This window comes from Bacillus sp. FSL W8-0848 (genome assembly GCF_038007805.1).
GTDB lineage: Bacteria > Bacillota > Bacilli > Bacillales > Bacillaceae > Bacillus > Bacillus glycinifermentans.
This window is the reverse complement of record NZ_JBBOYB010000001.1, coordinates 3,326,211-3,383,557: the sequence shown is the minus strand read 5'-3', so window position 1 is coordinate 3,383,557 and position 57,347 is coordinate 3,326,211. Positions and strand designations below refer to the sequence as shown.

Annotated in this window: 58 protein-coding genes and 1 pseudogene (2 of these 59 cut by a window edge); 48 read left to right on the top strand and 11 right to left on the bottom strand. The window is 47.8% G+C overall.

Features of this window, described 5'->3' with window-relative positions; translation table 11 throughout:
• From cccB to NSQ39_RS17920, 7 genes are all read left to right on the top strand, one after another.
• Positions 1-91 carry the final stretch of a cytochrome c551 gene (gene cccB, locus NSQ39_RS17950; protein WP_046129464.1) on the top strand. It extends 233 nt beyond the left edge of the window, so only the last 91 of its 324 coding nucleotides appear in the window; its start codon lies off the left edge, out of view; it ends in the stop codon at positions 89-91.
• A gap of 335 nt (positions 92-426) precedes the next feature.
• Positions 427-1,113 (top strand): cell division ATP-binding protein FtsE, encoded by a 687-nt coding sequence (ftsE, locus tag NSQ39_RS17945; RefSeq protein ID WP_046129465.1) that lies wholly within the window; start codon positions 427-429, stop codon positions 1,111-1,113.
• Positions 1,106-1,996 carry a permease-like cell division protein FtsX gene (gene ftsX, locus NSQ39_RS17940; protein WP_046129466.1) on the top strand — a complete coding sequence of 297 codons (891 nt, stop codon included), beginning with the start codon at positions 1,106-1,108 and terminating at the stop codon, positions 1,994-1,996. Before ftsE ends, ftsX begins: the two co-directional genes overlap by 8 nt.
• An 87-nt stretch (positions 1,997-2,083) precedes the next feature.
• A complete protein-coding gene (locus NSQ39_RS17935) occupies positions 2,084-3,352 on the top strand; it encodes a murein hydrolase activator EnvC family protein (RefSeq protein WP_216899244.1) in 1,269 nt (422 codons plus the stop codon).
• Between the two features lie 158 nt (positions 3,353-3,510).
• Positions 3,511-4,569: a tartrate dehydrogenase gene (locus NSQ39_RS17930; protein WP_175075788.1), complete on the top strand. Its 1,059-nt coding sequence runs from the start codon at positions 3,511-3,513 to the stop codon at positions 4,567-4,569.
• A 128-nt stretch (positions 4,570-4,697) separates the two neighbouring features.
• Positions 4,698-6,119, top strand: a complete 1,422-nt coding sequence (gene ctpB, locus NSQ39_RS17925) for a carboxy-terminal processing protease CtpB (RefSeq protein ID WP_216899247.1) — start codon at positions 4,698-4,700, stop codon at positions 6,117-6,119.
• A gap of 353 nt (positions 6,120-6,472) precedes the next feature.
• Positions 6,473-6,826 (top strand): swarming motility protein SwrAA, encoded by a 354-nt coding sequence (locus tag NSQ39_RS17920; protein WP_046129470.1) that lies wholly within the window; start codon positions 6,473-6,475, stop codon positions 6,824-6,826.
• 66 nt (positions 6,827-6,892) lie between these two features.
• Here the strand turns inward: NSQ39_RS17920 and NSQ39_RS17915 are convergent, their stop codons facing one another.
• Positions 6,893-7,045: a hypothetical protein gene (locus NSQ39_RS17915; RefSeq protein ID WP_216899249.1), complete on the bottom strand. Its 153-nt coding sequence runs from the start codon at positions 7,043-7,045 to the stop codon at positions 6,893-6,895.
• 117 nt (positions 7,046-7,162) lie between these two features.
• Between NSQ39_RS17915 and NSQ39_RS17910 the strand changes: the two genes are divergently transcribed.
• The 5 genes from NSQ39_RS17910 (at position 7,163) to uvrA (ending at position 14,122) form a co-directional block, all read left to right on the top strand.
• Positions 7,163-8,332 carry a PDZ domain-containing protein gene (locus tag NSQ39_RS17910; RefSeq protein ID WP_046129499.1) on the top strand — a complete coding sequence of 390 codons (1,170 nt, stop codon included), beginning with the start codon at positions 7,163-7,165 and terminating at the stop codon, positions 8,330-8,332.
• 88 nt (positions 8,333-8,420) lie between these two features.
• Positions 8,421-8,714, top strand: a complete 294-nt coding sequence (locus NSQ39_RS17905; protein WP_046129471.1) for a DUF5316 domain-containing protein — start codon at positions 8,421-8,423, stop codon at positions 8,712-8,714.
• 124 nt (positions 8,715-8,838) lie between these two features.
• Positions 8,839-9,072: a CsbA family protein gene (locus tag NSQ39_RS17900; RefSeq protein ID WP_046129472.1), complete on the top strand. Its 234-nt coding sequence runs from the start codon at positions 8,839-8,841 to the stop codon at positions 9,070-9,072.
• A gap of 183 nt (positions 9,073-9,255) precedes the next feature.
• Complete coding sequence (gene uvrB / locus NSQ39_RS17895; RefSeq protein ID WP_046129473.1) at positions 9,256-11,241, top strand: excinuclease ABC subunit UvrB; 1,986 nt, start codon at positions 9,256-9,258, stop codon at positions 11,239-11,241.
• 7 nt (positions 11,242-11,248) lie between these two features.
• On the top strand, positions 11,249-14,122 hold the full coding sequence (gene uvrA, locus NSQ39_RS17890) for an excinuclease ABC subunit UvrA (protein WP_046129474.1): 2,874 nt from the start codon (positions 11,249-11,251) through the stop codon (positions 14,120-14,122).
• A 91-nt stretch (positions 14,123-14,213) separates the two neighbouring features.
• Here uvrA and NSQ39_RS17885 read toward each other — a convergent pair whose 3' ends face one another.
• The gene (locus NSQ39_RS17885; RefSeq protein ID WP_046129475.1) at positions 14,214-14,444 is read right to left on the bottom strand and encodes a hypothetical protein; all 231 of its coding nucleotides are present in this window, start codon (positions 14,442-14,444) and stop codon (positions 14,214-14,216) included.
• Positions 14,445-14,664: 220 nt separating this feature from the next.
• Here NSQ39_RS17885 and NSQ39_RS17880 point away from each other — a divergent pair, with 220 nt between their 5' ends.
• The 5 genes from NSQ39_RS17880 (at position 14,665) to NSQ39_RS17860 (ending at position 20,801) form a co-directional block, all read left to right on the top strand.
• Positions 14,665-14,991, top strand: coding sequence for a membrane protein (locus tag NSQ39_RS17880; protein WP_046129476.1), 327 nt, complete (start codon positions 14,665-14,667; stop codon positions 14,989-14,991).
• A 24-nt stretch (positions 14,992-15,015) separates the two neighbouring features.
• The gene (locus NSQ39_RS17875) at positions 15,016-16,110 is read left to right on the top strand and encodes a DUF4097 family beta strand repeat-containing protein (protein ID WP_046129477.1); all 1,095 of its coding nucleotides are present in this window, start codon (positions 15,016-15,018) and stop codon (positions 16,108-16,110) included.
• Between the two features lie 4 nt (positions 16,111-16,114).
• Positions 16,115-16,312 carry a PspC domain-containing protein gene (locus NSQ39_RS17870; RefSeq protein WP_046129478.1) on the top strand — a complete coding sequence of 66 codons (198 nt, stop codon included), beginning with the start codon at positions 16,115-16,117 and terminating at the stop codon, positions 16,310-16,312.
• Complete coding sequence (locus NSQ39_RS17865; protein WP_046129479.1) at positions 16,313-16,675, top strand: phage holin family protein; 363 nt, start codon at positions 16,313-16,315, stop codon at positions 16,673-16,675.
• Positions 16,676-16,760: 85 nt separating this feature from the next.
• On the top strand, positions 16,761-20,801 hold the full coding sequence (locus NSQ39_RS17860) for a metallophosphoesterase (RefSeq protein ID WP_175075785.1): 4,041 nt from the start codon (positions 16,761-16,763) through the stop codon (positions 20,799-20,801).
• A 17-nt stretch (positions 20,802-20,818) separates the two neighbouring features.
• Here NSQ39_RS17860 and NSQ39_RS17855 read toward each other — a convergent pair whose 3' ends face one another.
• Complete coding sequence (locus NSQ39_RS17855; protein ID WP_216899260.1) at positions 20,819-22,390, bottom strand: MFS transporter; 1,572 nt, start codon at positions 22,388-22,390, stop codon at positions 20,819-20,821.
• Between the two features lie 140 nt (positions 22,391-22,530).
• Positions 22,531-23,013 carry a MarR family transcriptional regulator gene (locus tag NSQ39_RS17850; RefSeq protein ID WP_175075784.1) on the bottom strand — a complete coding sequence of 161 codons (483 nt, stop codon included), beginning with the start codon at positions 23,011-23,013 and terminating at the stop codon, positions 22,531-22,533.
• Between the two features lie 196 nt (positions 23,014-23,209).
• On the opposite strand from NSQ39_RS17850, the gene hprK reads away from it, so the two are divergent.
• From hprK to NSQ39_RS17825, 5 genes are read left to right on the top strand one after another with little or no spacing between them, the layout of a single operon-like run.
• Positions 23,210-24,142, top strand: coding sequence for an HPr(Ser) kinase/phosphatase (gene hprK, locus NSQ39_RS17845; protein WP_046129483.1), 933 nt, complete (start codon positions 23,210-23,212; stop codon positions 24,140-24,142).
• A gap of 11 nt (positions 24,143-24,153) precedes the next feature.
• A complete protein-coding gene (gene lgt / locus NSQ39_RS17840) occupies positions 24,154-24,966 on the top strand; it encodes a prolipoprotein diacylglyceryl transferase (RefSeq protein WP_046129484.1) in 813 nt (270 codons plus the stop codon).
• A 24-nt stretch (positions 24,967-24,990) separates the two neighbouring features.
• A complete protein-coding gene (locus NSQ39_RS17835; RefSeq protein WP_216899254.1) occupies positions 24,991-25,932 on the top strand; it encodes a nucleoside recognition domain-containing protein in 942 nt (313 codons plus the stop codon).
• Positions 25,929-26,576, top strand: a complete 648-nt coding sequence (gene ppaX, locus NSQ39_RS17830) for a pyrophosphatase PpaX (RefSeq protein ID WP_216899256.1) — start codon at positions 25,929-25,931, stop codon at positions 26,574-26,576. Before NSQ39_RS17835 ends, ppaX begins: the two co-directional genes overlap by 4 nt.
• Complete coding sequence (locus NSQ39_RS17825; protein ID WP_046129487.1) at positions 26,573-27,091, top strand: acyltransferase; 519 nt, start codon at positions 26,573-26,575, stop codon at positions 27,089-27,091. The genes ppaX and NSQ39_RS17825 overlap by 4 nt, the downstream gene beginning before the upstream one ends.
• Positions 27,092-27,111: 20 nt before the next feature.
• Here the strand turns inward: NSQ39_RS17825 and NSQ39_RS17820 are convergent, their stop codons facing one another.
• Entirely contained in the window at positions 27,112-27,777 is a 666-nt protein-coding gene (locus NSQ39_RS17820; RefSeq protein ID WP_046129488.1) for a pectate lyase, read from the bottom strand.
• Between the two features lie 318 nt (positions 27,778-28,095).
• On the opposite strand from NSQ39_RS17820, the gene NSQ39_RS17815 reads away from it, so the two are divergent.
• Positions 28,096-28,281, top strand: a complete 186-nt coding sequence (locus NSQ39_RS17815; protein ID WP_157759346.1) for a hypothetical protein — start codon at positions 28,096-28,098, stop codon at positions 28,279-28,281.
• Positions 28,282-28,502: 221 nt separating this feature from the next.
• Here the strand turns inward: NSQ39_RS17815 and NSQ39_RS17810 are convergent, their stop codons facing one another.
• Positions 28,503-29,234 carry a C39 family peptidase gene (locus tag NSQ39_RS17810; protein ID WP_046129490.1) on the bottom strand — a complete coding sequence of 244 codons (732 nt, stop codon included), beginning with the start codon at positions 29,232-29,234 and terminating at the stop codon, positions 28,503-28,505.
• A 208-nt stretch (positions 29,235-29,442) separates the two neighbouring features.
• Here NSQ39_RS17810 and NSQ39_RS17805 point away from each other — a divergent pair, with 208 nt between their 5' ends.
• The 8 genes from NSQ39_RS17805 to hisIE are packed head-to-tail and all read left to right on the top strand — an operon-like array spanning position 29,443 to position 35,867.
• Positions 29,443-30,618, top strand: a complete 1,176-nt coding sequence (locus NSQ39_RS17805; RefSeq protein WP_046129491.1) for an ATP phosphoribosyltransferase regulatory subunit — start codon at positions 29,443-29,445, stop codon at positions 30,616-30,618.
• Complete coding sequence (gene hisG, locus NSQ39_RS17800; RefSeq protein ID WP_046129492.1) at positions 30,611-31,243, top strand: ATP phosphoribosyltransferase; 633 nt, start codon at positions 30,611-30,613, stop codon at positions 31,241-31,243. The genes NSQ39_RS17805 and hisG overlap by 8 nt, the downstream gene beginning before the upstream one ends.
• A gap of 5 nt (positions 31,244-31,248) precedes the next feature.
• Positions 31,249-32,529 (top strand): histidinol dehydrogenase, encoded by a 1,281-nt coding sequence (gene hisD, locus NSQ39_RS17795; protein ID WP_046129493.1) that lies wholly within the window; start codon positions 31,249-31,251, stop codon positions 32,527-32,529.
• A complete protein-coding gene (gene hisB, locus NSQ39_RS17790; RefSeq protein ID WP_046129494.1) occupies positions 32,529-33,113 on the top strand; it encodes an imidazoleglycerol-phosphate dehydratase HisB in 585 nt (194 codons plus the stop codon). Before hisD ends, hisB begins: the two co-directional genes overlap by 1 nt.
• Positions 33,114-33,752: an imidazole glycerol phosphate synthase subunit HisH gene (gene hisH / locus NSQ39_RS17785; protein WP_046129495.1), complete on the top strand. Its 639-nt coding sequence runs from the start codon at positions 33,114-33,116 to the stop codon at positions 33,750-33,752.
• Complete coding sequence (gene hisA, locus NSQ39_RS17780; protein ID WP_046129496.1) at positions 33,749-34,486, top strand: 1-(5-phosphoribosyl)-5-[(5-phosphoribosylamino)methylideneamino]imidazole-4-carboxamide isomerase; 738 nt, start codon at positions 33,749-33,751, stop codon at positions 34,484-34,486. Before hisH ends, hisA begins: the two co-directional genes overlap by 4 nt.
• A complete protein-coding gene (gene hisF, locus NSQ39_RS17775) occupies positions 34,483-35,241 on the top strand; it encodes an imidazole glycerol phosphate synthase subunit HisF (RefSeq protein WP_046129497.1) in 759 nt (252 codons plus the stop codon). Before hisA ends, hisF begins: the two co-directional genes overlap by 4 nt.
• Complete coding sequence (gene hisIE / locus NSQ39_RS17770; RefSeq protein ID WP_046129498.1) at positions 35,238-35,867, top strand: bifunctional phosphoribosyl-AMP cyclohydrolase/phosphoribosyl-ATP diphosphatase HisIE; 630 nt, start codon at positions 35,238-35,240, stop codon at positions 35,865-35,867. The genes hisF and hisIE overlap by 4 nt, the downstream gene beginning before the upstream one ends.
• Before the next feature lie 75 nt (positions 35,868-35,942).
• Here the strand turns inward: hisIE and NSQ39_RS17765 are convergent.
• A protein-coding gene (locus tag NSQ39_RS17765) for an IS3 family transposase (protein ID WP_231947364.1) occupies positions 35,943-37,498 on the bottom strand; the annotation gives its coding sequence in 2 pieces (ribosomal slippage) (positions 35,943-36,841 and positions 36,841-37,498; 1,557 coding nt in all).
• A 243-nt stretch (positions 37,499-37,741) separates the two neighbouring features.
• Here NSQ39_RS17765 and NSQ39_RS17760 point away from each other — a divergent pair.
• The 12 genes from NSQ39_RS17760 to NSQ39_RS17705 all read left to right on the top strand — a co-directional run bounded on the left by NSQ39_RS17760 (position 37,742) and on the right by NSQ39_RS17705 (position 49,825).
• Positions 37,742-39,202 carry a tetratricopeptide repeat protein gene (locus NSQ39_RS17760; RefSeq protein ID WP_216898807.1) on the top strand — a complete coding sequence of 487 codons (1,461 nt, stop codon included), beginning with the start codon at positions 37,742-37,744 and terminating at the stop codon, positions 39,200-39,202.
• A 168-nt stretch (positions 39,203-39,370) separates the two neighbouring features.
• Positions 39,371-40,321 carry a thioredoxin-disulfide reductase gene (gene trxB / locus NSQ39_RS17755; protein WP_046131823.1) on the top strand — a complete coding sequence of 317 codons (951 nt, stop codon included), beginning with the start codon at positions 39,371-39,373 and terminating at the stop codon, positions 40,319-40,321.
• Between the two features lie 389 nt (positions 40,322-40,710).
• Positions 40,711-41,184 carry an 8-oxo-dGTP diphosphatase gene (locus tag NSQ39_RS17750; RefSeq protein ID WP_096891935.1) on the top strand — a complete coding sequence of 158 codons (474 nt, stop codon included), beginning with the start codon at positions 40,711-40,713 and terminating at the stop codon, positions 41,182-41,184.
• A 19-nt stretch (positions 41,185-41,203) separates the two neighbouring features.
• Positions 41,204-42,094: an RNase adapter RapZ gene (rapZ, locus tag NSQ39_RS17745; RefSeq protein ID WP_046131825.1), complete on the top strand. Its 891-nt coding sequence runs from the start codon at positions 41,204-41,206 to the stop codon at positions 42,092-42,094.
• A gap of 1 nt (position 42,095) precedes the next feature.
• On the top strand, positions 42,096-43,049 hold the full coding sequence (locus tag NSQ39_RS17740; RefSeq protein WP_046131826.1) for a gluconeogenesis factor YvcK family protein: 954 nt from the start codon (positions 42,096-42,098) through the stop codon (positions 43,047-43,049).
• Positions 43,050-43,076: 27 nt separating this feature from the next.
• A complete protein-coding gene (gene whiA / locus NSQ39_RS17735) occupies positions 43,077-44,027 on the top strand; it encodes a DNA-binding protein WhiA (protein WP_048354984.1) in 951 nt (316 codons plus the stop codon).
• Positions 44,028-44,049: 22 nt separating this feature from the next.
• A complete protein-coding gene (locus NSQ39_RS17730; protein WP_046131828.1) occupies positions 44,050-44,307 on the top strand; it encodes an HPr family phosphocarrier protein in 258 nt (85 codons plus the stop codon).
• 51 nt (positions 44,308-44,358) lie between these two features.
• Positions 44,359-45,117 carry an arylamine N-acetyltransferase gene (locus NSQ39_RS17725; RefSeq protein WP_175075780.1) on the top strand — a complete coding sequence of 253 codons (759 nt, stop codon included), beginning with the start codon at positions 44,359-44,361 and terminating at the stop codon, positions 45,115-45,117.
• A 163-nt stretch (positions 45,118-45,280) separates the two neighbouring features.
• Positions 45,281-45,985, top strand: a complete 705-nt coding sequence (locus NSQ39_RS17720) for a response regulator transcription factor (protein ID WP_175075779.1) — start codon at positions 45,281-45,283, stop codon at positions 45,983-45,985.
• A gap of 1 nt (position 45,986) precedes the next feature.
• Complete coding sequence (locus NSQ39_RS17715) at positions 45,987-47,057, top strand: sensor histidine kinase (RefSeq protein ID WP_046131831.1); 1,071 nt, start codon at positions 45,987-45,989, stop codon at positions 47,055-47,057.
• An 85-nt stretch (positions 47,058-47,142) separates the two neighbouring features.
• The gene (locus tag NSQ39_RS17710; RefSeq protein WP_046131832.1) at positions 47,143-47,922 is read left to right on the top strand and encodes an ABC transporter ATP-binding protein; all 780 of its coding nucleotides are present in this window, start codon (positions 47,143-47,145) and stop codon (positions 47,920-47,922) included.
• Positions 47,897-49,825: an ABC transporter permease gene (locus tag NSQ39_RS17705; protein ID WP_046131833.1), complete on the top strand. Its 1,929-nt coding sequence runs from the start codon at positions 47,897-47,899 to the stop codon at positions 49,823-49,825. Before NSQ39_RS17710 ends, NSQ39_RS17705 begins: the two co-directional genes overlap by 26 nt.
• A 26-nt stretch (positions 49,826-49,851) precedes the next feature.
• Here NSQ39_RS17705 and NSQ39_RS17700 read toward each other — a convergent pair whose 3' ends face one another.
• The gene (locus NSQ39_RS17700) at positions 49,852-50,547 is read right to left on the bottom strand and encodes an ArsR/SmtB family transcription factor (protein ID WP_175075778.1); all 696 of its coding nucleotides are present in this window, start codon (positions 50,545-50,547) and stop codon (positions 49,852-49,854) included.
• A gap of 120 nt (positions 50,548-50,667) precedes the next feature.
• On the opposite strand from NSQ39_RS17700, the gene NSQ39_RS17695 reads away from it, so the two are divergent.
• Complete coding sequence (locus tag NSQ39_RS17695; protein ID WP_175075777.1) at positions 50,668-51,219, top strand: flavin reductase family protein; 552 nt, start codon at positions 50,668-50,670, stop codon at positions 51,217-51,219.
• On the opposite strand, the gene NSQ39_RS17690 is transcribed toward NSQ39_RS17695, so the two are convergent.
• Positions 51,216-52,199: a 2-hydroxyacid dehydrogenase gene (locus NSQ39_RS17690; protein ID WP_046131836.1), complete on the bottom strand. Its 984-nt coding sequence runs from the start codon at positions 52,197-52,199 to the stop codon at positions 51,216-51,218. The two genes, NSQ39_RS17695 and NSQ39_RS17690, sit on opposite strands and share 4 nt — an antisense overlap.
• Before the next feature lie 391 nt (positions 52,200-52,590).
• Between NSQ39_RS17690 and NSQ39_RS17685 the strand changes: the two are divergent.
• Together NSQ39_RS17685 and NSQ39_RS17680 are read left to right on the top strand one after the other, a co-directional pair.
• Positions 52,591-53,177, top strand: a pseudogene (locus NSQ39_RS17685) (beta-class carbonic anhydrase).
• Positions 53,178-53,201: 24 nt separating this feature from the next.
• Complete coding sequence (locus NSQ39_RS17680; protein ID WP_175075776.1) at positions 53,202-54,821, top strand: SulP family inorganic anion transporter; 1,620 nt, start codon at positions 53,202-53,204, stop codon at positions 54,819-54,821.
• Between the two features lie 38 nt (positions 54,822-54,859).
• On the opposite strand, the gene NSQ39_RS17675 is transcribed toward NSQ39_RS17680, so the two are convergent.
• Together NSQ39_RS17675 and NSQ39_RS17670 are read right to left on the bottom strand one after the other, a co-directional pair.
• Positions 54,860-55,837: an HD domain-containing protein gene (locus tag NSQ39_RS17675; protein WP_046131837.1), complete on the bottom strand. Its 978-nt coding sequence runs from the start codon at positions 55,835-55,837 to the stop codon at positions 54,860-54,862.
• The gene (locus NSQ39_RS17670; protein ID WP_046131838.1) at positions 55,834-56,157 is read right to left on the bottom strand and encodes a MazG nucleotide pyrophosphohydrolase domain-containing protein; all 324 of its coding nucleotides are present in this window, start codon (positions 56,155-56,157) and stop codon (positions 55,834-55,836) included. Before NSQ39_RS17670 ends, NSQ39_RS17675 begins: the two co-directional genes overlap by 4 nt.
• A gap of 112 nt (positions 56,158-56,269) precedes the next feature.
• On the opposite strand from NSQ39_RS17670, the gene NSQ39_RS17665 reads away from it, so the two are divergent.
• Positions 56,270-56,845, top strand: coding sequence for an LOG family protein (locus NSQ39_RS17665; protein ID WP_046131839.1), 576 nt, complete (start codon positions 56,270-56,272; stop codon positions 56,843-56,845).
• A gap of 28 nt (positions 56,846-56,873) precedes the next feature.
• Positions 56,874-57,347: the 5' portion of a DJ-1/PfpI family protein gene (locus tag NSQ39_RS17660; RefSeq protein WP_341016318.1), read on the top strand. Its footprint extends 126 nt past the window's final position; only the first 474 of its 600 coding nucleotides appear in the window; its start codon is at positions 56,874-56,876; its stop codon lies off the right edge, out of view.

Genomic DNA, 57,347 nt, shown 5'->3' with positions numbered 1-57,347 from the left:
CGTTGTCAACGGCCGCGGCGGCATGCCTGGCGGACTCGTGAAGGAAGATCAGGCTGAAGCTGTAGCAAAATGGCTTTCAAAGAAAAAATAACAGTTTGCCGTGCACGACAAAAGAACCTTGTTCAACTTCGTTCGAACAAGGTTCTTTTTCATGTGTAAAGAGCCTTATTACCTATTAATAAAAGAAAATTGCAGATAATTTTGTCCTGAAAAAGGTCGAAAGTCCACATTTTTTGTCTGATATTGCGTTTTTCCTACAACTTATGTCTGGATTGAAACAAAACTGTAATATCATTTTGTCTAATCTTGACGTATAATGGGTGTTGTTGAAAAAGCGCAAAAATTTTCACGATGTACATAAGGACACAAAGCGACATGCTTTTTCGAAAAGTATGACCGTATAAACATAAAAGATTAGGTGATTACATGATCGAAATGAAAGATGTGTATAAGACTTATTCCAACGGGGTGTCGGCGCTGAACGGAATAAGCATCTCGATACATCCCGGGGAATTTGTTTATGTCGTCGGCCCGAGCGGCGCGGGAAAATCAACTTTTATCAAAATGATCTACCGCGAGGAAAAGCCGTCCAAAGGGAAGGTTGTCATAAGCAATAAAAACCTGGCACAGCTAAAAGAAAAAGAAATACCTTACATCAGAAGAAAAATCGGCGTCGTGTTCCAGGACTTCAAACTGCTGCCGAAGCTGACGGTGTTTGAAAACGTCGCCTTCGCTTTGGAAGTCATCGGCGAGCGTCCCGAAGTGATCAGAAAAAAAGTGCTTGAGGTGCTCGATCTCGTTCAGCTGAAGCATAAAGCGAGACAGTTTCCGGATCAGCTGTCAGGCGGGGAGCAGCAAAGGGTCTCAATCGCAAGATCGATTGTCAACGCGCCTGACGTTGTCATCGCTGACGAACCGACGGGAAACCTTGATCCAGAAACATCCTGGGAAATCATGAAGACGCTTGAAGAAATCAACAACCGCGGAACAACGGTTGTCATGGCGACTCATAACAAAGAAATCGTTAACACCATGAAGAAACGGGTCATCGCAATCGAAGACGGAGTTATTGTGCGTGATGAAGCTAGAGGGGAGTATGGTTCTTATGATTAGAACTCTCGGACGGCATTTGCGCGAGAGCTTAAAATCTCTCGGAAGAAACACGTGGATGACCTTCGCATCCATCAGTGCTGTAACAGTTACACTTATCCTGGTCGGCGTATTTTTGATGATCATGTTCAATTTGCTGCATATGACATCAAACATCGAAAAACAAGTAGAAATCAAAGTTTTAGTCGATTTAACCGCTAAACAGGATCAGAAAGATAAGCTGGAAAAAGAAATTAAACAAATTCCTGAAGTCAGCAGTATCAAATACTCTTCAAAAGATGAAGAGCTTAAAAACTTGAGAGACAGCTTTGGAGACGACGGGAAAGTCTTTTCAATGTTTGATCAGGAGAATCCGTTAAACGATGCGTTTGTCGTTAAAACATCCAACCCTCAAGATACTCCTAAAGTTGCCAAAAAAATAGCGAAACTGGACAATGCCTATAAGGTGAATTATGGACAGGAGAAAGTTGACCGCCTGTTTAAAATCAGCAATATTACGAAAGTAATAGGAGCTGCATTGGTCATCGGGCTGCTGTTTACGGCCATGTTCTTAATCTCGAATACGATTAAAATTACGATTTTTGCAAGACGCAAAGAAATTGAGATTATGAAACTGGTAGGCGCTACAAACTGGTTTATCCGCTGGCCATTCTTCATTGAGGGTCTGCTCTTGGGCATATTCGGTTCTGTGATTCCGATCGCATTACTGCTTGGAACCTATGACTATGTTGTTCAATGGATTGCTCCAAGAGTTCAAGGAACCTTTATCGAGATGCTGCCGTACAATCCGTTTGTGTTCCAGATTTCTCTTATTTTGCTGTTGATCGGCGCACTAATCGGTGTATGGGGAAGCTTGATGTCAATCCGTAAATTCCTGAAAGTATAGCCGGCACTTTTCCTGTCGGCCTGGTTTTCGCGCTGGGACCTGGAAAAAGCCGGCTCCCTTGATTCTGAAAGCAAGGAGGAGCCAAGGTTGAAAAGAAGATTGATGACGCTGAGCTTAACTGCTTTACTCGGAACATCGGCCGTTTTGATTCCTTTAAAAAGCAACGATGCGTTAGCATACGGGGACTTAGATAAAAAGAAGAGCGACGTTCGGAGCAAGCAGTCGAAAAACGAGACAAAGCGGGAAAAAAAGAAGCAGGAGCTTTCCGAGCTTGAATCAAAGGAGTCAAGCCTGAAAAGCGACATCGAGAAAATAGACCGTCAGATGACCGACACGAATAAAAAGCTGGAAAAGAAAAACGGAGAGATCGACCAGACAAAGGAAAGCATCGAAGAGTTAAAAGCGCAGATCAAAGAACTTAAAGAAAAAATTGAAAAGCGCAATGAAATTTTAAAGGACAGAGCTCGTACAATCCAGGAAAATGGCGGTTCAAACCGATACATAGACGTCCTTCTCGGGGCAAAAAGCTTCGGCGACTTCATCAGCCGGGCGGGAGCCGTTTCAACGATCGTTGAAGCGGACAAGGATTTGATAGAAGAGCAGGAAAAGGACCTTCAGCTTGTTGAGGACAAGGAAACGAAGCTGAACGAGAAGCTGCAAAGCCTCGAAAAAGCGCTGAAAGAGCTGGAAGAATTAAAAAAGGCGCTGGAAGGCCAGCAGAAGGAAAAGTCGAACGTCATGAAACAGGTGAAGCATGATAAAGATCATGTACACGCAGAACTTGGCGCACTTGAAAATGAAGCTGAGGTTTTGAAGCGCCAGGATGAGGCGATTAAAGCCGAAGAAGCTTACAGAAAAAAGCAGGAGGCAGAGGAGAAGCGCAAAGCTGAAGCTGCTAAACAGCAGGATACAGGCGACAGGACAGCCTCCTCGTCCAAACCGTCTGCACCGGGCAGTTCAGGCTTTATCCGTCCCGCTTCAGGCAAGTTTTCTTCCGGATTCGGAAATCGTTCTCTCGGAAATCATTTCGGAGTAGATATTGCCAACCGCGGTTCCGGCGTTCCGATTTATGCGGCTGCCGCCGGTACGGTTTACAATGCCCATTACTCGTCAAGTTATGGAAACGTCGTGTTTATTACCCATAATATCAATGGACAGACATACCAAACGGTTTACGCCCACATGTCTTCCATAAAGGTGCGCACAGGCCAGCGCGTCGAGCAGGGACAAGTCATCGGAACGATGGGTAATACAGGCCAGTCCTACGGCCAGCATTTGCATTTTGAAATTCATAAAGGCCTTTGGAACAACGCGAAGTCGAACGCTGTTGATCCGGCAAACTATATACCGCTTTAAAGGTTTCATGCCGGCCCGGTCACAACTGACCAGGCCGGCTTTTTGTATTGGCTGCAGGCTTTATCAAAAACACCTTGTCAGTTCAAGGCGCGGGGTATAGAATGAAATTATAGTCGACGGTCGACCGTCGACAATTGAAAAAGCGAGGGGATGATCTGATGAAGGCCTTCAGCATTGCGAGCATACCGGGAGACGGCGTTGGAAAGGAAGTGGTTCCTGCTGCACAGCGTGTTTTGAAAACGATTTCGGATATTCACGGCGGGCTGTCGTTTGAGTTTACGGAATTTCCTTATAGCTGCGAGTATTATTTGGAGCACGGGGAAATGATGCCTGACGACGGATTGGAGCGGCTGAAGGGGTTTGACGCTATTTTCTTGGGTGCAGTCGGAAATAGGAGTCTTGTTCCCGACCATATTTCGTTATGGGGGCTGTTAATTAAAATAAGACGCGAGTTTGAACAGGTGATCAACATTAGGCCCGCAAAGTTTTTGAAAGGGATCAGGTCTCCCTTGGCCAATCCAAAGGATTTTGATCTGCTTGTCGTACGGGAGAACAGTGAAGGCGAATACAGCACGATCGGCGGGAAAATCTACCGTGGCGAAGAGGAGATCGCGATTCAAAATAACGTGTTTTCCAGAAAGGGAACGGAGAGGGCGATGCGCTTCGCCTTTGAAATGGCGGCCAAGCGGAAAAAGCATGTTACAAGTGCGACAAAATCGAATGGCATCGTTCATTCTATGCCTTTCTGGGACGAAGTATTCGAGCTTACGGCAAAAGATTACCCGGAAATTACAACGGACTCGCAGCATATCGACGCGCTTGCCGCCTTTTTTGTCACACAGCCTGAGAGGTTTGACGTGATCGTTGCAAGCAATTTGTTCGGCGACATTTTGACTGATATCGGTGCTGCGATCATGGGTAGTGTGGGAATTGCCCCGGCAGCCAACATTAATGTCAACGGCAAATACCCTTCCATGTTTGAACCCGTTCACGGTTCAGCCCCGGATATTATTGGAAAAGGGATCGCCAATCCGATTGGCCAAATCTGGACAGCTAAGATGATGCTCGATCATTTTGGCGAAGAAGAGCTGGGAAATCGGCTGCTCGACGTGATCGAAGATGTCTTGAAAAGCGGCTGGCTGACGCCGGATATCGGCGGGGCGTGCACGACGAAAGAAGTGACGGATGAAATCATCAGCCGATTGAAAAACGTATAAAGAACGTAATGAAAACTGCCGGAATCATTGAGGCAGTTTTTTCGTTCATTGGAAAAACAATTTACATGAACTGAATCATTTTGACGCATACTACATCAAGCAACAAAACATAGTGCAGGAGGTATAGGATGAATCAGAAAATTGCGCGGCTCATCATTGCCGTCAGTCTCCTATGCGGCGGTTTATCAGCGGGAGCCGATCTGATGCCGAAAGCTGCAGCGGCCGGTAAAGACGGAGATACAGCTAGAAACGAGGCGATGGAGAAGATCGAAAAGGCATACGATCTGATCTCAAATGAATACGTGGAGCAGGTGAACAGGGAAAAGCTGCTGGAAGGAGCCATACAGGGCATGCTTTCCACATTAAACGACCCGTACTCGGTTTATATGGATAAACAGACTGCAAAACGTTTTTCCGATTCTCTTGATTCCTCCTTTGAAGGAATCGGAGCAGAAATCGGAATGGAAGACAGAAAGATCATCATCGTCTCTCCTTTCAAACAATCGCCGGCTGAAAAAGCCGGATTAAAGCCGAACGATGAAATTATCAGCATTGACGGCGAATCGATGGCTGGAATGGATCTGAATGATGCCGTATTAAAGATCAGGGGAAGAGAAGGGTCGACGGTTACCCTGAAGGTTCACCGCCCCGGCATGAAGGATCAGCTTACATTTACGATCAAACGCGACGAAATACCGCTCGAGACCGTTTTTGCCTCGGTGAAAAGAGTAAAGGGCAAGCCTGTCGGCTATATTGCGATTTCTTCCTTTTCCGAACATACGGCTAAAGATTTTGCTGCTGAATTGAAAAAGCTCGAGAAAAAGGGAATTGATGGTCTTGTATTAGACGTCAGGGGCAATCCTGGCGGATATTTACAAAGTGTCGAAAACATTTTAAAACATTTTGTGACAAAAGATCAGCCGTATATTCAAATTGCTGAGAGAAACGGCAATAAAAAACAATACTTCTCAAAGCTGAAAGAGAAAAAGCCTTATCCTATAAGCGTCATTACGGATAAAGGAAGTGCATCCGCGTCGGAAATCCTCGCCGGGGCCTTAAAAGAAGCGGGCGGATACCCTGTGGTCGGAGATCCTTCCTTTGGAAAAGGCACCGTTCAGCAGGCCGTTCCGATGGGCGATGGAAGCAATATCAAATTGACGCTGTATAAATGGCTGACGCCAAAAGGAAATTGGATCCATAAAAAAGGCATTCAGCCGACGGTTCCCGTCACACAGCCGGCTTATTTTTCAGCAGGTCCGATTCAGCTTAAAGAACCTCTTAAACCGGATATGAACAACCGCGATATTAAGAGGGCGCAGCTTCTGCTCAAAAGTCTCGGCTTTGATTGCGGGCGATATGACGGATATTACAGCGAAGGCACTAAAAAAGCCGTGATGGCGTTTCAGGCGCAAAACAAACTGAAACGGTCCGGAGCAATTGACCAAAAAACGGCAAATACAATAAATCTCAGGATTGAGGAAAAAAAGCTGGATGAAAAGAATGATCTGCAGCTTCAGGCCGCATTAAACGTGTTGTTCTCAAAAAAGTGAGGAGGAAAGACACCCTCACTTTTTTTTATTCTCAGAAAGTAATTTCTCAATCTTTTTACCTAAAATTTTTGTTTTTTCATAAAAAAAACATTCAGAATGAATAGAAATGACCCGATAAGAAAGTATATGGGAGACTTTATTAGGATGTAAAGATGCAGTGAAAATGTAACTTTTGCAAGTTGTATAAATAATGAAAAGTTCTTAAAATAAGAAAGGAACCTATCATAAATTATAATGCGTGCATTTTTTTTGCGGAGAATGTCAGCGCTAATTTGCGTTCTTCGTCTCTGTTTGGTGGAGTCGTCTGACGCTTGCGCTTTTCTTATATATAAATAATAAATGGGGGTACACGATTGAAAAGGGCAAGTATTGTGAGAGAGAAAAAATACTATGAATTAGTGGAGCAATTAAAAGTTCGATCACAAGACGTTACGTTTTCCGCTACAAAGGCCGTAGGACTGCTTATGCTGTTCAGCAGATACCTCGTCAATTATACATCAGTGGAAAGTGTCGATGACATCACCGAGGATTGCGCAGAACTTTATTTTAATTATTTAATGGACAACCATAAGCGTCTAGGCATTAATTTAACAGATATCAAACGTTCCATGCAGCTGATTGGGGACATCCTGGATGTCGAGGTGAATCACTATTTAAAGGACTTTTCTTTGTCGAATGTGACGCTTTGGATGAGTCAGGAAAAATAAACCCGCGTTTACCATACCCAAGCATTTTATTATTTGTTAGAATAGTAATAAAATGCACCAGCTTGCCTAAAGATGCGCGCATTCGCTGCCGTGAACGCGCGCATGACAGGCGCCGGCGGTTTGCAATATACGAAATGCGCGGCGGCTCGGCCAATAGGCGCTGCCTAAAATGCCGCCCGCCGTCTTTTTCTGCAAAAGCTGGACAAGCTGGGGTTTCAAAATTATGCCAGCGTAAAAGGCTGCCGGTTAACAGGCGGTTTTAAAATGCTTGGATAGGCGGTGAACGTTTCCTTGTCAGCTGAAGATACTTTAATTGAACTTTTAAAAGGAGCAGGTATGTTCTTTTTGCATCCGCTCTTCTATTTAATGATGATCATGAGTCTTGCCTACGGCTATGCCCGTATCAAACGTGAAAGAAAGACATTTCAGACGCGCATTGAAGATATACATGATGAATTCAAGTTTACATATTCTAAAGGGCTTTTGGCGGGAATCCTCTTGTCCATTGCCACTTTTGGCTTAGGCATCTCGCTTCCGCTCGGAATGCTCATTTTGATAGCGGCTGCGACTGCGATCTTTGCTTTGACATTCAGACAGAGCCTGCTGTCTTCGGCTTATACGCTTGGGGTGAGCATCGTCATCGGCTGCTGTGTCGTTTATTTCTATCCGGAAGCGGCGGATGCCGTTCTTCCGCAGCTGTCCCTTGCAAATTGGTCAGCGGCGGCGGTATTGCTCGGTCTTCTTTTAATAACAGAAGGCATACTGGCATACAAAACGGCTCATGTCCGGACGTCTCCGTCGATCGTAATGAGCAAGAGGGGGCTGCCGATCGGACAGCAAATCGCCGGCCGGACATGGCTTCTGCCATTGTTTATTCTGATTCCGGGCGACGCGATCCAATCCTCTGTTCCCTGGTGGCCCGTTTTGACGTTCAACGGAGACGCCTTTCAGTTATTGTGGATTCCGTATATCATCGGTTTCGGCCAGCGGGTGCAGGGATCGCTTCCAAGCGAAAGCATCAAGATTACGGCGAAGCGCGTCAGCATTCTCGGGGTCATCACATTGCTGATTGCAGCCGGGAGTATATGGTGGCCGCCGCTTGCCGTCGCAGCAGCGGGAGCCGCTATAGCAGGAAGGGCTTTTTTAACATGGAAACAGCGGGTGAACGACAATTCCGCGCCTTTCTATTTTTCAAAAAGGGATCAGGGACTGATGGTCCTCGGCATCATTCCAAACACGCCGGCGGCCGATCTGGGCCTTCAGATTGGCGAGATTATTACGAAGGTCAACGGTGTAGAAGTGAAAAATGTGGCGGAGTTTTATGAAGCTTTGCAAAAAAACCGCGCCTTTTTCAAGCTTGAGGTGGTCGGTTTGAACAATGAAGTTCGTTTTGAGCAAAGGGCTTCATACGAAGGTGAGCATCATGAACTCGGGATTATCTTCGTGAAAGAGGAGGGGCTGCCTTCCGAACATTCCGAGGCTGCAGCATCTGCTGAAACCTTTTAGCATATTCTTTTGAAGAAAGCGTCATCGTCCGGCGCTTTTTCTTTTGTTTAAAGGATTTGTATATCGTGAGAAAAGGAGAATGAGAAAGATGAAGACGGCTTTTCTAACCGGTGTTGCTGTTTGCCTTGTTTCAATCGTGATTTCGTTTGCGGCGGAGGACTGGACATTGGTTTTCAAAATTTCGGGCACGGCCGGCCTCGGCGCGGGTCTTCTTTCCGCTTTATTTTCAGGCGCATTCGTCAGCGGGGACCGCTTCAGGGGAAATCACCACTCGGAAACAGAGGAGCACAGAAGGGCAAATCGCAAGATGACGAACGCCCTTGCGTTTTTCGCGATTCCGAATCTGCTGGCGGCCGGTGTTTCGTTCTTTTTTGCGTTTTAACGGGCTTTGTTTCGAATAGCGCCGCATGAAGGTGGGTATGATAATGAAGTGAGTGTCTTGGTTTGTCCGTTTCTTTGTTCTTTAATATAATCAAATAAGATCAAGAAACGTGAGGAGGGTTTTTGTGTTTACAAAAGCCGTTTTTGCACTAATTTTTCCTTTCTTGCTTGTCTTGTTTTTTACAAGGGTGACGTATAACCATTATGTAGGCATCGCCCTTACAGCCGCTTTATTGTTCGCCTCATATCTGAAAGGCTACACGGAAACCTTTTTTATCGTTGGACTCGATATTGTCTCCCTCGTGGCCGGAGCGCTGTATGCCGCCAAAAAAGCGGCCGAAAAGAAGGAAGAATCATAGAACCCGTTTGGATGATTGCCGTTTGAACCCTGCTTTTGAAGATAAAAGGAGGGGTTTTTTGATAGATGGGAAACGGCGGAAGACGCAGAAAAATACGAAAACCGAACTTTAGTTCGTATTTTTTTGTTGGATGTGTTAAAATAATATAACAGGAAGATTTCGTAAGGAAACGGAGGCTTTTTTGTGAAAGACCGCTTTGAATTAGTCTCAAATTATCAGCCCCAGGGAGATCAGCCGAAGGCGATCGAACAGCTTGTGGGAGGCATACGGGAAGGCAAAAAGCATCAGACGCTTCTGGGTGCGACAGGTACAGGGAAGACGTTCACCATTTCAAATGTGATTCAAGAGGTCAATAAACCGACCCTCGTCATCGCCCACAACAAAACGCTTGCCGGACAGCTGTACAGCGAGTTTAAGGAGTTTTTCCCCAACAACGCAGTCGAGTATTTTGTGAGCTATTACGATTACTATCAGCCTGAGGCGTATGTTCCGCAGACTGATACGTTTATAGAAAAAGACGCCAGCATTAATGATGAAATAGATAAATTAAGGCACTCGGCCACATCGGCGCTTTTCGAACGCAAAGATGTCATCATCGTGGCGAGTGTTTCTTGTATTTACGGTTTGGGTTCGCCTGAGGAATACAGAGAACTCGTGCTCTCGCTGAGAACGGAAATGGAAATCGAGCGAAACGAGCTTCTCAGAAAGCTCGTCGATATCCAGTATGCGCGCAATGACATCGATTTCCAGCGCGGAACGTTCAGGGTGCGCGGGGATGTCGTCGAAATCTTTCCGGCTTCAAGGGATGAGCACTGCATCCGGGTCGAATTTTTCGGCGACGAAATCGAGAGGATCAGGGAAGTTGACGCACTGACGGGCGAAATTTTGGGTGAGCGCGAACATATCGCAATTTTTCCGGCTTCCCACTTCGTCACCCGTGAAGAAAAAATGAAAAAAGCGATTTTGAACATTGAGGCGGAGCTTGAAGAGCGGCTCAAGGTTCTGCGCGGCGAAGGCAAGCTTCTCGAGGCTCAGCGCCTGGAGCAGCGCACAAAATACGATCTGGAAATGATGCGGGAAATGGGCTTCTGCTCGGGGATCGAGAACTATTCGCGGCATTTGACGCTCCGTCCGGCGGGCTCCACCCCGTATACGCTCCTCGATTATTTTCCGGATGACTTTCTGATGGTCATCGATGAGTCGCATGTCACCATTCCGCAGGTCAGGGGAATGTATAACGGCGACCAGGCGAGAAAACAGGTGCTCGTCGACCACGGGTTCCGGCTTCCGTCGGCTTTGGACAACAGGCCGCTGAAGTTTGAGGAGTTTGAAAAACACATTCATAACATCGTGTATGTATCAGCGACACCGGGCCCTTATGAGATTGAGCATACCCCTGAAATGGTCGAGCAGATCATCAGGCCGACCGGGCTGCTTGATCCGATCATCGATGTAAGGCCGATCGAAGGGCAGATCGATGATCTCATCGGCGAAATCAGACAGAGAATCGACCGGAACGAGCGCGTTCTCGTCACAACGCTGACGAAAAAAATGTCAGAGGATTTGACGGATTATCTGAAGGAGATCGGAATAAAGGTTACATACCTGCATTCCGAGATCAAAACGCTTGAACGGATCGAAATCATCCGCGATCTCCGTCTCGGCAAGCATGATGTCCTTGTCGGCATCAACCTGTTAAGGGAAGGTTTGGACATTCCGGAGGTTTCGCTCGTTGCGATACTGGATGCCGATAAAGAAGGCTTCCTCCGCTCTGAGCGCTCCCTGATCCAAACGATCGGCCGGGCGGCAAGGAACGCCGACGGGCGGGTCATTATGTACGCGGATAAAATCACGAATTCCATGGAGATCGCGATCAATGAGACGAAGCGCCGCCGCGAGCAGCAGGAAGCATTTAACCGGAAACACGGCATTACGCCGAAAACGATCAACAAAAAAATCCGCGACGTCATCCGCGCAACCTATGCGGCTGAGGAGCAGGAAGAATATAAAGTAAAAGAGGAACCGAAGCTTTCGAAATTGACGAAGAAAGAGCGGGAAAAAGTGATCGCGCAGATGGAGCACGATATGAAGGAAGCCGCAAAAGCGCTTGACTTCGAACGCGCCGCCGAGCTTCGGGACTTACTTCTAGAGCTAAAATCGGAAGGGTGAATAGAGTATGGCAATGGAACGAATAGAGGTGAAAGGAGCAAGGGCCCATAACCTGAAAAACATCGACGTCTCCATCCCCCGGGATAAGCTTGTCGTTCTGACGGGCCTGTCAGGGTCAGGGAAGTCCTCTCTTGCGTTTGACACGATTTATGCTGAGGGGCAAAGACGCTATGTCGAGTCTCTTTCCGCATATGCCCGCCAGTTTTTAGGGCAGATGGACAAACCGGATGTGGATGCGATCGAGGGCCTGTCACCGGCTATCAGCATCGACCAGAAAACGACGAGCCGCAACCCCCGCTCAACGGTCGGAACGGTAACGGAAATCTATGATTATCTGCGCCTCTTGTATGCCAGAATCGGAAAGCCGGTCTGTCCGGTCCACGGCATCGAAATTACGTCACAGACGATTGAACAGATGACAGACCGGATTTTGGAATATCCGGAGCGCACGAAGATTCAAGTGCTTGCACCGGTCGTATCAGGACGAAAGGGAGCGCACGTCAAAGTCCTCGATCAGATCAGAAAGCAGGGCTATGTGAGAGTCCGGATCGACGGGGAGATGAACGACCTTTCAGAAGATATCGAGCTTGAAAAAAACAAAAAGCATTCGATTGAAGTCGTTGTCGATCGTATCGTCGTCAAAGAAGGTGTGACAGCGCGTCTTTCTGATTCGCTTGAAACAGCGCTCCGCCTCGGCGAAGGACGGGTTATTATCGATGTCATCGGCCAGGAGGAGCTGCTTTTCAGCGAGCACCACGCCTGCCCGCACTGCGGATTTTCGATCGGTGAGCTTGAGCCGAGAATGTTTTCCTTTAACAGTCCGTTCGGCGCCTGCCCAAGCTGCGACGGTCTCGGGGCCAAGCTTGAGGTCGACGTCGATCTCGTCATTCCGAACCATGAGCTGACGCTTAAAGACCACGCGATCGCACCTTGGGAGCCGACGAGTTCGCAATACTATCCAAAGCTTTTGGAAGCGGTGTGCAGCCATTACGGAATCGATATGGACGTGCCGGTTAAAGAGCTGCCGAAGCACCATCTTGACAAAATCCTTTACGGCAGCGACGGCGAGCAGATATATTTCAGATATGAAAATGATTTCGGCCAGATTCGCGAAAATTACATTGAGTTTGAAGGCGTCATCCGCAATGTCGAAAGGCGCTATAAAGAAACGGGTTCCGACTACATCCGTGAACAGATGGAAAAATACATGGCCAATCAGCCTTGTCCTACATGCAAAGGATACCGCCTGAAAAAAGAAGCCCTGGCAGTGCTGATTGACGGCCTTCACATCGGAAAGATCACGGACATGTCCGTGGCAAACGGACTTGAGTTTTTCCGCAGTTTGCAGCTTTCCGAAAAAGATATGCAGATTGCCAATCTGATTTTGCGGGAAATTGAGGAAAGGCTCGGATTTTTAAATAATGTCGGCCTTGATTATTTGACGCTCAGCCGGGCGGCAGGCACGCTTTCCGGCGGAGAAGCGCAGCGGATCCGACTTGCCACGCAGATCGGCTCAAGGCTGACCGGTGTGCTTTATATCCTTGATGAACCGTCAATCGGCCTTCATCAACGGGACAACGACCGCCTGATTGACACGATGAAAAACATGAGGGATATCGGCAACACGCTGATTGTCGTCGAACACGATGAAGATACGATGCTTGCCGCCGACTATTTAATCGATATCGGGCCGGGAGCGGGCGTCCACGGAGGCGAAGTGATTTCAGCGGGAACCCCTGAAGAAGTCATGAATGATGACAAGTCATTGACAGGGCAGTACCTCTCAGGGAAAAAGTTCATTCCTCTGCCTGCTGAACGGAGAAAGCCGGACGGCCGTTTCATCGAAGTGAAAGGGGCAAAGGAAAACAACCTGAAAAACGTTTCCGTGAAGTTTCCGCTTGGCGTGTTCACCGCCGTCACGGGTGTTTCCGGATCGGGCAAAAGTACGCTCGTCAATGAAATTCTCCACAAAACGCTTGCCCAAAAGCTGCATCGTGCAAAGACAAAGCCTGGAGAAGTCAAGGAAATCAAAGGAGTCGAGCATCTTGATAAGGTGATTGACATCGATCAGTCGCCGATCGGCCGGACGCCCCGGTCAAACCCCGCCACATATACAGGCGTGTTTGACGATATACGAGATGTGTTTGCCCAGACGAACGAAGCCAAAGTCAGAGGGTACAAAAAAGGCCGCTTCAGCTTCAACGTGAAAGGCGGACGCTGTGAAGCATGCAAAGGCGACGGCATCATTAAAATTGAAATGCATTTTCTGCCGGATGTGTATGTGCCATGCGAAGTCTGCCACGGCAAACGGTACAACCGGGAGACGCTGCAGGTGACGTACAAAGGAAAAAATATCGCCGATGTGCTTGAAATGACGGTCGAAAATGCAGTTCAGTTTTTTGAAAACATACCGAAGATTAAGCGCAAGCTTCAAACCCTCTATGATGTCGGCCTCGGCTACATCACGCTGGGCCAGCCTGCGACGACGCTTTCCGGCGGAGAGGCGCAGCGCGTCAAGCTGGCATCTGAGCTGCACCGCCGGTCAACAGGAAGATCCCTTTACATTTTGGACGAGCCGACTACCGGTCTGCATGTCGATGATATCGCAAGGCTTTTGACCGTCCTTCAGCGCCTGGTTGATAACGGTGATACCGTGCTTGTCATCGAGCACAATCTCGATGTGATCAAGGCGGCCGATTACTTGATTGATTTAGGGCCTGAAGGAGGGGAAGGCGGCGGAAACATTGTTGCCTCCGGACCGCCTGAAGACGTGATCAAGGTCGAAGCTTCCTATACAGGACGTTATTTAAAGCCGGTGATTGAACGCGACAAAAACAGAATGAAAAAACGGCTTCAGGAAAAAGAAGCCGTCAGACCATAGCAATCGAGGCTGCCGACGCAACGTCGGCAGCTTTTTAGAATATAGAAAAAGCCGCGGCTTGGCGGGAAAACGGTCCGTCAGCCGGGATGACCTACTCTTTTTTCTGCCCGAGGATTTGTTTCACCGCTTCCATCAGACTGTTGGTGATATGTGTGCTGCTGCTGAGCAACACTTTCAGATAGCGGATATCATTCGAAAGCGGAGTCGCGAAGTTAACCGATTCCAAGTGATTAATGATACCTTGGTTGATCCTTTTTTGTTCCTGAATCAGTTCAAAAAGCTTCGGGGTGTATGGCCCATGTTCCTCCGGTCTTTGTTTCATGACGCCGCCTCCTTTTCTTTACTGGGCTTTCCCCATATTGTAAAGGGTTATAAAAAAAGAATCTATTCATAAAATCTAAAAAAATCATTTTGCGAAGATTGACGCATGCCCATCGAATGAAATTGAAACGAAACGGCCAAGATACACGTAGACTTGAGTATAATGACATTGTACATTGGACTTAAGAAGAGGATCTGTTTAGGTCAGGAGAGTGATGTGAGTGACACGAAACAACGCGCTGATTGCTGCAATTTGTTATTTTAGCGTTTTTTTTGCCCCGCTTATTTTGCCTATCGCCGCGTATTTTATAACAGATGATCAAGAAACGAAAAAGCATGCGATGCGCTCGCTTATTTCGCATATCATTCCGTTTATCAGCGTGGTGATATTGGCTGCAGGCGCAATAAGCGGAACGGTTATATTTAATGATGGCGGATTTTTAGCGTTTTTTTCTGTTTTTGGAGGCATCATTTTTTTCGTGGTCATCAGCTTGATAATTGCGATTTGGAACGTGGTCCAAGGGATTAAGATGCTGACGCGGGTTTAAAAAGAAGGAGAACGGGGGATTTTCATGAAAAATGAAAAAGAACGGATTTTACAATTGGTTGAAGAAGGGAAGCTTTCCGCAAAAGAAGCGCTGATCCTGATCGAAAAACTTGAGGAAGACTATAAGGAAAAAGAAAGCAAGATCACGGCATTATCCGAGAATGTCATCGATTCAGACCAATTTTTTAACGAAAAGAAAAAAGATCCGAAGCCTTCGATCGGTTCCAAGCTGTTTGAATGGATCGATACCGCCGTTAAGAAAGTAAAAGAAGTCGATCTTGATTTGAATTTTGGGCAATCATTCGAAGTCCAGCATATTTTTCAGTTTAAAGATACGGATTTTTCAACGCTGGACGTTCAGCTCGCCAACGGCAGCGTCAATCTCGTCCCGTGGACAGACCCTGACGTGCGCGTTGAGTGCCAGGCGAAAGTGTACCGTGCCGAAGATCAGGATGAAGCGAGACGGGCTTTTCTCGAGCATATAGAATGCGGCGTCGAAGGCGAGAGATTTTCGGTCCGTACGGAGAAAAAAACGATGAAGACCAATCTGACCGTCTATATTCCAGACAAGGAATACGGTAAAATCCGTTTCAAGCTGTTTAATGGTCCGATCAGGGGGGAACATTTAAACGTAAAAGAGCTTTCGGCGAAAACGACAAACGGTATTTTGTCGTTTTCCGGGCTGACTGCAGGCAAAGCTGCACTGGAAACAGCCAACGGGCAGATCAAACTGGCAGATCATGAATGCGGCGAGATTGAAGCGGAAACGATTAACGGGTTGATCGATGTGAAAGGATCGTGCGAGGCTCTTGATTTGCAGAGCTTTAACGGCAATATTGCCGCGACAGTCAGGAGTCCGCACTGCCGCTCGGTTTATGTGAAAACAACCACAGGCAGCATCGAATTGAATGTGCCCCGCGACTGCGCCGTGACAGCCGAGCTGAAAAGCAATCTCGGTTCCCTGTCAAACGCCCTGTCCGACGCGGAAATCCTTAAAGAAAAAAATGAAACGATACAGAAGGAAATGCATATTAAAGCCAATCAAAATCATGATCACAGCATGACGGTATTTTTAGAATCAAAAACTGGATCGATTCATCTAAATCATACACAGGAGTGATACAATGAAAAGGCTATTTCGATCCGAAAAAGACAGAAAGATTGCCGGAGTCGTCGGGGGTCTGGCTGAGTATTTTAACATGGACGCCGCACTGCTGCGAATCATCACGGTCTTATTGTTTATTTTTTCGACGGGAATTCCCGTGCTGCTGATTTATATCGTCTGGGTGTTTGTAGTTCCGAATGAAGGAGACGTTAAGTAGATGATAAGATGGATTATAAGCGTTCTTGTCAACGCTTTGCTGCTAATTGTAATTGCCGGTTATTTTGACTCGGTTCACGTTGGAAGCGTCGGCGCCGCCATTATGGCGAGTTTGGTTTTATCGATTTTGAATGTCATTGTGAAGCCGGTGCTGATTATTCTCACGCTGCCTGTCACGGTTGTTACGCTCGGTTTATTTTTATTTGTGATTAATGCCGTTACATTGTATATGACGGCAGCGATTATGGGGGACAGCTTTAACCTGGACGGCTTTGGAACAGCTATATTTGCATCGATTGTCCTGTCGGTTTTCCACCTGCTGATCCAAAAAGCGATCATCGAACCGATGATGACAAGAAAATAAAAACGAAGAGCCTGACATGTTCAGGCTTCTTTTTTTGCTTCATAAAAAAGGCGTGACAAGGCAAAATACGAAAGGGAGGTAGACGATGAAAAAGAACAGAAACCGCCAAACCCTTTTGTTGATTGTCACAGCGTGTCTTTTGGTTTTGCCGGTGTCAGCCGCTGATGCAGGTGAAGCACTGCCGGCAAATGCCTCAAACTCTCCTGTTATAAGGCATACGCCCGTAGAAAAAGGGAAGAAGGGGGAGGATCTGCTTTTTACCGCAAAGGCGGCTGCCGACACCGTTATCCTTTATTACAAGCAAAATGAAGAATTGCCGTTTCGGGCGGTGCCGATGGAGATAATCCCGGGCAAAAAGGAAAGCTACATTGCTAAAATTAACAGCACCATGTTAACGTCCGACAAGGTCGTTTATTATATTGAAGCACAAGCTGGCGATCATTATGCCAGAACGGATTTGTACACGATCGATGTGAACGGGTTTCTGGCCGACATACAAAAGCTGCCTGAGCTTTTGATTACCGAAATGGTCGTCGATTCGGCCAATGTCGGCGGCAAGGACGGATACGAATTTATCGAGGTTTATAACAATACAACAAAGCCTATTCATTTGAACGGCTACAACATCAGATACAGACATCCTGAAAAGGGAAAGGAGTCTGATGCGCTCTGGCCTTTTGAACAGGAAGATATCAGGATTCCTTCCGGTAAAACGCATGTGTTTTGGTTGAAAAACGAAGCGAACGCACATCTAACCGCGGCCGATTTTAACCGCTATTACGGTGTTCATCTTCAAGAAGGCAGAACGCTTTCCGGATTGAAAGGCGGCATGGCCAACATGGCATCAAGGGATCTGGTTATCACAACGGACAGCGGGGATGAGATTGCTGCCGCACATTACCGCCATGAACCAGGCCGGACTGACGTGGTTAAAAACAAGGCGATTCTTTATAAGTACCCGATTGACGGATCGAAGCAAATGGCGAAAATATCGAGCGGGGAGACGAAACCCTCTCCAGGTTCGCTTTTAAGGGAGCAGACGCCGTCGGAAATGGTTACCGTCCTCCCAGATAGAGAAAAGCCCCGAATCAGGGATCTGACCGTCCATCAGCCTGTAAAGCCCGGGGAGGCAATACAGCTCCTCGCCGAGATAAAGGACAATAAACGGGTCAAAAAAGCGCAGTTTTTTTACAGAATGAACGATGATGAGCCTTTTACAGAAGTAAGCGTCGAAAAAAGCCAAACAGACGGCCTTTATCGGCATAACATTTTTTTTGCAGAATTTATCGGCAAGGAAAAGCTTGAGTATTATATAAAAGCCAGTGATGGGTCTAACGCGGTTACCGGGGAAAAGAAAACGATCTCTCTCGAGCAAAGCTTTTTAAAAGGGCTCAGGTTGAATGTAGAGGAGCGCGGCACGGTTTCAGGGAACGTGCTGCTGAAAGCTACATCAGAAAGGCCGCCTGAGGAGACGGTCATCCGGATTGACGGGAAAGAGCAGAAACCGGCGGGTACAGCCCTTGAAAAGACGGCTTACTTCGCCTTTGACGCTAACAAAACCAACCTTTATTTTAAAAATGCGGTGACGATCGGAAAGCGGGTTCACAAAATATTTGACGATACACACCAACGATATACGACGATCACCGTACCGATTGCGTCTGAGGAATTTTCAAAGGGCAAACCCTTTTCGATTAAAGTCCGTTCAGGTACTAAATCGTCTCCGTTTCAACAATCCTCCGCTGAAAACCGGGACGATTTTTTGTTGAAAAACCCGCGTCTGGTCTTGGGGGACGGTACGGTCATCCGCGATGAGCGCTATCGTGATCCGAAAACTGAGCTCCGTGTCGGAGACAATCGCGATGCACGGGAATGGTACGAATTTCGTTTTTCCCTTGAGGACGGCTGTTTTAAGGCACTTGCCTTTCAGTGGAATACAAAAGCCTGGAAAGAGGGCTGGCATACGGTTGAAGCGGAGAACAGGGAGGAAAAAGTAAAACGGAAGGTCATGGTCGACAACAGCGGCCCTCTCATAAAAGCTTCCGTGAAAGACGGCAAAACGTATAAAGGTGCTTTTACGCTTGACGCGGATATTCATGATAAGCGAAGCGGCATCAAAGAAATCAAAGCGTTTCTCGACGGTAAAGCGATTTCTTTGCCTCATGGTGCAACATCCGCAGAGCTTGCCCCAGGCAAGCATGTTTTTAAAATAAAGGCAGCCGATGGAGCGGGCAATGCGTCCGTTACAAAAAAGGTGTTTCACGTTAAAAAAGAACAGCCGGAAAAACCCGAAAAAGTAAAGGCTCCGACCGGCAGTACACAGGCTGACCTGGCCGTTCGCGTCAAAGATCCGACAAAAGACAGAATGAAGGTTTCTTTTTATCGTGGTTATCAATATACAGTAAAAGACGATGAACATGTAAACGTATCTACGTACGGTAGCGAGACGGAGCCGCCAAGGGGCTTTGCCCCCGGCGGGGAAAAACCGCTGTCAAAAAAGGAGAAAAGCAGCATGGCCGCAGTTGACGGACGAGGCTTTGAAACCGTCTCAACAACCCGGTTCCCGTATCACCGCTTCGATGTGAAAATCGATGAACAAGTCGATGAGAACGATCAAGCGGAAGTGACATGGCGTGGAAGCTCCCTCCCGGGGAGAAGGGTGTCCATGTTTGCCTGGAACTATAACAAACACCGATGGGATGCGCTTGTTTATCATATCGCAAAAGACAGCAGGAACTTTACGCTCAAAGGAAGCATAAAGATGGCCGACCATGTCCGCAAATCCAGGGCAAGCATCATCATCCAGGATCAGATCCAGCTTTCCCACGACGACTATACGTTTATCTGGATGTCTGACACTCAATATTACGCGGAAAGCTATCCGCACATTTTTGAAAAGCAGGTGAACTGGATCGCCGAGCAGAAGGACAGGCTGAACATTCAATATGTCTTTCATACAGGGGATATTGTCGATGAAGCGGACCAGCCCGCTCAATGGAAGCGGGCCGACCAATTTATGAAGGTGCTCGATGACCGCCGGGTGCCGTACGGAGTTCTCGCCGGCAATCACGATGTCAGCCATAAAAGCCGCTCCTATCTGCGGTACGGCAAATACTTCGGCGAACGGCGCTTTAAAAACAAGCCGTTTTACGGGGGCTCCTATTTGAATAATAAAGGGCATTACGATTTAATTTCGTGCGGGGGCAATGACTATATCATGATCTTCATGGGCTGGGGAATCGGAGCGAAAGAACTGCGGTGGATGGATGAGGTGCTGAAAATGCATCCGGACCGAAAAGCGATCTTGTCGTTTCACGAATATTTGCTCGTCAGCGGCAATAGGAGCCCGATCGGCGACAGGATCTTTGAGCATGTCATCAAGCCGAACAAAAACGTAATCGCTGTATTAAGCGGCCATTATCACAGCTCGAATTTGAAAGTCGACAAGCTTGATGATGACGGTGACGGACACACTGACCGGAACGTATATCAAATGCTCGCGGATTATCAAGGCGGGCCGGAAGGCGGGCAAGGCTATTTAAGGATTTTTCATGTCGATCCGAAACGGGACACGATTCATGTCAAAACATATTCGCCATACCTTGATGATTATCATTTTTATAATCCGGAGCAATACGGAGCAAAAGACGAATTCAGCATTAAAACCGATCTAAAGCCGCGCCGGAAAAAAGTAAAAACCGACTACTTTGAGCTGAATGTTTTTTCTGATCAGCAAATCGGCCAGACGAAGAAGATCAGAAGCGGAAAAACGGCATCGGTAACATGGGATCAATTAAAGCCGAACACCAGCTATTTCTGGTATGCTGAGGCTTTTGACAAATACGGCGGAAAAAGCCGGTCTGACATTTGGAAATTCACGACGAAACAAGAAGATATGAAGCCGTTTTCAAGTGGTAAAGGGTCAGAGTGGCCTGCTTCCGCACACCATAGAAACATGTCGGACAGTTCTGCAACAAAACCACCACCGGGAGCCGCCCGCGCGGTATGCGAAGCGGGACTCCCTTCCTTGATCAATGTCTTAAAAAACCGGCTTCCGATTGCCGAAATTGGATTTTTGCTGGCTGTATACACGATTTTTGGCCGTAAAAAGCACTTGTTTTCCTAGCGGAAGGCAGGTGTTTTTTATTTTTTCATGCCGCGGATGGGGGCCTGTTTGTTTCTATAGACCGATAATATGGTGATCGCGCCAATTACAATAATGGAGATGATGGCAGCGGCTAAGTAAAGTTTTCCAAATCCCGTACCAATGCTCTCTTGAATCGCATCTGTAATGATTTGTTTTATATTAGGATCCGGAATTTGGCTGAGCTTTTCTTTCAGCTGCAGCGCATTTGTTTCGCCTCCTGCAAATGAATTCGCGGAAATGCCGCTGTCCTTTAGTTTTTCGGTGATACGGCCGGCGATATTTTCGTAGCCGGCCGTAATAAATCCGGCATAAATCGCGGGCGCCAGTGTCAGTCCCATTTGCCTGACGAGCGACAATGTTCCGAGCGCGGTTCCGTAATGCTGTCTTGCGGACTCTGATACGAGCATATTTAAAGGCGCGCCCAACAGAAAGCCAAAACCGATCCCGGCAATCACGCTCGCTAAAACAAATTCCCATTTTTCCGTCACCCAGACCGACAACAGCAAAAAGCCCAAAAATGAAACGGCTCCTGAGAGCAAAGTTGTTTTGACCGGCCCTTTTTTGTCAGCCATCATTCCGCCGAGTCCCGCTCCTGCGCCTGAAGCAAGCGCAAGCGGTGTCATCCAGTAGCCTGCTTTTTCCGGGGCGACATGCAAATACTGCTCCGCATATGAAGGAATAAAAATGACGGCAGCCAACAGCCCCCCGGATAAGAAACCGATAAAAAGCGTCCATTGAAACACTTTGTTTTTCAATAAGCTGCAGGCGAGGATCGGATCTCCGCCTTTTTGCTCGACCCGTTTTTCATAAAAAAACAGTCCCGCAAACAAAACGAGGCCGGCCGCGGCAAAAAAGAAAAAGCTTGGATCGGCCAGGCCGGTCAATACATCTTGGCCATTAAGATTTGTTATGCCGTACATAACAGACAAAATGGCCAAAGATAAAATGACGGTTCCCGTCAGATCGAGAGGCTTGATTTGATCCGCTTTTGTTTCGCCGATAAACGGAAAGCTCAACAGGACGAGTCCGGCGGCAATCGGCAAATTAATCAAAAACAGCCAATGCCAGCTTCCGGCGATATCAAGAATGAAGCTGCCGATATTCGGACCGAGCACAGCGGCGATCCCGTTCATCGCACCTAACAGTCCAAGCGTAGTCCCCTGTTTTTCTTTCGGGAGCGCCGTGAGAACATGGGAGCTTCCGATGATGAAAATGCCGCCCCCGCCAAGCGATTGAATGAGACGCGCCGCTAAAAACACCGGAAAGTTTTGGCTGATGGCAACCAATAAAGACCCTATGCCAAAAAGCGTGACCTCTGCAATAAACAGTTTTTTTCTTCCGTAACGGTCTGACAGCTTTCCGACAATCGGAACACTGACGGACAAGCCTAGTGTATAAAGCGTAATTCCCCATGCTCCCCACGAAGGGGACACTTGAAAAGACTCATTGATGGTCGTAAGTGCTGCTGAAATAATCCCATTGTCCAAGGCTGCCATAAACACGCCGACCGTAAACAGAACAATTGCCCATTTCTGGTTCGGTTCGTCTGCCGGAAGAGTGGCTGGCATCATGATTCCCCCCTTATATCATTAACTCCAAACTAATAATTCACTTTAAGTGAACTATTTTCATCATCCTTCAAAATCCTTGTTTTGTCAAAAGAAATTTTTCATCAAAAAAAGCCGCGCTTGTACCGGCCGCGGCTTTATTAGTCTGATTCATTTGATTTCAGCGCTTTTTCAAGGATGCTGAGCCCTTCATTCACTTTTTTCTTTTCTTCTTCATTCATCATTTCGAGGGCTTTCTTCAGCTTCCCATGCCCTTTTTTATACAAGCCTCGGAAAATACCTTTTGCTCTCTCCGTCAATTCGACGACGATCGTTCTTCGATCTGTCTCAGAATGCGTTCTTTTTATAAAATCGGCCTGTTCAAGACGGCCGAGAAGCCCGGTCATATTAGGCAGGGAGGCGCCCATTTTTTCGGCGATCTCCGAGACTTTCAGTTTTCCGTGGTTGTTCAAAAGCATTAATACTTTCATTTGCGGCATACTGATATCAAGCTTCATCCATTCAGAGACATCCCCGAGTCCAGCCGCTGTCAGCACTTTCATATAAAGAACCCATGTTTCCTTTTCCTCGGGAGAAAGGATGTCCTCGTTCAGCACGGTTGTATCGTGAATGTTGTATTCCACGCTCTGTTCACTTCCTTTAAACGTTCCTCTCTTCATACTACTGATTTTTCGGGATGAAAGAAAGTCTTTCGCCGGGTAGCTCTGGGGAATCGTCATGAAGCTTTATCAAAAATTGTTTTAGGTTTATTTTGAAAGTGATAGAATAAAGCTGAATGTCTAGTTTTTCTTCACCTGAGAAGAGGAGGGTGCATCAATCGTGCCGAAAGTTCGAACAAAAGATGTGATGGATAAATTTAAGCTGGAACTGATCAGCGGAGAAGAAGGAATCAACCGTCCGATTACGATGAGTGATTTGTCAAGGCCGGGTCTTGAAATGGCGGGATATTTTACATATTATCCGAAAGAACGGGTCCAGCTGCTTGGGAAAACGGAAATTACCTTTTTTGAGAAACTCCCTGAGGAAGAAAAAAAACAGCGGATGCTTTCTTTGTGTACTGAGATTACGCCGGCGATCATCCTTTCGCGGGATTTGCCGATTCCCCCGGAACTGATCGAAGCTTCTGAACAAAACGGCGTCCCTGTACTGCGTTCGCCGTTGAAGACGACGCGTCTGTCAAGCCGTCTGACGAATTTCCTCGAAAGCCAGCTCGCGCCGACGACGGCGATCCACGGCGTGCTCGTCGATGTGTACGGTGTAGGTGTGTTGATTATTGGAAAGAGCGGGGTCGGAAAAAGCGAAACTGCATTGGAGCTTGTCAAAAGAGGCCATCGTCTTGTAGCCGACGACTGCGTGGAAATCAGGCAGGAAGATCAGGACACGCTGATCGGGAGTGCGCCTGAATTAATTGAGCATCTCCTTGAGATCAGAGGCCTCGGCATCATCAACGTAATGACGCTTTTCGGCGCGGGAGCCGTCAGGAGTTTTAAACGGATTACCCTTGTGATGAGCCTTGAGCTTTGGGAGCAGGGAAAACAGTATGACCGTTTAGGGCTTGATGAAGAAAAAATGAGAATCATTGATACCGAAATTCCAAAGCTGACCATTCCGGTCCGTCCGGGGCGAAACCTCGCCGTTATTATCGAAGTGGCTGCCATGAACTTCAGGTTGAAGCGAATGGGCCTGAACGCTGCTGAGCAATTCACCAATAAGCTTGCGGACGTGATCGAAGACGGTGAGCTTGAAGAATAGGAGTTGACAATATGAATGAAACGATTGAACCTTTAAATCCGATTGCCTTTCACTTAGGCCCGATTGCCGTCCACTGGTACGGGATCATTATCGGCTGCGGAGCGCTGCTCGGATTGTGGCTGGCGGTCAGGGAAGGCGAACGAAGGGGGCTTCATAAAGACACTTTTGTGGACCTCGTTCTTTTTGCGATACCGATTGCGATTATTTGCGCGAGAACGTACTATGTCATTTTTCAATGGGACTATTACAGCAAACATCCCGATCAGATCGTTCAAATATGGAACGGCGGCCTGGCGATCCACGGCGGCCTTATCGGAGCCGTGCTGACGGGGATCGTCTATTCAAAGGTAAAGGGCATTTCCTTTTGGAAACTCGCCGATATTGCGGCGCCGAGCATCCTTTTAGGCCAGGCGGTCGGCCGCTGGGGAAACTTTATGAACCAGGAAGCGCACGGTGACGCCGTATCAAGGGCGTTTTTGGAAAATCTGCACTTGCCTGATTTCATCATCAACCAAATGTATATTAACGGGCAATATTATCAGCCTACTTTTTTATACGAATCATTATGGAGCTTTACGGGAGTCATCATTTTACTTCTTTTGAGAAAAGCGAATTTAAAAAGGGGCGAGCTGTTTTTACTCTATATCATCTGGTATTCGATCGGACGCTGCTATATCGAAGGCCTGCGCACGGACAGCCTGATGCTGACGCAATCGCTCAGAATCGCCCAAGTCATTTCGATTGTTCTGATCGTTTGCGCGGTCGCGCTCATTCTGTACAGACGGTTTAAAGGCGATCAAATTAAACGATATCAAGAGATGTAGACTGCATGTAAAGGGGAGACAGCAATGAAGGGAACCTTAAAGGCCGGGGCGAAAGCGGGGCTGAAAACGACGTGGACGCTCGGAAAAGTGATTTTTCCGGTTACGCTGATCGTCAGCCTGCTCCAGCATACCCCGGTGATGGGCTGGCTGATCAAGATCATCACGCCGGCGATGGGAGTTTTCGGTCTTTCGGGGGAAGCGGCGATACCGCTCGTGTTAGGCAACATGCTCAACCTGTATGCCGGGATTGCAGGAATATTAACGCTCGATTTGTCTGTTAAGGAAGTGTTTATTCTGGCGGTCATGCTGTCATTTTGCCATAACCTGATTATCGAGTCGACGGTCGCTTCAAGGGTCGGAATCAAAATATGGCTCATTTTGCTTGTCCGCATCGGCCTTGCCGCCTTTTCAGCCATCTTTATCAACCTCTTGTGGCACGGCGGAGGAGAGGCTGCAAAATACGGTTTGATTTCTGCAAAAGGCGCGGCTCCGACGGGCTGGTTTGACATTGCGCTTGAAGCCTTCACAAAAGCCGGTCTGGGAATCCTTCAGCTTGCCGCGATCGTCATCCCGCTGATGATCGTCATTCAATATATGAGAGACCTCGGCTGGCTGAACGTTTTCTCAAAGTGGTTTGCACCGGTAACGAGAATGCTCGGGATGAAAGAAAATACATCGATGACAATGGTTGCAGGACTCGCGATCGGGCTCGCATACGGAGCCGGGGTCATGATCAAAGCTGTCGAAGAAGACGGCGTCAGCAACAGGGATGTGACGCTCGCGTTCATTTTTCTCGTCGCCTGCCATGCCGTCGTTGAAGATACATTGGTATTTATCCCGCTCGGCATTCCGGTCTGGCCGCTTCTTGTGATCAGGCTTGCCACCGCGGTCCTCCTGACGATCGCGATTTCTCGCCTCTGGAGGAAGCCGGACTATTCCGTTCAAGAGAAAGGAAGCTTTATATGAAAATAAATACTGTTCTGTTTGATTTGGATGGAACGCTCATCAATACAAATGAGCTGATCATTGCATCTTTTTTGCATACGCTTGAACATTACGCCCCAGGGCGTTATCAAAGGGAGGATGTGCTTGCGTTCATCGGTCCGTCCCTTTACGAAACCTTCAGCGGCATACATAAAGATAAGGCGGAAAAAATGATCAGCATGTACCGAGAGTTCAATCATAAAATGCACGATCAGCTCGTAACGGAATATGATACAGTTTACGAAACGCTCGACCGCTTGGCCGAAGAAGGGTATAAGCTCGGAATCGTGACGACAAAACTGCGCGATACCGTCAACATGGGCCTCAAGCTGACAGGGCTTGACCGATTCTTCGAGACGGTTGTAACGCTTGACGACGTCACGCGCGCCAAACCTGATCCGGAGCCTGTTCTGCTTGCGCTTTCCAAGCTCGAAAGCCGCCCTGAAGAAGCGATCATGGTCGGCGACAATTACCACGATATTTTAGCCGGGAAACATGCGGGCACAAAAACGGCGGGCGTCGCCTGGACGATTAAAGGGGAAGCAAGCCTTGCCAAGCATCAGCCCGACTATATGCTCGGCAAAATGAGCGATCTCCTTGCGATCCTCGGAGTGGAACCGGCTTGAGAAACACGAAGCGCTATCCGGTGTCAGGAGCCAACTCCTTATGGCATGTCTATCAAACGGTTCCGTTTTTCAAAGTGGTCAAAAACTTCATCGTCATTCAGACGGCCCGCTATACACCGTTTCTCGGGATGAAAAACTGGATGTACAGAACGTTTTTGCGGATGAAGATCGGAGAGCAAAGCTCATTTGCCTTGATGGTTATGCTTGATGTGATGTTTCCCGAAAAAATTTCCGTCGGCCGCAATACCGTGATCGGCTACAATACAACGATTTTAGCCCATGAGTATTTAATTAAAGAATACCGTCTCGGCGAGGTCACAATCGGCGACGAAGTGATGATCGGGGCCAATTCGACGATCCTTCCCGGCGTGACCATCGGAGACGGCGCCGTCGTATCCGCCGGAACGCTCGTCCATAAGGACGTCCCGCCGGGCGCTTTTGTCGGCGGCAATCCGATGCGGCTCATTTATACAAAAGAAGAAATGGAGAAACGGATGGAACCCCCCGCTGAGTAAACAGAGGGGGTTTTTCATGGCTAGAATTCCTGATTGTTTTTTTCCGTAACATGTTTTACTCCGATCCATTTTTTGCCGACATTCGAGTATCTTGTGTTTGTCATCGTGACAGTGCTTGTTGAGCTGTCCGTTCTGAAAATGGCTTCCTTCATGTTGGTGATGGTGCAGTTGTCAATTATGACGGAAGTTTTAAAGGTTGAACCGCCGAGCTGACGGATGAACTTGCCGCCTTGATCAGCTGTGAAGTTTTTCACCGCAAAGGTGCCCGCTTTGTTGATTTGAAAAATCTTATCTGAGGCCAGACGCGCAGATCCTCCGTTGATGGTGACATTCCCTTCTTGTTTCACGGTCAGGGCGTCCTCACCGACATCCTCCCAAACGACATTGCTGATAGAAGCGTTTCCATAAGTGTGAACGCCATCAGCAGCCGGTGCGCCAAGCACGACATTTTTCAGCGTCGCCCCATTCTCCACCTTGAAAATCGGTTTTTGGCCTTCTTTCTGACTGCCGTCGCCAAGCTCCGGACCAGCCGTAAAACGCTGTCCTTTTCCATCATAAGTCTTCCCTTTTTCAACGACAATCGTTTGATGGACGATCTCTGCGGCAGAGGCTTTTTCAGGAAAAGCCTGTCCACTCAAACCGGCAACCAAGCCAGACAGCACGACCAAACCTGCTAATTTTTTCATAACCGAAACCCTCCTAAAGATTTAGTATTGGCTGATATAAAGCCATGTCTCCCGCCTTTGTCTCCGCCTGCCATTTTCGTTCTGGTTCTTTTGCAATGAAAGGGAGGTATTCAACTTCCGTATTATCATAAAAGGAGATTCAACGATTGTAAATAAATAAATTGGAAATTTAGAAAATACGGTAAATTAAAAACGGATTAAAAATCGGTATATTCATTTTTAATTATTTAGCCAGTGAAAATAGAGCTATTTTCGAACGTGATCAAAGAATCAATAGAAAAAGTTTTGGGGTATGACGATGAAAAAGAGTTTGTGGGTATGCATGGCAGCTGGAGCAAGCCGGGATCTGTTCCAAGCATGGGCTGGGTGAAAGGCTCCCTCAGGATTGCCGTTCAAGAAATAAGCGCTGATAAGGAAATCATGGGAATCCCTTCTTGCGGATACGATTGGGATGTAACAAATCCGGATCAAAATGCAATGAAGCAGCGGGATGAAATTCAATGAGGCAAAAGCAAGTCCGTCATACGATCAACAGACAGCTTCGATGACGTTTCCCTATACGGATCAGAATCATCAGCAGCATGTCGTCTTAGAAACATGAAGATCCCCGTCGGCGTTTCTGTATATTCTTTATTGTCATGAATCAGAGTTCATTTGGCAGGCTGTTCAAAAAGGAATCAAATAATATGAAAAAGAGGCCGGAATGATTCATTCCAGCCTCTTTGTTATGAAGCGATGACAACCGCCTGGCTGCCCATTTGTTTCCATGCCTTTTCAAAATTGCTTCTGTCGACTTTCCTGTTTTTGTAGCCGTAAGGATCGTTCAAATAAACGTATTTATCATTATAGCCGGTAATCGCGACGCTATGGACGCTGTAGGTGACATCAACCTTGCCTGACGGCGTATTCCACGTTTGCATATCATTGACCGGGGCAAATCTTACGGTGGTAATGACCCAGACCGGTCTTCCTTTGTTGAGCTGTTTATAGATGGCCGCCGGCTTTTTTCCCGTCAGGTCGATAGCTTTCGTGCCCGCATAAGAAGCGGCCAGCTTGTAAATCGGACCGTGGTAGACACTTAGGCCAGGGCCGTTTTCCATATCGCCGACAAATCCGTCGTTAGGGTTTCCTTTTAAGCCGTTTTGATAGGTGAGCGGCACTCTATTGATTTTTTGAGCCAGTTCATTTTTCGACACATCATATCCGCTGTAGTTTAAGATCATCGCCAGGCTGGCGACTTCGCATCCGTTATAAAGCTTCGGAGCATCCATTTGTTTGATTAACGGCACGTCCAGCGTATTGTCCGCTTCTTTGCTTTTGACTTCTTCTCCCCCCGTTTTCGCTTGGCTGTTTTCGTGAATTAACGGGCCGATCATATCTTTGGAAAACAGTATGAAAATGGCTAAGGCAAAAGCTGTTAAGAAAAAAATAGAAAATAGCGCTTTGATGAATTTCATATCAGTCTCCCGTCCTGTTTTAGAGAATAAAAATTTGTTCTTTATACGATTATATCATCAAGGCATTCTTAAAATAAAAGAAATCATTTTAACAAAAGTGGGACAGTCTGTTATTGATTTTGACTCTTTCATCTGTTAGCATATTATCATATTATCGAACTAAAGGATTTGGAATTTTTCTTCAAACGTATACGGGGGTGCAAGTCAGATGTTTATGTTCGAAAAGCCTCACGGCATGAGAGACACGCTGCCCGGTCTCTATGAAACGAAGAAAAGGGTGCGTTCTGCACTTCTTGATGTGATCGGCCTGTGGGGATACCGATTTGTGGAAACTCCGACGCTCGAGTTTTATGAGACGGTCGGCGTGCAGTCAGCTATTTTAGAACAGCAGCTTTTTAAGCTGCTTGATCAGGAAGGGAAGACGCTTGTGCTGCGCCCTGATATGACAGGGCCCATTGCAAGGGTGGCGGCTTCACAGCTTTTGAAACAACATCATCCGATCCGCGTCGGGTATGCGGCGAACGTTTTCAGAGCGCAGGAACGCGAAGGCGGCCGTCCCGCAGAATTTGAACAGGTCGGGGTCGAGCTAATTGGAGACGGATCATCAAGCGCCGATGCCGAGGTGATTGCCCTTGTCGTTAGTGCGCTTAAAAACGCGGGGCTTACGTCTTTTAAAATTTCGATCGGCCATATCGGAATCGCAGATGCGTTATTTATGGACGTTTTGGGAAATGAAGAAAGGGCTCAAGTGCTGCGGCGCTTTTTATATGAAAAAAATTACGTCGGCTACCGCGAACACGTGAAATCGCTGAATTTATCGTCAATCGATAAAAACAGGCTGCTTGAGCTTCTGAAGCTGAGGGGCGGTATTGAAACGTGCGGCTCGGCTAAAGCGATCATCGATTGCGAACAAGGAAAGAGTGCGATTACACAGCTTGAAGCTCTTTGGCAGACACTCGGCGATTACGGATGCGCAGAAGACGTCAGGCTCGACTTAAGCATGGTCAGTCATATGAGCTACTATACCGGTATTTTATTTGAAATATACGCTGAAAACGTCGGCTTTCCGATCGGGAACGGAGGACGCTATGACCAGCTGCTCGGCCGCTTCGACTCCCCGGCTCCGGCGACGGGCTTCGGAATCCGTATCGACAGGCTGCTTGAAGCTTTGAACGCGGAAGATGCACAAGAAAAAATGGATATCGTCATTTTCAGCACGGAGCAAAGGATAGAGGCCATTCAATTCGCAGAGGAAGAACGGCGGAGGGGCAAAAAAGTCGTTCTCCAAGATTTAGCCGGGATCGAAAACATCGATCAAATGACGAAATCTTTTCAAAACGTGACCTATTTTATCGGTTCCGGAAAGGAAGAGCAGCATGGGTAAACGATTGACGATTGCAATGCCGAAAGGACGGATTTTTGATGAAGCCGCCGGACTGCTCCGAAAAGCCGGCTATCAGCTTCCCGAAGAATTCGAAGATTCAAGAAAATTGATTATCGATGTACCGGAAGAAAGCCTTCGATTTATCCTGGCTAAACCGATGGATGTCACAACATATGTGGAGCATGGAGTGGCGGATGCCGGAATCGCTGGCAAAGACGTCATGCTTGAAGAAGAGCGTGATGTCTACGAGGTTCTCGATTTGAAGATCAGCAAATGCCGCCTGGCAGTAGCCGGTCTGCCGCAGGCTGCTGCAGGCGGTGTTGCACCGAGAGTGGCGACGAAATATCCGAATGTCGCGTCAAGCTATTTCAGGGAACAGGGAGAGCAGGTCGAAATCATTAAGCTGAACGGGTCGATCGAGCTTGCCCCGCTCATCGGTCTCGCCGACCGGATCGTAGATATTGTGTCAACCGGACAAACGCTCTTGGAAAACGGCCTTGTGGAAACCGAGAAAATTTGCGACATTACGTCACGGTTTATCGTGAATCCCGTGAGCTACCGGATGAAAGACGATGTCATCGATGAAATGGCTTCAAGGCTTGCGCTTATCGTGGAAGGGGAATAGATAATATGAAGATCAAATCCATCGGCGGGAATACCGCTGTTTCGCTGAAAAGGTCGATCAGCGCCGGAACGGAAGAACAAAGAAAAGCTGTACGCACGATCATTGACGAGGTGATCAAACGCGGGGATGCGGCTGTTGCCGATTTTACGAAGCGGTTTGACGGAGCCGTTGTATCCGATCCGCGCGTTTCCGAACAGGAAATCAAGGAAGCCTACAGCATGCTGAAACAGGAAGATGTGGATACGCTGAAAGCGGCGATTTCCAATATAAAAGAATATCATGAACGGCAGCTGGCATCTTCCTGGTTTTACCACAGAGAAGACGGAACGATGCTCGGGCAAAAAATCACGCCGCTTGATTCGGCTGGCGTTTACGTTCCCGGAGGAACCGCGGCTTACCCGTCATCGGTTCTGATGAATGTCATTCCTGCAATTGTTGCGGGCGTCGGCCGAATTGTGCTTGCATCTCCGCCGGGAAAGGACGGGAAGCTGTCTCCGGGGGTTCTCGTCGCGGCGGCTGAGCTCGGCATAAAAGAAATGTACAAAATCGGAGGGGCTCAGGCGATAGCGGCTCTGGCCCACGGAACGGAAACGATATACCCTGTCGATAAAATCACGGGGCCCGGCAATATTTATGTCGCCTTGGCGAAACGCGAGGTATTCGGCCAGGTTGACATCGACATGATTGCAGGGCCGAGCGAAATCGCCGTTCTTGCCGATCAGACGGCAAACCCGCGTGAAATCGCCGCAGACCTGCTTTCGCAGGCTGAACATGATGCGATGGCGTCAAGCGTTCTGGTCACCGATTCCCATTCACTCGCTGAAGCCGTTCAGAAAGAAGTGAACCGCCAGCTTGAAGAGCTGCCGAGAAAAGACATTGCCCGGCAGTCCATTGAAGATCACGGCTGTATTTATGTAGCAGAAACCATTGATGACGCCGTCACTGCCGTTAACGAGCTTGCTCCGGAGCACCTTGAAATCGTAACGGAAAATCCTGAGGCGCTGCTTGGAAAAATCAAGCACGCCGGCGCGATTTTCTTGGGGCGCTACAGTTCTGAGCCTGTCGGGGATTATTTTGCAGGTCCGAATCACGTGCTGCCTACCAACGGAACGGCGAGATTTTCAAGCCCGCTCAGCGTCGAAGACTTTCAAAAACGATCTAGCATCATCTCATACAGCAAGGAAGCTTTCCGCGAAAACGCTGAAAGGATAGCCGCTTTTGCCAGAATGGAAGGGCTTGAAGCACATGCTAGAGCCATCGAATCAAGAAACGGGGAGGAAGACTGATGAGAAAAGCCGAACGGGCAAGAAAAACGAATGAAACGGATATTAAGCTGTCTTTCAATATTGACGGCCAAGGAGAAGCGGATATTCAAACAGCTGTGCCGTTTATGACGCACATGCTCGACTTATTTACAAAGCACGGCCAGTTCGACCTTTCCGTCAAGGCCGAAGGCGATGTGGACATCGATGACCATCATACGACAGAAGATATCGGCATTTGTCTCGGGCAGGCGCTTTTGGAAGCGCTCGGCGATAAAAAAGGCATTAAACGCTACGGATCAAGCCTTGTGCCGATGGACGAAGCGCTCGCCCAGGTAGCGGTCGATTTGAGCAACAGGCCGCATCTTGAGTTCAGGGCGCAGCTTCCGAGCCGGAAAGTCGGAACATTTGATACTGAGCTCGTCCACGAATTTTTATGGAAGCTCGCCCTGGAAGCGCGCATGAATCTTCACGTCATCGTCCACTACGGGACGAATACGCATCACATCATTGAGGCGATTTTTAAAGCGCTTGGCCGCGCGCTTGACGAAGCCACGATGATCGACCCTCGCGTGAAAGGAATTCCATCAACGAAAGGAATGCTGTAAATGATCGGTGTCATTGACTATGGAATGGGGAACCTGTACAGCGTATCAAAAGCATTGGAGCGGATCGGAGCGGATTATATTGTATCAGAGCGGATCAGCGAGCTGCAGAAAGCGGACAGCTACATCCTGCCGGGAGTCGGCGCGTTTCGCGATGCGATGGAGATTTTAAACAAAACGGATTTAAAGACCTTTATACGGGATGCGGTCGGTGAAGGGAAGCCTCTTCTCGGGATTTGCCTCGGCATGCAGCTGTTGTTCGAGGAAAGCGAAGAACGGGGCATTACCGGCGGACTCGGTCTTTTAAAAGGGAAGGCCGTCAAGCTTGAAGCCCGAGATGAAGCGGGAAACCGCTTAAAGGTACCGCACATGGGCTGGAACCGCCTCGCGATTCACCGCGATTCACCGCTTTTGACGAAGGCTGACGAAGGCTACGCTTATTTTGTCCATTCCTATTATGTCAGCGGGATGGATGAGGAAGCTCTCTTGGCAAGCGCTGATTACGGCGTGCGCGTACCGGCCGTCGTCGGGCTTGATCATGTATACGGGGCCCAGTTCCACCCTGAAAAAAGCAGCACCGTCGGAATGTCGATTTTAAAACGATTCAAACAATTGACAGAAGAACAGAAGGTGACAGCATGAGCGGGTTTACAATATATCCGGCCATCGATATGAGAAATGGAAAATGCGTCAGGCTTGTGCAGGGAGACTATGCAAGGGAAACGGTATACGGGGATTCCCCGCTTGAGATGGCGGCATTGTTTGCAGATCAGGGGGCCGAATGGATCCACCTCGTCGATTTGGATGGCGCGAGAGAAGGCAAAACAGTCAACGATGTTCATGTGAAAGCCATCGCGGATCGATTGAATGTCAAAGTGCAGGTCGGCGGGGGCATCAGGACCGAAAAAGACGTTGATGACTATCTCTCAAATGGCGTAGAAAGAGTGATTTTAGGTAGCTCGGCCGTGTCTGATCCGGCGTTTGTCAAAAAGATGCTGAAGACGTACCAGCATCATATTGCAATTGGACTTGACGCAAGAGACGGTTTTGTCTCGACGGAAGGCTGGCTCGAAACGTCATCCGTGACGGCGGTGGAGCTTGGCAGAAAGCTGGCCGCGGAAGGCGCGGAGGTTTTTATTTTCACCGATATTGCGACAGACGGAATGCTGTCCGGACCGAACATTGACAGTACGGTAGAGCTTGCCGGAGCCACCGGAAAACAGGTTATTGCCTCAGGCGGCGTCAGCTCTCTTAGCGATTTGGAAGCTTTGGCGGCTCATGGCTCTGAAGGCGTCAGCGGCGCAATCGTCGGCAAAGCTTTATACACGAATCAATTCACCGTGCCTGAAGCGCTTGAAAGGGTGGGGACCAGGTGATTACAAAACGCATTATACCGTGTTTGGATGTAAAGGACGGCCGTGTCGTCAAAGGGATCCAGTTTCTTGAACTGAAGGACGCCGGCGATCCGGTAGAACTTGCAGAGGTGTACGACAAAGAAGGCGCAGATGAACTCGTCTTTCTCGATATTTCCGCATCGCATGAAGGAAGAAAAACGATGGTCGACGTTGTGGAAAGAGTGGCGGCAAAGCTTGCGATTCCCTTCACCGTCGGCGGCGGTATCAACCGTCTGGAAGACATGAAGACGATTTTAAGAGCGGGTGCGGACAAAGTTTCCGTCAATACGGCCGCTGTCCTTCGCCCCGAGCTGATTGCCGAAGGCGCCGGCTTTTTCGGTTCCCAATGCATCGTCGTCGCCATTGACGCCAAATACGATGAAGCTGAAGACGAATATTTCGTTTACACACACGGCGGCCGGAAAAAGACGGATCGTGACGCAGTGTCATGGGCGAAGGAAGCCGTTCAGCGGGGAGCGGGCGAGATTTTGCTGACGAGCATGGACTCCGACGGGGAGAAGAACGGATTTGACCACAAGCTGACAAAGCTCGTGTCAGAAGCGGTCCCGGTTCCGGTGATTGCCTCAGGCGGCGCCGGAAACGCCGAGCATATGAGAGCCGTGTTTGAAGAAGGCAAAGCAGATGCAGCACTCGCCGCCTCCATCTTCCACTACAAAGAAACGTCGGTTAAAGAGGTAAAAGCTTATCTAAAAGAGCGCGGGGTGAATGTAAGATGATAAAGGCAGACGAATTGAAGTTTAATGAAGCGGGTTTAATCCCGGCGATCGTCCAGGATGCAGCAAGCAAAGAAGTGCTGACACTGGCCTATATGAACAAAGAATCGTTTGAAAAAACGATCGAGACAAAGGAAACGTGGTTTTTCAGCCGTTCCCGCGGAGAACTGTGGCATAAAGGCGAGACTTCAGGCAATATTCAGCATGTGAGAGACATCCGCCTCGATTGCGACCGCGACGCTCTGGTCGTGCTTGTCGAGCCGCAGGGCCCGGCCTGTCATACGGGAAGCTACAGCTGCTTCTCATCCTTGAATGACGGCAGGGAAGCAAGCGGCGGCCGTTTCTCTATTATCAATGAGCTCGAAGCCGTCATCGCCAGCCGGCAGGCTGAAATGCCCGAAGGCGCCTATACGACGTATTTATTTCGGGAAGGCATTGATAAAATCCTGAAAAAAGTCGGCGAAGAAGCCGCCGAGGTGATCATTGCTTCGAAAAACCGCGATCATGAAGAATTGAAATGGGAGGCAGCAGATCTCCTCTATCATTTGTTCGTCCTTTTAAGAGAGCAGGCCCTTCCGCTTGATGACGTATTGAGCGTGCTGAAAAAACGCCACGAAGGATCCAAATAACGCGCGATAAAAAAATCCAGACCTTTCATGTGATCTGCACCCTGTCAAGTAGACAGTGGAAATAACTAAAACACACTAGACGGCTTTAGCCCTGTATTCCACTGGGCTGAGGCCGTTTAGTTTTTCTTGTAGACGATCGTGGTTGTAAAAGTGGATATATTCATCAATTGCGCTTTGAAGTGCCTCAAATGTCTCGTACGAATTCCGTCTGTATTTCTCGCATTTTAATTTCCCCCAAAACGACTCAATGGGGCCGTTATCAATACAGCGGCCGACGCGGGACATACTCTGTGTCATATTTGCGTTTTCAATCATCCTTCTAAACTGGTGGGACGTGTATTGAAAACCTCTGTCGCTGTGAAGGAGAGGACGTGCGTTTGGGGCTGCCTCAAGCGCTTGGTTCAAGGTTTTAAACACAAGGGCGTTATTATTGGATTTCCCCAGCACATAAGACACGACCATTCCCTCATGAAGATCTAAAATGGCACTGAGGTACGCTTTCCGATGGCCGTATTTTAGCTCTGTCACATCAGTCACCCATTTTTGATTTGGTTTGTCCGCTTTAAACTCTCGATTCAGGATATTTTCGGACACATGTTGAGGCGTCGCTTTGCCGTAACGTTTTTTCTTCCGCCGAATGACACACTCCAGCTTGGCAATTTTCATCAGCCGATAGATGCGCTTATGATTGAGGCGCTCTTTAAAGCGGCGGTTCATGTTTAAGGTCATTCTGCGGTATCCGTAGATACCGCCAATTTGTTCGTGAAGTAGCGCCATTTTGGCGATAATCTTTTCATTCTGTTTTTCTCTCGCTGAAGGTACTCGGCTCCTCCATTTGTAATACCCCTGGCGCGAAACTTCGGCAATCTCACATAACATTTGGACAGAAAAGCCTTCTTTTCGATTCAGCTCTAAAATGGCGAGATATCGATCTTCGTACCGAACCTGACTTAGAACCGCCTCCTTTTGATCTCTTCCAACTTTTTTAAGAACGCATTCTCTGCGCGCAAACGCTCATTTTCCTGTTCCAGCCGTTTGTTTTCCCGTTGAATTTTTTCTTCAGGTGTCAGTTCTTCTTCGGTTTTGCGTTTCCCTCGGTTGTCTTTTAAGGCCTCTTCTCCGCCTTCTTGATACTTTTTCACCCATTGATACACCTGTTGGTAGGAGACTTGATGAATCTCCATTGATCTGGCGTAGTCCTTTCCATGAGCTAGACAATCCTTCGCAATCTCAATCCGTTCTTCCAATGAAACGTTCTTCCGTTTGGTCATCAAACGATTCCTTCCTCTCCCGCTGTCTTTTAACGTTTTATGACCATTATAAAGCTCAACCCACTTCATGAGTACGGATTTACTGGAAATCTTATATTTTCTCGAGATTTCTCTTTGAGAGTAGCGTCCGGATAAGAAGTCTTTCACGGCATTGTATTTTAATTCTGCGGGATAGAACTTATGGCGCTTTGAACGTTCCAAACTCTCCACACCCGCCATATCATGCGATGTTCTCCATTCACGAATCGTTTCGGCATGAATGCCATATTTTTCTGCGATCTCCTTCACCGAATTATTGCCCTGATCACATTCTGATAGAATATTCAATTTTTCTTCTTTTGAAAACCATTTTCCAGCCATGAAAAAACTCCCCCAAGGCAAACAGATTTTTTTATTTCATCTGTCTACCTTTAGGGGAGCATATCAATGAGTTTGGGTTTTTTTATTAAAAAATAAGCGATCAGCCAATATAAATGTAAGGAATGGATAAGCCAAAAGTGGAAAATGAAGAGAAAATTTTCGAAACCTTGTTTTTGCTCTGTTAAGCCTACGAGAAACTATGTTATACTACTCACGGTATACAGTTTGAAATGGAGGGTATCTGTGGGAAAGTACACTTCTGAAGATCATAAAAAAGCGAGAATTGTTCAGCTTTTTCAGGATGGGCAATATCTTTATCATAAAGGGCTCAAAGCTTACAGAGAGCGAAATTTATCCCGCGCGAGCAAGCTCATACAGAGGGCGATTTTTCTTGAACCTGAAAATACGGGCATGCTGAGTCAGCTTGCCGTCATTTATACAGAGATGGGCTATTACCAGCAATCAAATGAACTATTGGACTTCATTCTAAAAAATATAAACGAAAAAATGACCGAGTGCTACTATTTTAAAGCGAACAACTATGCTCATCTCGGACTTTTCCAGGAAGCCTACAAGGCGGCGGAAACTTATTTAAAGGAAGATCCGAACGGCGAGTTCAGCGCGGAAAATGCGGAGCTCCTTGATTTATTGGATATGGGAGAAAATGATTCAGGCTACTCGGAATACGACCAGGATGATTTAATCCTCAAGCAGGACAAGGCGAAATCGCTGTTGGAAAGCGGAGAGCTTCAGGAATCGATCAAGATACTTGAAGAAATCATTGCCGATTATCCGGAATTTTGGTCGGCTTACAATAACTTGGCGCTTGCCTATTTTTACGCCGGCGATATCCAAAAAGCGAAGACGACGATTTATGACATTTTGGAAAAGAGCCACGGCAATCTGCATGCGCTTTGCAATCTTCTTATTTTCTACCATTATGAAAGAAAAGACGAAAAGGTTAGAACGCTTTCTCAGCAGCTGTCCAATATTTATCCGATGCTGCTTGAGCAGAGGTATAAGCTCGGAGCGACGCTTTCGCTTGTCGGCAGGTACGACCTCGGGTTTAAATGGCTCAAATCTCTTTATCGCATGGGATTTGAAGGAGACGAAACCTTTTACTACTGGCTTGCCTGTTCCGCATATTTTACCGGGCGCACTCAGTTTGCCCAGACCGTGTGGAAAAAAATGCAGGAAGAGCATCCTTCTGCCGGACGGATGGAGCCGTGGAAAGAACGGATCGAAAAAGTCCCTGTTCAGCGGCCGCTTGAGGAACGCCTTGCCGCATACTACCTAAGCGGGAGAAAAGGGGAAAAAGAACTGCTGAAAGCCGTGCTCGATTCCAAAATGGCCAAAACGTCGTTTGAAGATCAGTTTGTAAGGCTCGTGCTGTACGGCGAAAACGGGACGGCCGTCACCTCAAAAGACGCTCGTCTCGCATACAGAACAGCGAAAGCGATCGAAGAAGCCGACCGTTCCGCGATCGAACAGGAAGCGATGTGTTTTTGGATATTTCATGTCATTCAGCAAATCAGGGCTTACGGGCTTCAGCTGAAAAACGCCGACGGGTTGGCCGCGGCCATCTACTTCATTTGGAAAACAGAGCATCAGGAGCGTCTGACGAAAGCCGAAACGGCAAGGCTTTTCCGAATTTCGCCAGGAACGCTTTCAAAATACGAACGTACATTAAAAGAACATCTTTAACAACAGGCTGAACCTTGGTTCATCCTGTTTTGTTTTTTGAGCAAAAATATAGCGCTTATTCATGATATTTTATAGGATATGGGTAAGGAAGAATCAAGAAGGGAATCTTATAGAAATGGACTGCTTGCCGGCGTAAGCAGCAAGAAGATTCATGAAGGAGTGAACATTGTGTCAGAAGAAAAAATTTATGACTGCATCATCATCGGAGCGGGTCCTGCAGGAATGACAGCGGCCGTTTATACATCAAGAGCGAACCTGTCAACCTTGATGGTTGAAAGAGGGGTGCCCGGCGGACAGATGGCCAACACGGAGGATGTGGAAAACTATCCGGGATTTGAAAGCATTCTTGGACCCGAACTTTCCAATAAAATGTTTGAACACGCGAAGAAGTTCGGTGCGGAGTATGCGTACGGAGACATTAAAGAAATCGTAAACGGCGATGAGTATAAAATCGTTAAAGCGGGATCAAAAGAGTTCAAAGGGCGCTCCATTATCATTGCGGCCGGCGCTGAATACAAAAAACTCGGCGTTCCCGGCGAAAAAGAGCTCGGCGGCCGCGGGGTTTCATACTGCGCGGTATGCGACGGCGCATTCTTTAAAAACAAAGAGCTCGTCGTTGTCGGCGGCGGAGACTCCGCAGTGGAAGAAGGCGTCTACTTGACGCGCTTTGCTTCAAAAGTAACGATCGTACACCGCCGCGACAAACTGAGAGCGCAAAGCATTCTTCAAGCGCGGGCGTTTGACAATGAAAAAGTCGATTTCCTTTGGAACAAGACGGTCAAGGAAATTCATGAACAAGACGGAAAAGTCGGCAAAGTGACGCTCGTTGATACCGTTACCGGCGAAGAAGAAGAATTCCGTACGGACGGCGTCTTTATTTACATCGGCATGCTGCCGCTGTCAGAACCGTTCAAAAACCTCGGCATCACAAACGATGAAGGCTATATCGTAACGAATGAGCGCATGGAGACGAAAGCCGAAGGCATTTTTGCAGCAGGCGACATCCGCGAAAAATCGCTCCGCCAGATCGTTACTGCAACAGGTGACGGAAGCATCGCCGCACAGAGCGTTCAGCATTATATTGAAGAGCTGAAGGAAAAAGAAAAGGCTGTAAAATAACGGCCGTTAATCGTCATCGTGATTTAATCGGTCTGTAACACCAGTGAAACAATTTTTGGTTATGATTAAATCAGTAATTGACCCCCTTTTATAATGAATTTTTTGGCGCGGATTTTCGATCCGTGCCCTTTTTTTATGCAAGGGTAATTTTTACATATTTTCACAATTTGTTCATATTTACAACATGAATATCAGGATTTTGCTGTAAAATAGAAGAAAAGAAGTTTTTTCGCAAACGCTTCCATTCGCGTCCTGAAGGCATGAGAGGAACCAGGCAAAAGAATCGGCGGCCCGGAAAAACCGATTTTTACAGTTGGACTGCATGTTCATTGTGAGCGGGATCAGGAAACGGTATAATAAGAAAAAGAATTGTTGGAATTAAAGGATGGGTGACAGACTTGCAAAGAGTGACGAATTGTGTGCTGATTTCAGATGATCAAGTCCTTTTGCTGAAAAAACCGCGCCGGGGCTGGTGGGTCGCCCCGGGCGGGAAAATGGAAAGCGGGGAAACGGTCAGGGATGCCGTCATCAGGGAATATCGCGAAGAGACAGGCTTATACGTATTAAACCCGCAATTAAAAGGAATATTCACCTTTATCATAAAAGAAAATGATCAGGTTGTATCAGAATGGATGATGTTCACGTTCGTCGCCGATCATTATACAGGAAGTCCTGTAGAGGAGTCTGAAGAAGGGATCATTCAGTGGCATCAGGCAGGAGAGATAGAGAATTTGCCGATGGCGCCGGGTGATGGTCATATCCTTGATTTTATGCTGAAGGGCAGCGGACTGCTTCACGGCACATTTACGTATACGCCGGATTTTGAACTGCTGTCCTACCGTCTGGACCCGCAGGGCGAATAAAAAACTAGGGGGGAGAAGCATGAGTGCGAATGGAAGCCACGAAATTCAGCTGGTCATTATAACTGGAATGTCAGGCGCAGGAAAAACGGTTGCGATTCAAAGCTTTGAGGATCTCGGTTTTTTCTGTGTGGACAATCTGCCGCCGTCTCTGCTCCCGAAATTTTTGGAGCTGATGAAGGAATCAAGTTCAAAAATGAGCAAGGTGGCCCTTGTCATGGATTTGCGCGGACGCGAATTTTTCGACAGGCTGATCGAGGCTCTCGATGAAATCGGGGAAACATCGTGGATCACGCCGCGTATTTTGTTTTTAGATGCAAAGGATTCGGTTCTTGTTTCGCGCTACAAAGAGACAAGGCGGTCACACCCTCTTGCCACGACGGGACTGCCGCTTGAAGGAATCGAAACGGAACGCGAGCTTTTGGAGGAGCTGAAAGGCCGCTCGCAAATCATATACGACACATCCGATATGAAGCCGAGGGATCTTCGGGAAAAGATCGTCCAGCATTTTGCGGACGATCACGGCCGCCATACTTTTACAGTCAATGTCATGTCGTTTGGATTTAAATACGGGATTCCGATTGACGCTGATCTTGTATTCGATGTGAGGTTTCTTCCGAATCCGTATTATATCGACAGCATGAGGCCGCTGACCGGAAGGGACGAGGAAGTGTCCTCCTATGTGATGAAGTGGAGCGAAACGCAGAAGTTCCTTGAGAAGCTGACGGATCTTTTGGGCTTTATGCTTCCTTCCTACAAACGCGAAGGAAAAAGCCAGCTTGTCATTGCGATCGGATGCACAGGGGGCCAGCATCGCTCTGTGACCCTTGCTGAATACATTGCCGATTATTTTAAAAAAGACTACTATACTCATGTTACTCACCGGGACATTGAGAAGAAAAGCAGAAAATAGCATGGCAGATCAGAAAAAAATCGCGATCTTTGGCGGCGGGACAGGTCTTTCCGTTTTGCTGAGGGGATTAAAGCATCAGCCTGTAGACATCACGGCGATCGTGACGGTCGCCGATGACGGGGGAAGCTCCGGACGCTTGAGAAACGAGTTGAAAATCCCCCCGCCCGGCGATGTCCGGAACGTGCTGGCTGCATTGTCGGACGTGGAGCCGCTCGTCGAAGACCTGTTTCAGCACCGCTTTAAAAAAGGCGGCGATTTAATCGGCCATTCGCTGGGGAACTTAATTTTGGCGGCGATGACGAATATAACCGGTGATTTTTTTCACGCCGTTACCGAAATGAGCAAAGTTTTAAATGTTCGCGGAAAAGTTCTCCCGGCTGCAAATACAAGCGTGGTGCTTCATGCGGAGATGGAAGACGGACGGATTATATCCGGCGAATCGACGATTCCTTCTTACGGACAGCGGATTAAAAGGGTGTTTTTAACCCCGGAAAAAATCGAGCCCTTGCCGGAAACGATCGAAGTGATCCGGGAGGCCGATCTGATCATTCTCGGGCCTGGCAGCCTCTATACGAGCATTTTGCCCAATCTGCTCGTCCCGAAGATCGGAGAGGAAATTTTAAACGCATCAGCGAAAAAGGTCTATATTTGCAATGTGATGACACAGCCTGGAGAAACGCTGTACTACAGCGCTGCCGATCACGTAAACGCCCTGAATCAGCACATGGGCGGACCTTTTATTGATACGATCCTCGTCAATTCAGAGGAAATCCCGGAAGATATTCGGGAAAGATACGCAAAAGAATCGGCCCAGCCTGTTCAGTTCAACATAGACGTTCTGTCTAGCATGGGACTTGAAGTGATCAAAGATCAAATCGTGACGTATGAAAACGGCGTGATCCGCCATGATACGCATAAAGTCGCTTCGCTTCTTGTTGATTTGTTAAAAGAATAGCAGGCCTTGGAATGGGGGTGTCTAAACATGTCATTTGCATCGGAAACGAAAAAAGAACTTACAAACCTGGAAGTCAAGGATTGCTGCGCGAAAGCGGAACTCTCCGCCCTCATTCGGATGAACGGTTCACTTTCTTTTTCAAACAGAAAGGTTGTTCTCGATGTCCAAACCGAGAACGCGGCCATCGCAAGAAGAATTTATACATTGATCAAAAAACAATATGAGGTTTCGGTCGAACTGTTGGTTCGAAAAAAGATGAGACTGAAAAAAAATAACGTCTACATCGTGCGTTTGATCGAAAACGCAAAGTTCATCCTTGAAGATTTAAAAATACTCGGAGAGAACTTTGTCATCGTGAGAAACATTTCAGAGGAACTGGTCAAAAAAAGGTGCTGCAAGCGATCTTATATGAGAGGGGCTTTTTTGGCCGGAGGGTCTGTCAACAATCCTGAGACCTCTTCGTACCATCTCGAAATTTTTTCGCTGTACAAAGAGCATAATGACTCATTATGCAGGCTCATGAACCAGTTTCACTTAAACAGCAAAACGCTTGAGCGGAAAAAGGGATATATCACTTATCTGAAGGAAGCCGAGAAAATCACCGAATTTTTAAACGTGATCGGCGCACACAATTCTCTGCTTCGCTTTGAAGACGTCCGGATCGTGCGCGACATGAGGAACTCGGTGAACCGCCTCGTCAATTGCGAAACCGCAAATTTAAACAAAACGATCGGCGCTTCTCTCAGACAGGTGGAAAACATTAAATTCATCGATGAGAAAATCGGTCTTGAAGCTTTGCCCGAAAAGCTGCGGGAAATCGCACAGCTCCGCATCGACTATCAGGAAGTGACCTTAAAAGAGCTTGGGGAAATGGTCGCGAGCGGAAAAATCAGCAAGTCGGGCATCAATCACCGTCTTAGAAAATTGGACGAAATTGCCGAACAGCTGCGGCTGGGACAGCCGGTTTCTTTAAAATAATGCAGGGAGTGGGGGAGATCGCATGGTTCAACAAAAAGTGGAAGTCCGTTTGAAAACGGGACTGCAGGCGCGTCCTGCAGCATTGTTTGTTCAGGAAGCCAACCGCTTCCAATCAGACATTTTTCTAGAAAAGGGAGATAAGAAAGTGAATGCCAAAAGCATTATGGGACTGATGAGTCTGGCCGTCAGCACCGGATCGGAGGTCACCCTGATCGCCGACGGAACCGATGAGCAAGACGCCCTTAAGGTATTGACTGATTATGTCCAGGAAGAAAGCTAAACTCCCGTCGGGGTTTAGCTTTTTCATTCACAATGGGAAAGGAGATTCGCGATGACTGCTATGCTTGATGCATTATATAAAAGGATTGGATACCCGCCGGGTCAAGGCGTTTCTTTTGCCGATCTGCCGGAGTTTTTGTCTTTGATTGCTTTGCAGTTCCCTTTTGAAAACGGGGCGGTCTTGAATAAAGAACGGATTCCGATGACGAAAGAAAGCCTGACGGACGCCTTGCTGAACAACAAACGCGGAGGTTTGTGCTATGATTTGAACGCCTTTCTTTATTATGTGCTGAAGGAAATCGGCTTTTCCGTTCAGCTTGTTCAGGGAACCGTCTTCCATCCTCAGGAAGGAAAGTGGGCGCTGACAGGAACGCACGTCGCCGTCATCCTTCAGGAAGGAAATGAGACCTATCTTCTGGATACCGGTTTTGGGGCCAATCTTCCGCTGAAACCCGTTCCGTTCACAGGCGAGTCCGTTTCGTCGAAAACAGGCGTTTACCGCATCAGAAAAGCGAAGACGGAAAAAGGAGACTACCTTCTTGAAATGGATAAAGGAGAAGGATGGCAGACGGGCTATGCGTTCACGCTGGAGCCGATCGATGAAGCGGTGCTTGCCGATGTCCGCGATGCGATTTTTGACCATGAAGACTCGCCGTTCAACAAAAATCCGCTTGCGTCCAAGCTGACAAAAGACGGAAAATTAATTTTGTCGAAAGATCATTTAACAAAACACTCAGACGGCGGCATTTCAAAAGAAGCCATTCAACAAGAGGAATTCAGGAAGATTTTTGAAGACGCATTTTTTGACTGAAACATTCCGGAAGCAGACGGGACGCGGGCGCGGCCGTGTTCATTCGATCGGCAAAAGAAACAGCCTATCCAAAGCGCACCGTCTGTTTCTGGCGGCGGCGTGAACACGCAGGGCCCTTCTTTCCCATCTCAGTAAATCATATTTTCCATGAAAGGTGACAAACATGTACAACATATTCATCGCGGAGGATGATGAACAGATCGCTTCCATACTGTGCAATCATTTGCAAAAATACGGCTATCATGTCAGCATGGCTCAAGAATTCGACCGAATAAAACAGGAAGTTATCGAAAAACAGGCCGATTTGGTGCTCTTGGATATTAACCTCCCGTATTTTGACGGGTTTTATTGGTGCCGGCAAATCCGCGCCGTTTCCAATGTGCCGATCATTTTCATTTCAGCCCGGACTGATGAATTGAATCAGGTAATGGCGATTGAGCATGGCGGCGATGATTATATGACAAAGCCGTTTCACCTTGAGGTTGTCCTCGCTAAAATGAAAAGCGTGCTGCGCCGGACATACGGCGAATACTCATCCGCTCTCCATCAGGAGACACAGATGATGGAGCTCGGCGGTTTGTACATATATCCTGATCGGTTTGAAGCGGAATGCGGGAACAAGCGCATCTCTCTTTCCCAAAAGGAATTTCAGCTTTTATCGATCTTTGTGAAGGAGCACGGCCGCATCGTCTCGAGGGACGAGCTGCTCGAAGCGTTGTGGGACGAAATCGAGTTCGTTGATGACAATACGCTGACCGTCAATGTGAACCGGTTAAGAAAAAAACTCAGTGAACTGGGAATTGACGATGCCATCGCAACCGTCCGGGGGCAGGGGTATCGGTTTTCTATGGATCGGAAGGATGAATAGGATGTTCAAGACATATTTACGCGATCGGGCGTGGCTCATTCTGTTTTCGCTGCTGGGCATCGTTTTTGCCGTTGCCGCGGTATGGCTCGGCGCTTTTGAGAACGGCGGTATTTCCGGAGCGAACATCTGCTATGTATTCGTATTGATGACCGCTTTTCTTATCGCGGGGTTAGCCATCGATTACGGCAGGCAGCGATCTTTTCTTCTTCAATTAAAAAAACAGCATCTAGACGTCTCAGAGATGCAGACGGGGGAAGCGCTTAAAGCCTATCATCCGCAAACGGAAGAGCAGCGGATCTGGACTTCGCTGATTGCCAAAATCAATAAATCATACAGGGAAAAGCTTGCCCGCAACTCAAGGCAGCGCCAGCAGCACGTCGATTTTACCAATCAATGGATTCATCATATGAAAACACCCGTCTCCGTCATTTCGCTTCTTATACAGGAGGGGAGAAAACAGTCTGATCCAGCGTCACTCCGCACTGTACTCGGTGATATTGAAGAGGAAAATGAACGGTTTCGCCGCGGATTGGACATGATGCTTCATATGGCGAGGCTTGACCATTTTGCGATTGATGTGAAGCCTGAGAAAATAGACGTCGTCCGCTTGCTGAGGGATATCATCAATGAGGAGAAGCGGCAGTTTATCAAACGGCGCCTCTTTCCGAAATTAGAGACACCGGACGAGAGCGTGATCGTTTACAGCGACAAAAAATGGCTGACAGTCGTCTTTCAGCAGATCATATACAATGCGTTGAAATATTCGCCCCAGCAAAAGGGGGAAGAGATTATATTTGCAGTTGAACAAACGGGCGATCAGACGTCCGTTTCTGTTATAGACCGGGGGATCGGAATCCCGGCGCACGATCTTCCGCGCATTTTCGCTCCTTTTTTTACCGGGGAAAACGGGCGGACGCAAAAAGAAGCGACGGGAATGGGGCTCTATTTGTCAAAAGAGATTTGCGGCCATTTGGGACATGAGCTTAGCGCTCTTTCAAAGCCCGGAGAGGGAACGGCCGTGACGGTTTCCTTTACGAGCAGCACCCTTCACGGCAATGTGACAGAATTGTAAGGTTGGCCGCCCGGTTTGCAAGGTAATTCGATGGGAGTTGTTTTCGCTCCTTTTTATAATAAAAGAAAAAAAGGAGAAGGAAACAATGAACATATTGGAAACAAGGCATTTATCAAAAACGTATTTTTCGCAGAAAGGCGGCTTTTCGCATCAGGCGCTGGACGATTTTAATATATCGGTTGAGAAAGGTGAATTCGTAGGGGTGATGGGACCTTCCGGGAGCGGAAAAACGACGCTTCTCAACCTTCTGGCGACGATTGACGAGCCGACAAACGGCGATTTGATTATTAACGGTACAAATCCGGGCAAGCTGAAAGACCATAAGCTCGCTTTATTCCGCAGGCGCGAGCTCGGCTTCATTTTTCAAGACTTTAACCTCCTTGAAACATTGACGATCAGGGAAAATATTCTTTTGCCGCTTGCGTTGGATAAGGTGCGCTTAAAGGAAATGGAACAAAAACTGATGGATCTGGCGGGAACGCTGCAGATCGACCACATTCTCAATCACCGCACATACGAGGTATCCGGAGGACAGCAGCAAAGGGCGGCCTGCGCCAGAGCGATGATTCATGAGCCTGCTCTCATGTTGGCGGATGAACCGACGGGCAACCTTGATTCAAAGTCTGCCAAGCAAGTGATGGATTCATTGACGAAATTGAACCGCGAAAAACAAGCGACGATTTTAATGGTGACCCACGACCCGACCGCCGCAAGCTTTTGCGAACGGATCGTCTTTATTAAAGACGGCAGATTTTTCTCGGAAATCCGCAAAGGGACAAACCGGCAGGATTTTTATCAGAGCATTCTTGATACGTTAAGCGTCCTGGGAGGTGATTTTCATGAACATGAGAACCATCGCCCGTAAGAACGTTCAAGGCAATCTTCAGCGTTATTTGGCTTATTTTTTAAGCTGTGTGTTTACCGTTTCCGTGTTTTTTATTTTTTCTTCGTTTATTTATCATCCCGATGTAACGGAGGATAACATTTACGGAGGACAAACTGTAAAGGTTTGCCTTTATGCTGCTGAAGTGGTTATTATCGTATTTTCCGTCTTTTTTATCATGTATTCGAATTCCGCATTTTTGCAGGCGAGAAAAAAGGAATTTGGTTTATTAAGTTTGTTCGGTACATCAAAGCTTCAATTGCGCAAAATGATTTATTACGAACAGACGATCATTTCTTTCGTTTCGATCGCAGCCGGGATCGGCATCGGGCTTTTATTTTCAAAGCTGTTTTTCATGGCGATGACGGCCTTGATGGATGTAAAGGCTCCGATTTCGTTTATGGTCGTTCCGAAGGCTTTGATTATCACGGCAGCCGGCTTCGGCATCCTCTTTCAGACGCTGACGATTCTGTCATTAACGCGGATTCGCAAGCTTCAAATCATCGACTTGTTAAAAGCGAAACAGCAGCCGAAAGGAATGCCCGCTTATTCCAAATGGCTCACCGTCCTTTCGGTGCTTTGCCTCACCGGCTGTTATACAATCGCGGCAACGGCCGGGTTGGTTGACATGGTCTTTCGGGTGTTTCCGATTTTGATCCTTGTCCTGATCGGGACATATTTCTTTTTTACGCAAAGCAGCGTGGCGATTTTTCGCAGCTTGTATAAGCATAAAACAAGCTTTTACAGCGGAACGAACATCATTACCCGCTCCAATATCATGTTTCGCCTGAAAGATTATGCGCGGATGCTGTTTTTGACGTCGATCATTACAGCCGTGATTTTAACGGCGACAGGTGTTATCTACATGTTCTACGCCGATCTGAAAAATCAGGGGGAAACCGGCTTTTCGCAGGCCGTGGCATGGGTTGAGCAAGACGCTTCGGCATACCATGTCATCAAACCGGAAATGGTGGAAGACACTCTTAAAGATGCGGGCGCCTCTGTTCAGTATCGAATCGAGGTGACGGGGATTCCTGTCACATTCAACACGAAACAGCGGAAAAATGAAGGCGTGATGATTTCTGAAAAAGACTATGATAAGGCTGCCGAAAAAAAGCATCTCCCGCCGGCACAATTGAAAAAGGGAGAGGCGTTTATCAATCTTCCGTTCCACTATGGGAATACGGGATATTTTGAAACAGGGAAACCCGTGAAGATCAAAACGGCAGCCGGGAAGAGCCTCGTGTTAAAAATGGAAAAAGAGCGGGATAAAGGAATTCTTTTCAATATGGGAAGAGCGAGTAAATTAATTGTCGTCGACCAGGAAGCGTATGAGAAAGCAGCTGAAGCGGTGCCCCTTAACAAACAGATGAGAATCATAGGCTATGAGCTTAACGATTGGGAACATCAAGTCAAAGCATCTGAAAAGCTTGAGCAAATGGTGCCGAAGGAGCAAAAAGATTCGTTTCAGGTCAGGGCGCCGGGCTATCAAGTGATGAAGCAGGCGACGGCGCTTACGCTGTTTATCGGGCTGTTTATCAGCATCGTGTTTTTCGTGGTCCAAGGGAGCATGATGTATTTGCGGCTTTTCACCGAAATCGAAGATACGCGGATTCAAGTGTTTGCGCTGCGGAGAATCGGCGTAACGAAAAAGGAAATCCGGGCAATTCTCGGAAAGCAAATGGGATTTCTCTTTTTCATTCCGTTTGTCGCAGGCTCCATCCACGCTGCGTTTGCGTATAAGGCTCTAAGCAATATGCTCAAGTCCAATCTGTTTTTCAGCGCCGTGACGGTCATAGGCATCTATTTTCTCTTTCAGGCGGCGTATTACATCATCACTCGAAAAGTCTATGAACGGGCCGTTATGAAGAATATGAATATATAAAAAAAGTGAACTGATTCAATATTGAATCAGTTCTTTTTTATAGAAATATGGAACACGCGTTCAAACTCTTTTTCTCCTTTAGGCGTGATGGAAACGGCTCTTGAGAGCGGACGGCGCTCGATCCAGCCCATGCGGATAAAGGCGTCGAGCAGCGCGGAGCCTAAAGCGCCGGCCAAGTGGTAGCGCCTTTCGCTCCAGTCAAGGCATCTATGGCAAAAAGAGCGGCGCTTTCTTTTGACCTCCCGTACATCGATGCCAAGTTCCTTGAAGCATGATTCGCCCTTTTCAGTGACGGTAAAAGCTTCTTCATTTTCTTTTAAAAAGTCCATGCTGACGAGCTGTTCGGCAAGTTTCACGCCAAGCGTTCCGGCCAGATGGTCGTAGCATGTCCGGGCTTTTCTGATCGCCCGGTCCTCTGCTGATTGGCGGAAGGACCTGATTTCCCCCGGCGGCGCCGCCAGAAGAAGAGTTTCCAGTATCCGGGCGGTTTCCGAATGTTTAAGCCGGTAGTAGCGGTGCCGTCCCTGCTTTTGGCTGACCACCATATCCGCGTCAGCCAGCTTGGCAAGGTGGAAGCTGGCGGTTTGCTGTTTAACGCCGGCAAAGCCGGCAAGCTCGGAGGCAGTATAAAAACGGTCATCAAGCAAAGCGGTTAACATCGCAGCGCGCGACGGATCAGTGATAAGCTTGGCTGCCTCTGCAATATTCGGGGTAACGTTCATATCGATCCCTCCAATATGTAATCCATATTTCGATGATAATCGATATATTAATGGATTACAATCAAAACAGATAAGGAGGAAAAAACATGAACAATCGAACCAAGCATATTGTACTATGGGATGCCGGTAATTTTGCTCAGTACGCAAAACGAAGACGGCTCTGTGAATCTCAGCCCGCTTTCGTCTTCATGGGCGCTCGGGGACTGTGTGGTCATCGGAGTATCAACGGAAGGTAAAGCGTTTGAAAATATCGAAAGACAGAATCAGTGCGTGATCAATGTGCCTGACCCGTCATTATGGAGAAACGTAGAGGAACTGGCGGCCTTTACAGGGAAAGATCCAGTGCCCGAAGCGAAAAAACGGCTCGGCTACACATATTGCAAAGAAAAGTTCGCAGCCAGCGGTTTGACGCCGGCTCCATCTCAATTCGTCAAACCGGACAGAGTTGCCGATTGCCCGATTCAAATCGAAGCCGAGGTCAAAACGGTCCGCATTCCCGAACATACGCCGTTCTTTGCCGTGGTTGAAACTAAGGCTGTGCGCGTGCATGTTCATGAGAACATCATCAAAGGGACAAACCACATCGATCCTGAAAAGTGGAGTCCCCTGATTTATAATTTCCGGCACTATTTCGGATTGGGGATGGAGCTCGGCAAAACGTTCCGAGCCTAGCGCCCGTCCTCCTTTAATTCCTTCACGACATCGCGCGGCTGTTTGCCTTCTAGGCCGTCAATCAGGTTTTTGACGGCGCTTTTCAGCATGTTGACATGGGTAATGCGGGTTGATGATCCGATGTGGGGCACGAGCGTCGCATTTGGAAGGCTTAAGAGCGGATTGTCCGATTCAATCGGCTCTTTCTCAAATACATCTAGTCCGGCGCCTTTAATCCATCCATCTTTCAGCGCTTTGATCAGCGCCTTTTCGTCAACGGTCTGACCGCGGGAAATATTAATGAAAACAGCGGACTGTTTCATTTGCTTAAACTCGCGTTCCCCTATGAGATGGAACGTGTCTTTTGTCAGCGGTGTAATCAGGACGATGAAGTCTGACCGCTGTAACAGTTCGTTGAAATCGGTGTATACCGCTCCGGTTTTTTTCTCGGCTTCCGGTTTGCGGCTTCGGCTGTAATAGAGGACGTCCATGTCAAAGCCAAATGCGGCCCGCTTGGCAACCTTTTCGCCGATCCGCCCCATTCCGATGATTCCGAGTGTCTGGTGATGGACATCTGTGCCAAACAGACTTTCATCATCTTCGGACTTCGTCCATTTTCCCTCGCGCACATAGCGGTCAAGCTCTGCGATCCGGCGCGCTGTAGAAAGGATCAGCCCAAATGCGAGGTCTGCGACCGTATCATCAAGGACGTGCGGCGTATGCGTGCCGATCACAGATTTTTCTTTCATGGCTTCGATATCAAAATTATCGTACCCTACGGAGTTATTGCTGACGATTTTCAGTTTCGGCGCGCTGCATAATAATTCACGGTCGATTTTTGTTCCAGATGTTAAAAGGCCTTCAGCTTCCTTGATGTTCTCAAGCAGCACGCGTCTCGGAATGCGCTCCCTTGACGTCCAGATGTCATATGTGCAGTGTTCGGCAAGCATCTCTTCGACTTCTTTCGGAATCGGCTTTGTAACGTATACAAACGGCTTCATCTGCATCCTCCTTCAAAATATGCTGTACTGTCATTATAGAGGAAAAATCGATACTGCAAAAATCGAAGTTCGCTAAGAAATGCAGGACTATCAGATCATTTATGCGATTTTTCAATCTCGGAGACGATTAATGAAATTTTTTAATTTATTTTAATGCATTTTTTTGACTATAAATTCAGAAGTCCGCTCTGTCAGTCGTTTTTAATTGTGTTTTTATAGGCGGACAAAAGCGTAGATTTTATTATTTTAGAAAGATATAAAATGTGATGTATTAAATTTCAGTACATTTTTAGTGAATTTTCGCAATCGAACCAAAATTCAAAAACCATGTGCTATAAATCATACGTGCAACAAATTCAAGGTCACATGACTATGAAAAGGAGTGAGAGAAATGGCTAACTTATCTTCCATTTTGAAGCACAATCAGTCTTTTGTAGAGGAAAAGAAATACGAGTTTTACGAAACGACGAAATTTCCCGAGAAAAAACTTGTGATTTTGACATTATGGATACCCGATTATTGGAATTGCTCCATCATGCCATGGGTTTGAAAAATGGAGACGCAAAAATCATTAAGAATGCAGGGGCCGTTGTTTCTCATCCTTTTGGCAGCGTGATGCGGAGCATCCTTGTAGCCGTATATGAGCTGCAAGCAGAAGAGGTCTGTATCATCGGGCATCACGAATGCGGCATGGCGAGTCTGAATGCTTCAGCGATCTTTGAAAAAGCCAGACAGCGCGGGGTGAAGGCAGAGTGCCTGGAGCTGCTTGCAAATGCTGGCATCGATTTGGATTCGTGGATGACAGGCTTTGACAGCGTTGAAGACAGTGTCAAGTACAGCGTGAAAATGGTGCGGAATCATCCGCTTATGCCGGAAGACGTTCCGGTACATGGATTGGTTATCGATCCTAAGACAGGCTGTTTGGAAGTTGTAGAAGATGGTCAGAAAAATGTTTCGCTTTCAGGAAATACGGGTTGATCATGAAGGGGAGGATGTCATTACATGCTACGTTTTTCCGGCAGATTTGAAGGTTATAACCTAAAGCGATTTCAAAAAGATATCGTAGCGGGGATGGTCGTAGGGATCGTCGCAATTCCGCTCGGAATGGCGTTTGCCATCGCCTCCGGCGTGAAGCCGGAGCACGGTCTTTACACTGTGATCGTGGCCGGTATATTAATATCGCTGCTCGGCGGCTCCAAATACCAGATCGGCGGGCCAACGGGCGCATTCGTGCCGATTTTATTCGGGATCGTTCTGCAATACGGCTTCGAAAATTTATTAATCGCCGGTTTTATGGCAGGAGCGATATTGGTCATTTTGGGGCTGCTGAAGCTTGGCAAGATCATTAAGTTTATTCCCCGACCGGTGATCATCGGCTTTACCGCCGGAATCGCGGTCATCATTTTTACCGGGGAAATCGCCAAGTTTTTGGGCTTGAGAGATGTTGAAAAGCACGAAAGCTTCTATATGAATATGAGAGAGGTTGTCATCAACTTAGATACGTTCAGCTTTTACAGCATTTTGACGGCCGTCGTATCGCTCTTCTTCGTGCTGTTCACTCCGAAGGTTCTGCCTAAAGTTCCCGGAGCGCTAGCCGGCTTATTGGTATCAACGCTGATGGCGGCGACGCTTTTTCCCGAACAAGTAGTGACAATCGGCTCTGCTTACGGGGAAATACCGCGCAATTTGCCGAGCTTCCAATTCCCCGAGCTATCGCTGGAAAAGATCATATATTTGCTGCCGCCGGCTTTGGCGATAGCAATGCTGGGGGGAATCGAATCGCTGCTGTCAGCGATGGTCGCCGATAACATGAAAGGGACAAGGCATGACAGCAACAAAGAGCTGGTCGGACAGGGAATCGCCAACATGGCTGCGCCGCTTTTCGGCGGCATACCGGCGACCGGAGCGATCGCCCGCACGGCGACAAACATCAGGACAGGCGCTGCTTCGCCGGTATCAGGCGTGGTCCACGGCGTATTCGTTCTGCTCGTGCTGCTGTTGTTTGCTCCGTATGCATCCCTTATCCCGCTTGCAAGCATGGCGCCGATTTTGATGGTAGTCGCCTGGAATATGAGCGAACGAAAAGAGTTTGCCAACATTTTGGGGCTCAAAAATTCTGATTCTGTCGTCCTCGTTGTTACGTTTCTGTTAACGGTGTGGCAGGATCTCGTTTTCGGGGTAGCCGGCGGCATTTTATTGGCGATCGTCACCTTTATCGCAAGGATGAGCCAATCGTTCCGCATTAAAAAAGATGCAGCCGAGTCACTCGTTCCGGCTGCGGCTTCTGCAGAGGAGAAAACGTTTCATCGGTCAGTCAGCATCTACACGGTTGAAGGCCCGCTGTTTTTCGGTTCTTCCAATTCCTTGGAGGATTCGATCTTAAATAAAAAGCATATGCCAAAACTGTTGATCCTGCTGATGAATAAAGTCGACTATATGGACTCATCTGCCGAAGGAAGCCTGATGACGATCGTCAACCGTGTGCACCAGCAACACGGGAAGGTCATGATCGTCGGACTCCAGCCACAGCCGCGGGAGCTTCTTCATAAAACGGGGCTGTTTCATAAAATCGGCAAGCAGCACTTTGTCGATCGCCCTGAGCAAATCTTTGACATCACATAGTAAAAACGAAGCCGCCTGTTCTGTGAACAGGCGGTTTTTCACAGGCTCACTTTCACATAAGCCCCTTTTTCCATTGCATCGGCAGCGGTTTCCGTCATCTGGCGCACATTCTCGGAAAGGGTGGAGGCGGGTGTTTTTCTGCCGTCTTGGATCACTTTCGGATCGATCAGCCTCTTTTTCAATGTTTGATGAAAGGTGAAATCGTTTGGTCCGCCTTGTTTGACGCGCTGTTTCGCCGTGCTCAGCTTTTTCAGTTCGCCTTTGAGGCCGGGGCTTTCATTTAAGACCGCAATCAGTTCATCATCTGTTTTGAGAATATCGTCTTTCGTGATCAAGCGCATCTCGAGCGCCTGCTTCAGCACTTTGCTCACCAATTTCAGTCCGTACAAATTTAACGGGTGCATAAAAAAATCGACGACTTCCCGATAATAAAGGCGCGTAAACCATTCGGCAGCGCTGGTGGAAGTGCAGCATATTTCCCCTTCAAAAACGATCAGTCCGGTTTCGATAAACTCCGCAATTTCGTCCTTCTTCGCAAAGCCGTAGGCAAGGGAGTCGCGCAGCGTATAATCGATGCGGTCTGCACACAAGGAGGGAGCGGGCTGTTCCAGAAGCGTCCATTTGCTGTCGTCGTATAGTAACTTCTCGTGGCTGAATCCGTATGTATGTAGAATATCCGGTATGTCGGAATGTCTGACCCATCCGGAAAAGATCTGTTCGTGGTAATCTTCATTTTCCATTTGAAATACATCATCAATCACATGGGAAAATGCCGTATGTGACACATCATGGAGCAAACCGGCTATTTGTTCCTCAAGGCTTCCGCCAAGCTTTCGGATCAGCAGCATGACACCGAGGCTGTGTTCGTAGCGGGTGACATTCCACCCGGGATGTACGAGAAAGCTCGCCCCGCCTTGATGGATTCCTTTAAGCCGCTGAACGCCTCCTGAGCGGATGAGCTCGTCCAGCACGGGCTCTACATCGGCTTCTCCGTACAGGCGGTCATTGATCTTCACGATGTTTCACCTTTAAACCGCTCTGTCAGCTTTTTCCGGTGTGCTGCCATCATGTCTTCAAGGGATATGTCATACATTCCTGCAAGCATAATCAGATTCCCCATCACATCACCCATCTCCTCGACGAGTTCCCGCTTTAATTCGCCGGCGGAGCGCTTCGTCTCATCGGGACGGTCCCTGCCGATTTCATAGGCTCTGACGGCTCTTGCCAGCTCGCCCGCCTCCTCCATTAAAAAACCGATTCTAATAAAAGGGCCGTACTCGCTCCAGCCTCTTTTTTGATAAAACTCTTTCGTCCATTGTTCTGCTTCTGTTATCATGACGATACACTCCCATTATAAAAAAATTCATTTATATTATCGCACACGGAACAAACAATATATAGTACAATGTTAGTTGTTTTAATCAATATCTTGAGTTGGAGTGAGCTGAATGAAAACGGTATGCGTCTATTCGGGGTCAAATATGGGTGAAAACCCGGAATACAAGAAAAAAGCAGCAGAGCTCGGGGCTTACATAGCCGAGAAAGGACTCCGTCTCGTATACGGCGGTTCAAGGATGGGATTGATGGGTGTGATCGCCGATACCGTGCTGGAAAACGGCGGTGAAGTGACCGGCGTCATGCCGAAGGGCCTTTTTCAAGGCGAGGTCGTCCATCAGCGTTTAACAGAGCTGGTGGAAGTCGGCGGAATGCATGAACGCAAAGCGAAAATGATGGAACTCTCTGACGGGTTTATCGCCATGCCCGGCGGATTCGGCACTTTTGAAGAATTATTTGAAGTGCTTTGCTGGGCGCAAATCGGCATACACCAAAAACCGATCGGGCTTTATAACATCAGCGGGTACTTTGAGCCGCTGCTCGAAATGCTGAAGCACAGCGTTCAAGAAGGCTTTTCAAACGAGTCGCACCTGAAGCTGATCTATGCATCATCAAACCATGAGCAATTGATCGACCAGATGAACGAATATCGTTATCCGGTGTTAGAGAAAAAGTGGAAAGAATTATAGAATACATAAGGCAAAGGGGGACGGGGATATGAAAAAGAAGCGGAATGTCGGTTTGCTGCTGTTTGATGAGGTGGAAGTGCTCGATTTCGCCGGACCGTTTGAAGTTTTTTCAGTAACTGCGGGCAGCGGAGAAGAGCGCTCGTTTGAGGTCAAAACGATCTCGGAAACAGGAGAAGCGGTGACGGCAAGAAACGGATTGACGGTCGTGCCTGATTTCTCAATCGGGAATGCCCCGCATTTTGACATATTGATCGTTCCCGGCGGCCCCGGCGCGCGAAACCGTGAAGTTTACAATGAACGGCTCACCGGCTGGATCAAAAAAGAAGCCGGACATACAGAGCTTTTGCTGTCCGTATGTACGGGAGCGCTCCTTCTGGCAAAAACCGGTTTATTAAACGGAAAAAGCGCGACTACGCATTGGGCGAGCTATGACAGGCTCGAGCAGGAGTTTCCGGAAGTGAACGTGGTTCGGGGCGTGAAATTCGTTGATGAAGGAAATATC

What these genes read in the sequence shown, in the direction of transcription:
- ftsE (WP_046129465.1), top strand. Translation starts at nt 427, where the DNA reads ATGATCGAAATGAAAGATGTGTATAAGACTTATTCCAACGGGGTGTCG.
- ftsX (WP_046129466.1), top strand. Translation starts at nt 1,106, where the DNA reads ATGATTAGAACTCTCGGACGGCATTTGCGCGAGAGCTTAAAATCTCTC.
- NSQ39_RS17930 (WP_175075788.1), top strand. Translation starts at nt 3,511, where the DNA reads ATGAAGGCCTTCAGCATTGCGAGCATACCGGGAGACGGCGTTGGAAAG.
- ctpB (WP_216899247.1), top strand. Translation starts at nt 4,698, where the DNA reads ATGAATCAGAAAATTGCGCGGCTCATCATTGCCGTCAGTCTCCTATGC.
- NSQ39_RS17910 (WP_046129499.1), top strand. Translation starts at nt 7,163, where the DNA reads ATGTTCTTTTTGCATCCGCTCTTCTATTTAATGATGATCATGAGTCTT.
- NSQ39_RS17905 (WP_046129471.1), top strand. Translation starts at nt 8,421, where the DNA reads ATGAAGACGGCTTTTCTAACCGGTGTTGCTGTTTGCCTTGTTTCAATC.
- uvrA (WP_046129474.1), top strand. Translation starts at nt 11,249, where the DNA reads ATGGCAATGGAACGAATAGAGGTGAAAGGAGCAAGGGCCCATAACCTG.
- NSQ39_RS17885 (WP_046129475.1), bottom strand. Translation starts at nt 14,444, where the DNA reads ATGAAACAAAGACCGGAGGAACATGGGCCATACACCCCGAAGCTTTTT.
- NSQ39_RS17875 (WP_046129477.1), top strand. Translation starts at nt 15,016, where the DNA reads ATGAAAAATGAAAAAGAACGGATTTTACAATTGGTTGAAGAAGGGAAG.
- NSQ39_RS17870 (WP_046129478.1), top strand. Translation starts at nt 16,115, where the DNA reads ATGAAAAGGCTATTTCGATCCGAAAAAGACAGAAAGATTGCCGGAGTC.
- NSQ39_RS17865 (WP_046129479.1), top strand. Translation starts at nt 16,313, where the DNA reads ATGATAAGATGGATTATAAGCGTTCTTGTCAACGCTTTGCTGCTAATT.
- NSQ39_RS17860 (WP_175075785.1), top strand. Translation starts at nt 16,761, where the DNA reads ATGAAAAAGAACAGAAACCGCCAAACCCTTTTGTTGATTGTCACAGCG.
- NSQ39_RS17855 (WP_216899260.1), bottom strand. Translation starts at nt 22,390, where the DNA reads ATGCCAGCCACTCTTCCGGCAGACGAACCGAACCAGAAATGGGCAATT.
- lgt (WP_046129484.1), top strand. Translation starts at nt 24,154, where the DNA reads ATGAATGAAACGATTGAACCTTTAAATCCGATTGCCTTTCACTTAGGC.
- NSQ39_RS17835 (WP_216899254.1), top strand. Translation starts at nt 24,991, where the DNA reads ATGAAGGGAACCTTAAAGGCCGGGGCGAAAGCGGGGCTGAAAACGACG.
- ppaX (WP_216899256.1), top strand. Translation starts at nt 25,929, where the DNA reads ATGAAAATAAATACTGTTCTGTTTGATTTGGATGGAACGCTCATCAAT.
- NSQ39_RS17820 (WP_046129488.1), bottom strand. Translation starts at nt 27,777, where the DNA reads ATGAAAAAATTAGCAGGTTTGGTCGTGCTGTCTGGCTTGGTTGCCGGT.
- NSQ39_RS17815 (WP_157759346.1), top strand. Translation starts at nt 28,096, where the DNA reads ATGCATGGCAGCTGGAGCAAGCCGGGATCTGTTCCAAGCATGGGCTGG.
- NSQ39_RS17810 (WP_046129490.1), bottom strand. Translation starts at nt 29,234, where the DNA reads ATGAAATTCATCAAAGCGCTATTTTCTATTTTTTTCTTAACAGCTTTT.
- NSQ39_RS17805 (WP_046129491.1), top strand. Translation starts at nt 29,443, where the DNA reads ATGTTTATGTTCGAAAAGCCTCACGGCATGAGAGACACGCTGCCCGGT.
- hisG (WP_046129492.1), top strand. Translation starts at nt 30,611, where the DNA reads ATGGGTAAACGATTGACGATTGCAATGCCGAAAGGACGGATTTTTGAT.
- hisD (WP_046129493.1), top strand. Translation starts at nt 31,249, where the DNA reads ATGAAGATCAAATCCATCGGCGGGAATACCGCTGTTTCGCTGAAAAGG.
- hisB (WP_046129494.1), top strand. Translation starts at nt 32,529, where the DNA reads ATGAGAAAAGCCGAACGGGCAAGAAAAACGAATGAAACGGATATTAAG.
- hisH (WP_046129495.1), top strand. Translation starts at nt 33,114, where the DNA reads ATGATCGGTGTCATTGACTATGGAATGGGGAACCTGTACAGCGTATCA.
- hisA (WP_046129496.1), top strand. Translation starts at nt 33,749, where the DNA reads ATGAGCGGGTTTACAATATATCCGGCCATCGATATGAGAAATGGAAAA.
- hisIE (WP_046129498.1), top strand. Translation starts at nt 35,238, where the DNA reads ATGATAAAGGCAGACGAATTGAAGTTTAATGAAGCGGGTTTAATCCCG.
- rapZ (WP_046131825.1), top strand. Translation starts at nt 41,204, where the DNA reads ATGAGTGCGAATGGAAGCCACGAAATTCAGCTGGTCATTATAACTGGA.
- NSQ39_RS17740 (WP_046131826.1), top strand. Translation starts at nt 42,096, where the DNA reads ATGGCAGATCAGAAAAAAATCGCGATCTTTGGCGGCGGGACAGGTCTT.
- whiA (WP_048354984.1), top strand. Translation starts at nt 43,077, where the DNA reads ATGTCATTTGCATCGGAAACGAAAAAAGAACTTACAAACCTGGAAGTC.
- NSQ39_RS17730 (WP_046131828.1), top strand. Translation starts at nt 44,050, where the DNA reads ATGGTTCAACAAAAAGTGGAAGTCCGTTTGAAAACGGGACTGCAGGCG.
- NSQ39_RS17725 (WP_175075780.1), top strand. Translation starts at nt 44,359, where the DNA reads ATGACTGCTATGCTTGATGCATTATATAAAAGGATTGGATACCCGCCG.
- NSQ39_RS17720 (WP_175075779.1), top strand. Translation starts at nt 45,281, where the DNA reads ATGTACAACATATTCATCGCGGAGGATGATGAACAGATCGCTTCCATA.
- NSQ39_RS17715 (WP_046131831.1), top strand. Translation starts at nt 45,987, where the DNA reads ATGTTCAAGACATATTTACGCGATCGGGCGTGGCTCATTCTGTTTTCG.
- NSQ39_RS17710 (WP_046131832.1), top strand. Translation starts at nt 47,143, where the DNA reads ATGAACATATTGGAAACAAGGCATTTATCAAAAACGTATTTTTCGCAG.
- NSQ39_RS17705 (WP_046131833.1), top strand. Translation starts at nt 47,897, where the DNA reads ATGAACATGAGAACCATCGCCCGTAAGAACGTTCAAGGCAATCTTCAG.
- NSQ39_RS17700 (WP_175075778.1), bottom strand. Translation starts at nt 50,547, where the DNA reads ATGAACGTTACCCCGAATATTGCAGAGGCAGCCAAGCTTATCACTGAT.
- NSQ39_RS17695 (WP_175075777.1), top strand. Translation starts at nt 50,668, where the DNA reads ATGCCGGTAATTTTGCTCAGTACGCAAAACGAAGACGGCTCTGTGAAT.
- NSQ39_RS17690 (WP_046131836.1), bottom strand. Translation starts at nt 52,199, where the DNA reads ATGAAGCCGTTTGTATACGTTACAAAGCCGATTCCGAAAGAAGTCGAA.
- NSQ39_RS17680 (WP_175075776.1), top strand. Translation starts at nt 53,202, where the DNA reads ATGCTACGTTTTTCCGGCAGATTTGAAGGTTATAACCTAAAGCGATTT.
- NSQ39_RS17670 (WP_046131838.1), bottom strand. Translation starts at nt 56,157, where the DNA reads ATGATAACAGAAGCAGAACAATGGACGAAAGAGTTTTATCAAAAAAGA.
- NSQ39_RS17665 (WP_046131839.1), top strand. Translation starts at nt 56,270, where the DNA reads ATGAAAACGGTATGCGTCTATTCGGGGTCAAATATGGGTGAAAACCCG.